Below are 53,581 nucleotides of genomic sequence, written 5' to 3'. Positions count from 1 at the left end.
GAAAGGCTGACGTCAAACACCGCGGGATACTCCAGGAATCTGCACCCAGATGTTCGCTTCTTGGACAGCGTGTCGCAGCGCAATTGCGGCGCGACCATTTGTATTGGCGTCTGGTCGACGTTGAATCGGGTCAAAACCAGCTGTGTGTTCTGACTGGTCTTGCCATCGTCCGTATCGAAGCGAAGCGCTGCGGAGAATTCGTAGATTCCTGGTCCACTCAGCGTTTGTGGCTCAAACTGCTGCTTCTCAGTGCAACTGCCGCAGTATAGATCGGGGGCTACGATCAGCCCGGCCATTGCGTTGCCTTGTATGGCTTCAAACTCGACGCGGACGCGGTGCGTCCATGCGGTACGACTTTGCGGGACAGACACATAGTCATACATCGTCACGTTTGCCACTTCTTCCTCACCCGTTTCCGGGTTGTGTGAGGAGTACGTCGCGACCCGTTTTACGCAGTAGTGCTTTCGCGAGCCAGTGGCTTCTTCCTCATCCTTGTCGGTCGCATCCTTGCACGCCTCCTCGAAGGACATCTCCGGATTCTGCAGGCTGTGCTCGTACTGCCGCAGTTCGTCCAACGTCATGCTGGCGACCATTTCTTCATCGGTGGGGCAGCCTTCTTCATCCTGCGCATAGGCAGGCAATGCGAACAGCGCGACGGCCAAGGCCAACGGGGTGAGCTTCATGTACTGCTCCTGGAAGTTGGATGCGTGGCTGCATCCGGTATCCCGGTGTTACGCCTGCTCAAGGCGCTTCGATGTAGGGAAACTGCACGGCGTGCGCGAAGCGTGACGCTCCGTCGGCGGCGGCTGTGCCGCACTGCACGCTTGGCGACGGGGAAGTGAGTTGGCGGCACGGCTACATAACCATCCGTCACTGTCAGCACGTGTCGCGATCAGCCGCTTCATGCGCGTTCGAATCAGAATCGGCGGTAGGGACGTGCATGCCGAGGCCGTGCTGCCACGTCCTGCGCCGTCGTTGAAACCGGCCGCCATCTATCCGATAGTGTCCCGGCCACGCACCTGCCCCGGCGCGGTGGACATTCTCCAAACGGACGAGGTGGAATGCATGCGGCGGTTGATGATTGTCGGAATTGCAGCCCTGCTGCTGGTCTCACTGGCGTCCCATGCCAAGCCACCGGTGGCGAAACAGGACACGGCCCAACAGGCCCTCACGGCGTGGCTGGCCGCCTTCAACAACGCCGATGGCGATGCCCTGCGCGCGGTGCGCGAGACGTACGGCATGCGCTCCAAAGGCCAGGCCGATCTGGATTTCCGCAAGGACACCGGCGCCCTGCAGATCCTCGAAGCCAGGCCGGGCAAGCCAGGCACGGCGCAGGTACTGGTGCTGCCAACGGTGAATGACCGCGCGATGCACGTCACCGCGACCGTCGACCCAACATCAGGCGCGACCACGCTCCAGTTCGAAGGCGCCGAAACGCCGCCCCGGTTCGCGCCCAAGCGTGTGCCCGAAGCCGCCCTCCTGGCCGAGGCGACGACCCGGCTCGACGCATTGCAGGCGTCGGACGAGGTGGCCGGTGCCTTCCTGGTCGCCAGGAACGGCGAGGTGCGCATGCAGTGGCACGGTGGCCTGGCCGACCGCCAGCGTGCGCTGGCCGTCTCCCCCGACACGCGGTTCCGCCTGGCCTCGTTGAACAAGATGTTCACTGCCGTGGGGATCCTGCAGCTGGAGCAGGCGGGCAAGTTGACCCTCGAGGATTCCTTGGGCAAACACCTGCCCACCTACCCGAACCGTGCGGTGGCCGACGCAGTCACGCTGCGCCAGCTGCTGAACCACACCAGTGGGCTTGGCGACATTTTCGGCGAGAAGGCCAGCAGCAATGCCGCTGCGCTGCGCACCCTGCAGGACTATTGGGCGGTGTTCGCCGACGAGCCGCTGGCCTTCCCGCCGGGCAGCAAGGACCAGTACTCGAACTACGCCTACATTCTGCTGGGCTCGGTGATCGAGGCGGTGTCGGGCCAGTCTTACTACGACTATGTGGATACCCACGTCTACCGGGTTGCGGGCATGACCGCGACCGGATCACTGCCGGAGTCGACCCCGGTCCCGGCAAGGGCGAACGCGTATACCCGGGTGGATGGAAAATGGACGCTGGAAACGGCGTCGCTGCCCTGGCGCGGCACCTCGGCGGGCGGTGGCTACAGCACGGTGGGCGACCTGCTGAAGTTCGGCGAGGCACTGCGCACGGGAAAGCTGCTGGCTCCGCGTGCATTGGCCGCAGCCACCGCGCCGCAGAACACCATGGCGTGGTATGGCTATGGCTTCATGGTGCGTGGCCAGGGCAGGGAGCGTGTGTATGGGCACGAAGGCGGGGCACCCGGCGCAAACGCGGTGTTCTATGTGCTTCCCGAGCAGGGCTATGTACTGGTGGGGTTGAGCAACGTGGATCCGGAGGCGATGGGCAATGTGGTCAACTTCGTGGCCAACCGGCTTCCCTTGTGAGCGTGCTCGCGCGGACACAGGCGGCAGCACGGTGAGCGCGTACCTCGCGGGTCCGTGCCTGGGCAGGCGCCTGGCGCGGTTGTATGTGGGCCTTCTGGCCTGTCTGCCACTGCCGGCGCTGGCGTCGGATTTCACCGGCCTGCTCACTGGCATGACGCTGCTGCTGCTCGCGGCCACCCTGGTGATGCTGCTGCCCTTGCTGCTGGTCCGCCGGCATGCCTGGGTGCGGTGGCTGGGCACGTTCGTGGGCGTGGGCGTATTGCTCATTGGCCTTGGCACCGCGGGCGTGGATACCTGGCGGCTGGTGGCCCGGACCGAGGCCAACGACGTGCTGTCGGTGGGCACCGGCCTGCTGCTCTACCTGCTGCTATGGCTGGCCATTGCCTACACGACGTACCGTCTTCAGCGCAGGCCGCCCGGACCGGGCACACGCGGGCGCTGACGATACCTGCAGCGTATCGCCACGGCACGCAACAGGTATTGGCGGCGCACCCCGTCGCTGCCCGATGCTGTGCGGATGACGACATCGAATCCCGTTTCCTTCGACGGCCAGGTGGGCCTGGTGACCGGCGCGGCCAGCGGGCTGGGTCTGGCCTATAGCCGCCTGCTGGCCCAGCGCGGCGCACAGGTGGTAATGCACGACGTGGGGGCAGGGCTGGATGGCACCGGCCAGGATCCGCAGCGGATTGCCCGCACGGTCGCGCTGCTGCGCGAGGGCGGGCTGGGCGTGCATGCGGCACACGGCAGCATCGACACGCGCGCCCACTGCCAGGCCTTGGTCGCCGCGATCCTGCAGCACCACGGTCGCCTGGATTTCATCATCCACAACGCCGGTTGGGTGGAATACCAGCCGATCGAGGCGCTGGATGACGAGCACTTCGACCGCATGATGACCCTCGCTGCCAAGACGCCGCTGTGGCTGGCGGAGGCCGCGTGGCCGTCGATGCAGGCCAATCGCCATGGTCGCATCGTGCTCACCACGTCCGACCGTGCGTTGTACCCGCAGTATGTGCAGAAGGGGCTGGCGGCCTATGCGGCGGCCAAGCTGGCGGCGGTGGGCATCGTCAACGTGCTGGCCGCCGAGGGCGCAGCGCACGGCATCGTGGTCAACGCGGTGTCGCCGGTGGCCAAGACCCGCATGTGGGGCGTGGAAGGCGAGCCGGACGAGCTGCACCCGGACGCGGTGGCCCCGGGCGTGGCGTTCCTGGTGTCCCGTGCATGCGTGGACGGCGGCTGGATCCTGCGGGCCAGCAACGGCCAGTTCCACGCCACGCGCAGCACCGAGGCCGACGGCGTGGCGTATCCGCGCGATTTGCGTGCGGTGCGTGCCGGCAGCATCGAGGACATTGCCGGGCAGTGGCCGGCGATTGCGCCGACGGTGGCGGAACCGCGCTGACGGCCGCCCGCAGCGGCGCGCAGGCGCCGACATTGCGCGGCGCTCACGTCGCGGTCGTGCCGACGGTCACCGCTGTGCAGGATGCCGGGCGCGCAGACCCTGGGTGAGGCGGAACACATCACTGACGACGTACAGGCCGTCGCGTCGCTGCAGGTGCTGGTTGTCCGGGCCGTCCACCGCGCTGGCGAGCAGCACGAACTGGTGGGCAGGATCGGGCTGGTGGACCAGCCCGAACAGGGCGTGCCGATCCAGATAGCTGCCTTCGTCCGACGCCGGCGTGCCACGCGCACGCAGCGCGCGCAGGGTGTCCATCGTGGGCGGCTGACGGTCCACGTAGTCGTAGAACTCGACGATTGGTGCGCCGTGGGCGACCTGCAGCACGTACATGGCGTGGAAGTGGTCGTCCACCTGCACCGAGGCCACGTCGCCGGCGCGCCACAGCGTGAGCGATTTCTTGTGAGGGGGACGGCGTGCGGGCATCAGCGGTGCGCTTTGCAGCAGCGCGCGGATCTCGCCACTCTTGCGGTAAAAGTGATCGCTCAGGGCCACGGCGTCGTTGAGCGCGGTGATCGCGGTGAGAGCACGGGCGGTCAGCGCAGGTGCGTGAAAGCCCTGCTGGTGCAGCGCGGTGGCCAGTGCCAGTGCGGTCGTGTGGCGGTACAGCGGAGTGGTGATGCTGTCGTCACTGTCCAGGATGCACTGCCAGCGCAGCATCAGGGTGGCAATGACCTCCGCGCCGATCTCGGCCGGATCGCGGGCGGCCTTGTCCGGGGCAAGGCGCGCCCGCAGCGCGCAGCGCTTCACGTCCGATTCGATGGCTTCCACCAGTTCGCCGCCGGCCAAGTGGTTGAGCACGCTGCGGTAGGTGATGGTCATGGTGGCCTTTCGGTGTGCAGGCCGGACAGTTTAACGGGTGCGTTTGACCCACGCGCGCACGGCCAGCGCCACCAGCCCGGCAAAGACCACCCACGACACTACATCGAAGATGCCATCGCCGAGCAGGGCGCTCACCAGCCCGAGCAGGCTGGCCAGGGCGATCCAGGCGGGGGCAACGAACGGGCTGCGCGGGGCGGAGGAGGGCCGGCTCATTCGGCTGCTCCGGTGCGTGCGGCGCGTTCGATCTCACTCACGCGCGCGTCGGTGTTGCCGCGCTTGAACCACAGGTACAGGCCGCTGATGAGTACGCCGATCGTGAGCAGATCCAGCAGCGCCCAAAGGATTTTCAACGGCAGCTTGCCGTAGTCACCGAAGTGCAGCGGCTGGCTGAGCAGCAGCACGCTCATGTAGAGCGGCAGCTGCGGCTGCGCGGTGAGCGCGCCGGTCTGCGCGTCGATCAGCACCGGGCGGTACAGGCGCTCGGTGAGTGCGCTGTTGCCCTGCATGAACACGCCATAGTGGTGGTTGCCGCTGTAGCCGGTGCCGGGGAAGCTGACGAAGGCCGGGCGCATGCCTGGTTCGGCGGCGCGCGCGGTGTCCACCGCGGCCTGCAGCGAGGCCAGCGTGGTGGGGCGTGGCTGACCGGCGTAGCGCGCGGCGAATTCGCCGAGCTGTTCACCTTGCCAAGCTTGTTCGAGCGGCTTGGCGATGGTGTTGATCGCCCCGGTGATGCCCACCACGAGCGCCCAGCCCAGGGTGACGATGCCCAGCACGTTGTGCAGGTCCAGCCAGGCCAAGCGGCGGCTGCGCCCGGTGCGCAGGGTGCCGAACGGCTGCTTGCGCATGAACGGGCCATACAGCACCAGGCCCGAGATGATCGCCACGGCGAACAGCAGGCCCATCGCGCCCATGAACAGCATGCCGGGCAGGCCCAGGAACAGGTCGGTGTGCAGGCGATACAGGAAGTACATCACCCCTTCGTTGAACTGCGCGGCCGGCAGCACCTCGCCGCTGATCGCATGCAGCAGCGCGGTCTGCATCTGCGGCGGCGGGGTGTCGGCGCGGGCACCGGTGTTGACGTACACGGTGGGTGCGTCCGGGTCCCAGCCGACGAACAGCGGCACGTTGCCCGGGTACTGCGCCAACGCGGTGCGCACCTGTGCGTCGAGATCGCGCGGGGCGGCATCGGTGGCCGGTGCGTCCACGTGCGGTTCGGCCAGGTGGGCGATCTCTTCGCCAAACACCAGCGGCAGGCCGGTCAGGCACAACAGCAGCAGGAACACCGTACAGACCAGGCTGGTCCACTTGTGCACGAGGAACCAGGCTTTGAGGGTGGATCGTTGCATTCGGCTGGCGCAGGGCTGGCGGGGATGCGGGCGATGGTACGGGATGCAGCCGGCGCGGTCAGCGCCGCGGGCGCGGCGCAGGCGGCGACGGCGCGGCGTTGAACAGGTGCTCGGCCATGAAGTCGATGAACACCCGCAGGCGCGCGCTGGGCTGCCGCGTGCCCGGCCACAGCAGTGAAAACTGGCCGGGCTGCCGCGGCTGGTCGGGCAGCAGCGCCCGCAGCCGGCCGTCGGCCAGCGCGTCGGCGGCCAGGAAGTCGGGCATCCACGCCACGCCCAGCCCACCCATGGCGGCGGCCAGCAGGGCTTCCATGTTGTTGCAGGTCATCACCGTGGCCAGCGTGGCGCCGGCATCGCCCTCGTGCCCGGGCAGCAACCACGGCTGCAGCTTGCCCGTGGTGGGGTAGCGGAAGCGCACCGCCGGATGCGTTGCCAGCTGCGCCAGCGTGGCCGGTTCCCCGTGCGCATGCAGGTGCGCCGGCGCGGCGCACAGCACGAAGTGGAACGGTCCCAGGCGGCGCGCCATCAGGCTGGAGTCGGCCAGTTCACCGCTGCGGATCACCACGTCCAGCCCTTCGCTGACCACATCGACCAGGCGGTCATTGAAGTCCAGCTCCAGCTGCACGTCCGGATAGCGTTGCCGGAACAGCGGCAACAGCGGCAGCAGGAAACGGTAGCCAATGGTGGGCAGGCCCACCCGCAGCAGGCCGCGGGGCGATTGCTGGCGCTGGGCCAGGTCCGCCTGCACATCGGACAGCTCATCCAACGCGCGTCGGCAGCGCTGCAGCAGCAGCTCGCCTTCTTCGGTGAGGTGCACCCGCCGCGTGGTGCGCTGGAACAGGCGCACGCCCAACTGCTGCTCCAGACGCGCAATGCGCTTGCCGACCGTGGAAGGTGACAGGCCCAGGCTGCGGGCAGCGCCGACGAAGCTGGCGGTTTCGGCGGTGCGGACGAAGGCGAGCAGGGCGGTAAGCGAATCCATGGGGGCGATGATTGCGGAACAAACGTCCGTAATCAAATGCCTTGGCGGGCATTTTTGCCGGATAGACGCCGCTGTATCGTCAATTTCCCCTTGTTGTCTGGAACCACCATGTATTTGTTGTCCCGTGATGACCTGCGCCGCGATCCGCGCTGGGGCGTGCTGGCGGTGTGTCTGGTGGCGCTCGCGCTGCCGTTGTCGTTCTCGGCCGGTGCGGTGGCGGTGCCCGCGCTGGCCGGCCGGTTCCAGGGCGCGCCGAGCACGCTTGCATGGGTCACCAACGCCTTCATGCTCAGCTTCGGCAGCCTGCTGCTGGCCGCCGGGGGGCTGGCGGACCGGTTGGGTCGCCGCCGGCTGTTCCTGTGCGGCAGCGCGGGCTTCGCACTGGCGACGTTGGCGGTGTGCGTGGCCGCGGACCTGCGCGCGCTGGACCTGGCGCGTGGCGTCCAGGGCGTGGCGGCCGCCGCCGCGTTGGCGTCGGGCAGTGCGGCGTTGGCGCAGCGTTTTGAGGGCCATGCGCGTACGCGGGTATTCGCGCTGATGGGCACGATGTTCGGGGTGGGGCTGGCGCTGGGGCCGCTGCTGGCCGGCCTGCTGCTGCAGACGCTGGGCTGGCGCGCGGTGTTTGCCAGTGGTGGGGTGCTGGCGCTGGCCGGCTGGGCGCTGGCCTTGCGCCACCTGGACGAGAGCCGCGGCCCGCCGACGCGCCTGGACGTGGCCGGCATGCTTTGTTTCAGCCTGATGCTGGCCGCGCTGACGGTGATGCTGCTGGTGCTGGCCGAGCACGGGGTGGGGTCGCCACAGGTGATCGGCGCGGCGCTGGCCACGCTGCTGTTGCTGGTGCTGTTCGTGCGGGTGGAAGCACGTGCGCGGCCGCCGCTGCTGGATCTGTCGCTGTTCGCGCAGCGCCGCTTCCTGGGCGTGCAGTTGCTGCCGGTGGCCACCTGCCTGGGCTATGTAGTGTTGTTGGTGGTCCTGCCGTTGCACCTGCTCGGGGTGCAGGGTCAGTCGCCGAGCCGGGTGGGTCTGCAGATGCTGGCGTTGTCGGCGCCGATGCTGGTGCTGCCGATGCTGGCAGCCGGCTGGTCGCGACAGGTGGGCGCGGCGCGGTTGTGCGTGCTGGGGCTGCTGGTGTGTGCGGCGGGGTTGTATGCGCTGTCACGCCAGGTGCTGCACGCACCACCCGCGCAGTGGTGGCCGGCGCTGCTGCTGATCGGCGCGGGCACCGCGCTGCCGTGGGGGCTGATGGATGGTTTGTCGGTGAGCGTGGTACCGGTGCAGCGCGCGGGCATGGCCGCGGGGATCTTCGGGACGGTGCGGGTGGCCGGCGAGGGCATCGCGCTGGCTGCGGTCACTGCGTTGCTGGCGATGCTGGTGGCGCAGCGGTTGGCGGTGGACGGCGGGTTGCCGGCCGCCACGCTGGCGCGGGCCGGCGCCTACCTGGCCACCGGGTCGCTGGCGCAGGCCACCGCACTGCTGCCGGGCCTACCGCCGCAGGCGCTGCAGCAGGCCAGCAGCGAGGCGCTGGTGGCGCTGCTGCGCGGGCTGGCCGTGCTCACCGCCGGCAGCGCGCTGCTGGTGCATGCGCTGCTGGGGCGGTCGCCGGCACCGGCGGCGATCAGAACCGGTAGCTGATCGTGCCGGTGACCGTGCGCGGGTTGCCGGTGAAGCAGTCACCGAAGTTGCGGCACGGCGCGAAGTATTTCTTGTCGGTGAGGTTGGTGATGTTCAGCGCCATGGTCCAGTCGGTGACCTGTGCGAACACGCGCCGACGACGTGACCGGCGCGGCCGTCACATGGCTGTCGTACCGGCCTCACCTGGCCTATGCCGGGGCGCCGGTAACGTGACACGTCCCCGTCCCCCACGGAGAAACGCCATGTGGTTGCTTGACCGACTCTGGCCCGCACGCCCGGCTCCCGACGCCGCTACGCCCCCGCCGTTGCCCGATGCCGCCCAGCGCAGGCTGCTGCTGAAGCGGCCTGCACGCGCGGGCCGCACCCGCATGGCGCCCTGGCAGAAAGTGGGTACCCCGGCGCGGCGACGCAGTCACTGAGCCGGCGGCCGGTCGGCAGGGTGGTTGACCCCGTCGTTCACCGGCACCTCGCCCAGCGCATACGGATTGATCCCGTCCAGGCAGCCCAGGTTGTAGCCGTACTCGTCCGGCGATGAGCGCCGCTGGTGGTGGGTGTAGATGCCGCAGGTGCCGCAGAACCAGTGCTTGGCCACGTGCGTGTTGAACTGGTACAGCCGCAGCGCGTGCTTGCCTTCGATGACCTCCAGGTCGGCCAGCTTCACCGACCCGACGATGGCGCCCTTGCGCCGGCACAGCGAGCAGTCGCACCGCCGCGGCGACAGCACGCCGTCGGGCAGGTGCAGGCGCAGGACCACCGCGCCGCAGTGGCAACGGGCCAGGTGGTGGCGCTGGATCGGCACCCCGCCGATGGAATGAATACCGGGCATCGCAAGCGCCTCCTGTGCGCAATGGGGACGCCGCCAGTATGCCGCCGGCCCAAGCTGAACACGCGGACATGTAACCCACACCGCGGTTGTGGCTAACTAGCGCCCCCGAACCAACGATGGACCGACGCGTGAAGAAGGCAGGACGATGGGGGCTGGCGCTGTTGATGCTGGTCGCAGCGCTGTGGGTGACCGGCCTGTTGGCCTACCAGCTGCCCGGACCGGGCTGGCTGCGCTGGGTGGCCATCGCGGCGTGGGCGGGCTTTGCGCTGACCACGGCGGTGGGCGTGGCGCGTGCGCGGGCAGGGCGCTGGCCGGGTGCGGTGTACGTGGGCGCGCTGGTGCTGTGCGGCGTCTGGTGGCTGCTGCTTACCCCGCGCCAGGACCGGGTGTGGGCCGACGACGTGGCGCAACGGCTGAAGGTGGTCGAATTTGACGGCACCCACGTGGTGCTCGACAACGTACGCGCCTTCACCTGGCGCAGCGAGGACGACCACGACGTGCACTGGGTGCGCCGCAGCTATGACCTGGACCAGCTGCGCTCGGCCGACCTGGTGATGTCGTACTGGATGGGGCCGATGATCGCCCACACGCTGATCTCCTTCGGCTTCGCCGACGGTCGCCAACTGGTGTTCTCGCTGGAGATCCGCAAGGAGCGCGGCGAGTCGTTCTCGGCGCTGGGCGGGTTCTTCCGCAAATTCGAAATGACCCTGGTGGCGGCCGAAGAGACCGACATCATCCGCGTGCGCAGCAACGTGCGGGGCGAAGACGTGTACCTGTACCGCCTGCAGGGCATGACCCGTGAGCAGCTCAAGGGCCTGTTCGTGTCCTACCTGGGCGAGGCGCGCAAGCTGGACGCGGCCCCGGCGTTCTACAACACCCTGACCAGCAACTGCACCACCATCGTCTATGAGCTGGCCAAGCAGATCGCCCCCGGCCTGCCGCTGGACTACCGGCTGCTGGTGTCGGGCTATTTCGCCGAATACGCACGCGACCTGGGCGTGCTCACCCCCGGCGTGGACTTTGCCACGCTGAAGGCGCGGGGCCGCATCACCGACCGCGCCCGCGCCGCCGGCAACGACCCGGCGTTCTCGCAGCTGATCCGCCAGGGCGTGCCGGGCATGCACCAAGGAACCGCACCATGATCTCGCCCCACGCGTTCCCCCGCCGCCTGCTGCCGCTGCTGGCGGTGGTGCTGTCGCTGCTGCTGTCCAGCGGCTGCGCCATGGTCACCATGAAGCAGGTCGCGCCCACCGACTATCTGGCCAACAAGCGCGGCGACGTGCTCACCTCGGGCAAGCTCAGCGCGGCGTCGCAGGAAACCCTGAGCGTGGTCGGGCTGGACGAGGACCTGTGCGCCAAGGACGTGGTCACCTGCCAGAAGACCCTGGTAGACACCGCGGTACTGCCGGAAGAACAGCGTCTGTCGGCGCTGTCGGAGCTGTGGGTGAAAACCGCGCTGGGGCTGAGCCCCAAGCCGAAGGATCGCGACAAGCATCCGATGAGCGATGCGGCGCTGGATGCATGGCTGGAAGCGGCGCGTTACGCCTATGCCTACCTGTTCTTCAGCGGGCGCACGCCGTCGGACCGTGCCTTCGAAGACCGCCAGACCCAGGTGCGCGACTACTACAACTACGCCGCCGAGCAGACTGCGGCGGTGGTGTTCAAACGCGCCCGCGAGAGTGCGCTGGAGGGCGAGGACTACAACGCCCCGGTGGCGGGCGAGCGCTGGACGCTGACGTCGGACTTCGACGAACTGCGCATGCCCAGCATTCCCACCCGCATGGTGTCGGCCTCGTCGGTGAGCTTCGCCGGCCTGCGCAGCACCTACCGGCGCGATGGCTTCGGTGCCGAGCTGGTGGTGGTGATGGACCCGCCCAAGCTGATTGCCGCCGCCGACGGCACCAAGGCGGAGATTCCGCAGTACAGCGAGATGTCGGCGATCAACGCCACCGCGCTGCTGCGCTTCAAGGGCGACAGCCTGCAGCAGGTGCTCGACACCACCCAGGTGCTGTTCGATGTGTATTCGCCCGAGTCCACCGAAAGCGTGGACCTGCACGGCGAGAAGGTGCCGCTGGCCGGCAACTTCACTGCCGCCTACGGCATGTGGCTGGCGCAGTCGGGGTTTGCCACGCAGTCGCTGCGCACGCTGTTCGGGCTGAGCGAGGGCATTGGCGAACCGCACATGTACCTGATGCAGCCGTGGGACCCGAACCGCCGCATCATCTTCATGCTGCACGGCCTGGGCAGCAGCCCGGAGGCGTGGGTGAACGTGGCCAACGAGATCATGGGCGACCCCGAGCTGCGCAAGCACTTCCAGGTGTGGCAGGTGTATTACCCGACCAACGCGCCGATTGCGTTGAACCGGTTCGAGATCGACGCGGCGTTCGACAACACGCTCAAGCACTTCGACCCGACCGGCAGCAGCCCGGCGTCCAAGGACATGGTGTTCATCGGCCACAGCATGGGCGGCGTGCTGGCCCGACTGCTGGTGACGTCCTCCGGTGACGTGCTGTGGAACGACCTGCTGGCCAACTACGACCTCAAGGGCGAGCGCCTGAAGCGGGTGCAGGCCAAGCTGGGACCGCTGCTGCATTTCAACGCCGAGGCGAACGTGGAACGCGCGATCTTCATCGCCGCCCCGCACAAAGGCACCGACATCGCCGGCAACCGCGTGGGACGCCTGATCGGGCGCCTGGTGCGCCTGCCGATCACCATCCTGGGCAAGTTCGATGACGTGTTCCAGGCCCTGCAGCAGTCGGAAAGCCAATCGGCGCAGCCGACCAAGCTGCAGATTCCCAACAGCATCGACAACCTCAAGGCCAGCGACCCGTTCGTGAAGGCGGCCGGCGCGTTGCCGATCATGCCGGGGCTGAAGTACCACTCGATCATCGCCCAGCGCAAACCCGACGTGCCGCTGCAGCAGTCCGACGATGGCCTGGTGCCGTACTGGAGCGCGCACCTGGACGGGGCGGTGTCAGAGAAGGTGATCATCTCCGGGCACAGCGTGCAGGAAACCCCGCAGGCCGTGCTGGAAATCCGCCGCATCCTGCGCGAAGACCTGAAGGAAGTGGGCGACACGCACCCGTGAAGCGGGGACCGGCCGGCTGAAACGCGCGCGGCGGAAAGCGGGCGCGGGCGTGGATGTGCTTCCACCGGTGAACCGGCCTGATCGGCGTAGTGCACCCGCCCGGCGCCATGCACCCGCCCGTAGAGCGGGGCTCTGCCCCGCTGCCCTTCGCGCGGGAAAAGACAGCCGGGTAGAGCGGGGCTCTGCCCCGCTGCCCTTCGCGGTGAAATGCAGCCGGGCAGAGCCCGGCGCTACGATCAGGGAAAAGACAGCCGGGCAGAGCCCGGCTGGACGCGCGTGCGGTGTTCAGATCCGCCGGGCGACGACCACGCTGGCCACGGCCAGCACCAGCATGATGGCGTAGGTGAGCAGGTAGCCCAGCATCACGTTGCCCTGCAGAAACAGCGCGAACAACGAACCGGAGATCGCCAGCGTGGTGGCCACGCCCAGCGCTTCGCTCAGCTGCAGCGCCGAGGTGTTGGCACCCTGCTGCGCGGGCGGCGACAGCGACAGGGTCAGCACCGACAGCGCCGGGTAGATCAGGCCCATGCCAAAGCCGGTGAGGGTCCAGCCGGCCAGCGCGAACCACAACGGCGTGGCCGGTTGGATCGCCAGCGACGTGGCCACGATGCCCACGCACATCAACAGCGCGCCGATGACCAGCAACTGCTGGCGCGTCCAGCCGCGCTGCTGGTGGCCCTGCAGCCACGAGCCGCTGAACCAGCCCAGCGCGCCCAGGCTCAGCGCCACCCCGGCCAGCAGCGGGCTCAGCCCGCGTTCGCGCTGCAGCAGCAGCGGCAGGAAGGCTTCGCAGCCGAAGAAGGCCGACGCAGCGATGCCACGCAGCGCAATCACGCTGGGCAGCCCCCGGCGCAACCGCAGCGTGCCGGTGGGCAGCAGCTTCCAGCTGCACAGCGCCAACAGCGCCAGTGCCGGTGCCAGCATCGCCAACGCGGTCCAGCCCTGTTGCTGGCCGCCGATGTACAGCAGCAAGGCCCCGGCGGCGGCCCCGATCGCCCAGCGGATGACGCGGTCATCGTTGCGTGCCGACGGCGGCGGCGCGCCCACGTCGCGCAGGGCGGGGCGCATCAGCAGGGCGGCCGGCACCGCCAGCAGGGGCACGATCAGGAACACCCAGCGCCAGCCCAGGTGCTGCACGATCAGCCCGCTGATGCCAGGCCCGATCAGCGACGGCACCACCCAGCCGGCCGAGAACGCGGCAAAAACCCGCGGCCGCATCGACTCGGGAAAGGTGCGCCCGACCATCACATACAGCGACACCGAGACCGCACCGGCCCCCAGCCCCTGCAGCAGCCGGCCCAGCACCAGCTGCGGCATGGTGTGGGCGAACCCGGCCAGCAGCAGCCCGGCGATGAAGCAGCCCAGGCCCAGCCACAGCGGCCGCGCCGGCCCCAGCCGATCGCTCCAGCGCCCCGCCAGGGTCATGCCGATCACGCTGGTGGCCAGGGTCCCGCCGAAGGCCAGCGCGTACAGGCGCAGGCCGTCCAGTTCGTGGGCCACCGTGGGCATGGCGGCGGCCACGGCCAGCGCTTCGAAGCCATACAACGAGACCAGCGCGACCATGCCGATGGTGGTGGCGCGGTAGCGGGGCGACAGGATCGACGGCGTTGGCACGTCGGCAGGGGCCGCGGCGGCGGCGGTTACATCGGAAGACATGCGGGATACCAGGCAGCGGACGGGCAGGGTGTGCTTGCAGCGCATCCCCGCGTCACGCAGGATGCCACCTGAACCATGGTTGAGGTCAAGCAGTGATCGCGCAGGAACTGAGTGTGGGTGAAGTGGCCAAACGCAGCGGGGTGGCGGTGTCGGCGCTGCACTTCTATGAACGCAAGGGGCTGATCCGCAGTCTGCGCACCGCCGGCAACCAGCGCCGGTTCGCGCGCGATGTGCTGCGCCGGCTCGCGGTGATCCGCGTGGCCCAGCGCGTGGGCATGCCGCTGGAAGCGGTGGCGACCGCCTTTGCGGCGTTGCCGGAGAACAAGACGCCGACCAAGGCCGAGTGGGCGCGGATGTCGGCGTTGTGGCGCAGCGAGCTGGACCAGCGCATCGAGCAGTTGTTGTTGCTGCGCAACCAGCTGACCGACTGCATCGGCTGCGGCTGCCTGTCGTTGAAGCGCTGCAGGCTGGCCAACCCGGGCGATGCGCTGGGCGACCAGGGCGATGGACCGCAGCGGTGGGGGTGAGGGGGCTTACAGGGCGTGCGGGGTGTCTGGTGGTCGGGTGACGTCACCACGAACCGGTTGGCGTATCTACCGTTGGTCGATACGCCAACCGGCTGGCACCGCGGGGAGCCGGCCAGCGGCCGGCACTACCGTTCTACCGACCAACGGTCGGTAGCTACCGTTTCGTTCGGTCGTTGACGCCGGTAGGTATCGACCGTTGGTCGATACGCTTCATCCGCCCACGGCCACACCTCACCATACGTTGAACACCTGCCCGCTCTGCACGCCTTCCACGCTGCGCTGGTAGGCCAGCGACGCGCGCTGGGCGGTGACCGCTTCAAAGCCGGGGAAGTAGGCGCCGTAGTCGGCCAGGGATTCGACCAGCACGTTCGGGCTGACCACGTTGATGCGCAGCCCGCGCGGCAGCAGTTCGCAGGCGGCGCCACGCGCGAAGCCCTCCAGCGCGGCGTTCACCGCGGTGGCATTGGCACCGTCGCGGATCGGCTGGGTGCTGACGATGCCGCTGGTGAGGGTGATCGAGCCGCCCGCCGTGAGGTGGTGCTGGGCCGCCAGCGCCAGCCGTACCTGGCCCAGCAGCTTGTCCTGCAAACCCACGTTGAACTGCGCCGGCGTCATGGATCCCAGCGGGCCGAAATGCAGCTTGCCGGTGGTGGCCACCACCGCGTCCACCGTGCCGACCTGGGCGAACAGGGCCTGCACGCTGGCATCGTCGGTGAGGTCCACCTGCACGTCACCGCCATGGCGGCCGGCGCGGATCAGCTGGTGATGGGTGCCCAGGGTCGCGGCGACGGCCTGGCCAAGGGTGCCGCTGGCACCGACGAGAAGAATCTTCATGCGGGAGGCTCCAGAAAGGACGTGCAGCCAGTCTGCGCCCGCGGCGGCAGTTCGGTAACCGGCGTATGCTTTGCAGATTGCAAACCAGTGGTTATCAATGGATACCTTGCGCTGCATGCAGGCCTTCGTGGCCGTGGTCGAACACGGCAGCTTCAATGCCGCCGCCGAGCACATGGCGGTGTCGTCGGTGATGGTGGGCAAGTACATCCAGCAGCTGGAAACGCACCTGGGCGTGCGCCTGCTGCAGCGGAACACGCGCCGGCAAAGCCTCACCGATGCCGGGCGCAACTACCTGGCCGGCTGCCGCAGTGTGCTGGAACAGGTGCAGCAGGCAAACGCCAGCGTGGCCGGCCTGCAGGCCCAGCCCCAGGGGTTGCTGCGGATCAGCGCGCCGGTCACCTGGGGCAGCTGCGTGCTGGCCCCGCTGGTGGCGCAGTACCTGGCCGCCTACCCGCAGGTAACGGTGGAGCTGGACCTGAGCAACCGCCGGGTGGACCTGATCGAGGAGCAGTTCGACGCGGTGGTACGGATGGGGCGGATCGGCTCGGCCGAATGGGTGGCGCGGCCGTTGCCGCCGTACGCGATGCAGATCTGCGCCGCGCCGGCCTACCTGCAACGCAAGGGCATTCCGCAGCACCCTGGCGAGCTGCGCGATCACGACTGCCTGACCCACGTGGCCTGGCGCGGGGGGCATGGCTGGCGCCTGCGCGGGCATCCCGAGCAGGACTGGTCGGAGCATTCGCGGCTGCTGTGCAACGACGGTGATGGCCTGCGCCGTGCCGCCTTGGCCGGGGCCGGGCTGATCCTGCAGCCGGCGGTGCTGCTGGCCGACGACATCGCCAGCGGACGGCTGCAGCCGGTGCTGGCCGACTACCTGCCCGAACCGCGTCCGCTGCACCTGGTGTACCTGCCGGATCGCCGCCCGCGGCCGAAGTTGTCCAGCTTCGTGGATTTTCTGCTGGACCGGATGACCCGGTAGAGCCACCCACGGGGTGGCTGTCGAGCTGGACCGGTAGAGCCACCCCATGGGTGGCTGTCGTGCGATCACGGTTTCCGTCAGCCACCCATGGGGTGGCTCTACCTTGCGATCGGGGTTTTCTTCAGCCACCCATGGGGTGGCTCTACCTTGCGATCGGGGTTTCCGTCAGCCACCCGTGGGGTGGCTCTACCTTGCGATCGGGGTTTCCGTCAGCCACCCATGGGGTGGCTCTACCGTCCCGGAGAGGAGGTATCGTGATCAGTCGGCCGTCGGTGTCTCAGTCGTTCGCGGCCGACAGCGCCTGGCCGCGCCGGGTCGCTGCGTCGATCGCGCGCGCGACGATGGCCTCGAAACCGTCGGCCTGGAAGGATTCAATCGCCGCCTGGGTGGTGCCGTTGGGCGAGGTCACCCGGCGGCGCAGTTCGGCCGGGGCGTCGCCGGATTCGTCGAGCATGCGGCTGGCGCCCAGCAGGGTCTGCACCACCAGCGTGCGTGCCGCCTCGGCCGGCAGGCCCTGGGCCACCGCGGCGGCTTCCATCGCTTCGGCCAGCAGGAATACATACGCCGGGCCACTGCCGGACACCGCGGTCACCGCATCCATGCGGGCTTCGTCGTCGATCCACACGGTGCGCCCGGCGCTGGCCAGCACGGTATCGGCCTGGGTCCGCTGGGCATCGCTCACCGTGGCGGTGGCATACAGCCCGGTCACCCCCGCGCCGAGCAGGGCAGGGGTGTTGGGCATCGCCCGCACCACCGCCGCGCTGCCGCCCAGCCAGCGTTCCAGCTGCGCGCTGGTGATGCCGGCGGCGATGGACACCACCAGCGGCTGCCTGGCAGCGGCCAGCGGCACGAGCGACGCGCATACATCGCGCAGCACCTGCGGTTTCACCGCCAGCACCCACACCTCGCCCTGGGCGGCCGCTTCGGTGGCGCTGGCGTAGGTCTTCACGCCGAAGTCGGCGGTCAGCTGTTCGCGCAGCGCGGTGACCGGCTCGGCCACGTGGATATGCGCGGGCGCAACGCCCTGGCGGACCAGCCCGGCGATCAGGCTGCGGGCCATGTTGCCGCCGCCGATGAAGGTAAGTGTGATGGCGCTCATGCAATCTCCGGGTAGTGCGTATGAAAGGGAGTCAGGCCGGGCGCGGGCGCGCGCCGAACAGGGCGGTGCCGATCCGCACCAGGGTGGCGCCCTGGGCGATGGCCTCGGCGTAGTCGCTGCTCATGCCCATCGACAGTGTGTCCACCTGCGGATGCGTCGCGGCCAGTGTGTCCAACAGGGCGCGCATGCGCGCGAACGCCTGCTGGCGGCGCTCGGCCTGGGGCCACGGGGCGGGAATGGCCATCAGCCCGCGCAGCTGCAGGCGTGGCGCGGCCTCGATGGCAGCGGCCAGCGCAGGCACGTCCTCGGGGGCGCAGCCATGCTTGCTGTCCTCGTCGTCGATGTTGACCTGGATGAGCACGTTCAACGGGGCCAGCGCCGCCGGCCGGTGCGCGGCCAACGCCGCCACCAGCTTGGGCCGGTCCACGCTCTGCACCCAGTCGAAGCGCTGTGCGGCCAGCTCGGCCTTGTTGGACTGCAGGTGGCCGATCAGGTGCCATTCCAGTCCCTGCGCCGCCAGTGCGTCGATCTTGGCCACGGCCTCCTGCACGTAGTTTTCGCCGAACGCACGTTGGCCCTGGGCGGCCAGTGCCGCCACCGCCTCGGCCGGCTGGGTCTTGGAGACCGCCAACAGCACCGGGTCTGGCCGCCCGGCGGCGGCAGCCGCGTTGTGCAGGTTCAGCAATATCGTGGACAGGGGCAGCGCGGACACGGGCGTTTTCCGGTAGATCAGGAACGCTATACTGCCGCCCGGGGAAAGAACCTTCCAGTCGCAGCAGTCATGGGGAGTAGCAGCGCATGGATATCGCCGAACTGTTGGCGTTTTCCGTAAAGAACAAAGCGTCGGATCTTCATCTGTCGGCCGGCTTGCCGCCGATGATCCGCGTGGACGGCGATGTCCGTCGCATCAACATTCCGGCCTTGGACCACAAGCAGGTGCATGCGCTTGTGTACGACATCATGTCGGACAAGCAGCGCCGCGATTACGAGGAATTCCTCGAGGTCGACTTCTCGTTCGAGATTCCTTCGCTGGCGCGTTTCCGCGTCAACGCGTTCAACCAGAACCGGGGTGCCGGTGCGGTGTTCCGTACCATTCCCTCGGAAGTGTTGACGCTGGAAGACCTGGCCGTGCCGCCGATCTTCCGCGAACTGATCGACCAGCCGCAGGGCCTGATCCTGGTCACCGGCCCGACCGGTTCGGGCAAGTCGACCACGCTGGCGGCGATGATCGACCACATCAACAAGAACGAATACGGCCACATCCTCACCGTCGAGGACCCGATCGAATTCGTGCACACCTCGCAGAAGTGCCTGATCAACCAGCGCGAAGTGCACCGTGACACGCACGGCTTCAACGAAGCGCTGCGCTCGGCCCTGCGTGAAGACCCGGACATCATCCTGGTCGGCGAATTGCGCGACCTGGAAACCATCCGCCTGGCGCTGACCGCCGCGGAAACCGGCCATCTGGTGTTCGGCACGCTGCATACCAGTTCGGCGGCCAAGACCATCGACCGCATCATCGACGTGTTCCCCGCCGGCGAGAAGCCGATGGTGCGCTCGATGCTGTCCGAGTCGCTGCGTGCGGTGATCTCTCAGGCACTGTTGAAGAAGGTCGGTGGCGGGCGAACCGCTGCATGGGAAATCATGGTGGGCACCCCGGCCATCCGCAACCTGATCCGCGAGGACAAGGTGGCGCAGATGTACTCGGCCATCCAGACCGGCCAGCAGATGGGCATGATGACCCTGGACCAGCACCTGCAGGATCTGGTCAAGCGCAGCCTGATCACCCGCAACCAGGCGCGCGAGTACGCCAAGGACAAGCGGATCTTCGAATGATGGTAGAGCCGGGCGCTGCCCGGCGTCCTGCATCGCCGGCCGCTGGCCGGCTCCCGGCAATCTTCGGAGCACACCGCAATGAACACCACCACCACGACCATCGACTTCACCTCGTTCCTCAAGCTGATGGCGCACCAGAAGGCGTCGGACCTGTTCATCACCGCGGGCATGCCGCCGGCGATCAAGGTCAACGGCAAGATCTCGCCGATCACCCAGACCCCGCTCACGCCACAGCAGAGCCGCGACCTGGTGCTCAACGTGATGACGCCGGCGCAGCGCGAAGAGTTCGAAAAGACCCACGAGTGCAACTTCGCCATCGGCCTGTCCGGCGTGGGCCGGTTCCGCGTGAGCTGCTTCTACCAGCGCAACCAGGTGGGCATGGTGCTGCGTCGCATCGAGACGCGCATTCCCACCGTGGAAGAGCTGAGCCTGCCGCCGATCATCAAGACGCTGGCGATGACCAAGCGCGGCATCATCCTGTTCGTGGGCGCTACCGGTACCGGTAAATCGACCTCGCTGGCGGCGATGATCGGCTACCGCAACCACAACTCGACCGGGCACATCATCACCATCGAAGACCCGATCGAATTCGTGCACAAGCACGAGGGCTGCATCATCACCCAGCGCGAAGTGGGCATCGATACCGACAGCTGGGAAGCGGCGCTGAAGAACACCCTGCGCCAGGCACCGGACGTGATCATGATCGGCGAGGTGCGTACCCGCGAGGGCATGGACCACGCCATCGCCTTCGCCGAAACCGGCCACCTGGTGCTGTGCACGCTGCACGCCAACAACGCCAACCAGGCGATGGACCGCATCATCAACTTCTTCCCCGAAGACCGCCGCAACCAGTTGCTGATGGACCTGTCGCTGAACCTCAAGGGCGTGGTGGCGCAGCAGCTGATTCCCTCGCCGGATGGCAAGTCGCGCAAGGTGGCGATGGAGATCATGCTGGGCACGCCGCTGGTGCAGGACTACATCCGCGATGGCGAGATCCACAAGCTCAAGGAAGTGATGAAGGAGTCGGTGCAGCTGGGCATGCGCACCTTCGACCAGAGCCTGTTCGAGCTGTACCAGGCCGGTGAGATCAGCTACGAAGACGCACTGCGCTACGCCGATTCGCAGAACGAAGTGCGCCTGCGCATCAAGCTGTCGCAGGGCGGCGATGCGCGCACGCTGTCGCAGGGCCTGGACGGGGTGGAGATCTCCGAGGTCCGCTGACCGCACCGGGCGCGCACGACGCGCGCCCTTGCCCCCGCCCGCCCCCGTGCGCCGGGCCGCGGGGGATCTGGAAAAACCCCCGGCGCTCTGCGATAGTCGCGCCGTCCCGGGTTCCCGGGATACAGGGGGCGCCGGCACCTCGCCGGTAGATGCATTGCAGGTGATCCGCATATGGAAGTGGACGATCCTTACCGTGCGCCGGCAACTCTGCCGGTCGCAGCACCACCGTTTTCCCCGGCACCCCGCATCGCCACGCGCGATGTGGTCGCTGCCGTGTATTACTCACCGCCCACGCTGAAACTGGCCTCGCTGTCGCTGGTGACGCTCGGGCTGTACCCGTTGTACTGGTTCTGGCAGAACTGGCGGGCGATCAAGCGCGAGACCGGCGGCACCCAGTGGCCCTGGGCGCGCGCCCTGTTCGCCCCGCTGTGGTCGTTCCTGTGTTTCAGCGACCTGCGTGACATCGCCGTCAGCCGCCGCCGCGAACTGGCCTTCGCGCCGGGACTGCTGGCGGCGGTGTACTTCCTGCTCAACCTGGGCGGACGCCTGCCGGGCGGCATGGGGCTGGTGTCGTTGTTGACCTTCGTGCCCATCCTGCCGATCAACAGCCTGCTGCGGCGCTACCACCGCGAGGAAGGCGTGGACATGCAGCGCATGGACCGTTTCGGGGTGTGGCACATCCTGTTGCTGCTGTTCGGCGCGGGTTTCCTGCTGCTGGTGCTGTTCGGGCTGTCACTGCCGGATACGGAGCGCTGAGGCAGGCACGGGCATAGCGCTGGATTGATGAGCCTGTTTCATTACCACCAGCGATCACGCCGGTTCATTTCCTGCCGTCGGGCGGTTCAAGATGGGCATCCCCCACCGATGCCGTTCCCGACGGCAGGAGCACCACCATGCAGACACGAGAACTGGGCAACAGCGGCCTGCGCGTTTCCGCGCTGGGCCTGGGGTGCATGGGCCTGAGCTTCGGCTACGGCCCGGCCACCGACACCGGTACCGCCACCGCCCTGCTGCACGCGGCCGTGGCACAGGGCGTGACCTTCTTCGATACCGCCGAGGTGTACGGTCCGTTCCGCAACGAGGAACTGCTCGGCCAGGCCTTGGCGCCGTATCGCGACCAGGTGGTGATCGCCACCAAATTCGGGTTCAAGGACGGCCACGCCGATGCCGGGCTGGACAGCCGCCCCGAACGCATCCGTGCGGTGGCCGAGGCCAGCCTGCAGCGGCTGCAGACCGACCGCATCGACCTGTTCTACCAGCACCGGGTGGACCCGAACGTGCCGATCGAAGACGTGGCCGGCACGGTCAAGGACCTGATCGCCGAAGGCAAGGTGAAGCACTTCGGGCTGTCCGAGGCCGGTGCCGATACCATTCGCCGCGCGCACGCGGTGCAGCCGGTGGCCGCCCTGCAGAGCGAGTATTCGCTGTGGTGGCGCGAACCGGAGCAGAGCGTGCTGCCGGTACTGGAGGAGCTGGGCATTGGCTTTGTGCCGTTCAGTCCGCTCGGCAAGGGCTTCCTGACCGGCGCGATCAACGCCGACACCGCGTTCGCCGCCGACGACTTCCGCAACAGCGTGCCGCGCTTCGCCGCCGACGCGCGGCAGGCCAACCAGGTGCTGGTAGATCGGATCCGTGCGATTGCCGCCGCCAAGGGCGCAACGCCTGCACAGGTCGCGCTGGCCTGGCTGCTGGCGCGCAAGCCGTGGATCGTGCCGATTCCGGGCACCACCAAACTGCACCGCCTGCAGGAAAACCTCGGCGCCGTCGCGCTGCAGCTCAGCGCCGACGATCTGCAGCAGATCGGCGTGGCGCTGGACAGCATCGCCATCGTCGGCGACCGCTACAACGCCGCGCGACAGAAGCTGGTCGCGCGCTGATACCTGCAAGGCGCACGCACGACCAACGGTCGTGCGCTACCGGCCCCGTGATCGGCACGCCGATCACCCCGCCATCCCGGGGTCGGTACCCCGATCACCCAACCCTCCGGGTAGGTACCGACCGTTGGTCGGTACCCCAATCATCCAATCACCCCGGTAGGTACCGACCGTTGGTCGGTACGCCCCTCATCCCCGGATAAACGCCAGAAGATCCCGGTTGATCACCTCGGCATGCGTGGTGCACATGCCGTGCGGATACCCCGGGTAGACCTTCAACGTGCCATGCCTGAGCAGTTTGATCGCAAGCTCGGCCGAATCGGCGATCGGCACGATCTGGTCGTCATCGCCATGCATCACCAGCACCGGCACATCGATCTTCTTCAGATCCTCGGTGAAGTCGGTTTCCGAAAACGCCTTGATGCAGTCGTAGTGCGCGTTGATCGCCCCCATCATCCCCTGGCGCCACCAGTTGTCGACCACCCCCTGCTGGACCGGCGCACCGTCGCGGTTGAAACCGTAAAACGGAATGGGCACCTCGCGGTAGAAGTTGGCGCGGCCTGCAGCCAGCTGCTGGCGGAAGCCGTCGAACACCGCTTTCGGCGTTCCGCCCGGGTTGCGCTCGCTCTGCACCATGATCGGCGGCACCGCGCCGATCAACACCGCCTTGGCCACCCGGCCGGGTTTCGCCTGGGCCACGTAGTGCGCCACTTCGCCGCCACCGGTGGAATGACCCACGTGCACCGCATCGCGCAGGTCCAGGTGGTCGGCCAGCGCGTTGACGTCGGCCACGTAGGTGTCCATCTCGTGGCCGCCGCTGGTCTGCGAGGACCGGCCATGGCCGCGGCGGTCGTGCGCGATGACCCGGTAGCCCTGCAGCAGGAAGAACTGCAGCTGGGTGTCCCAGTCATCGGCAGTGAGCGGCCAGCCGTGGTGGAACACGATGGGCTGGCCGTGGCCCCAGTCCCTGTAGAAGATCCGGGTGTTGTCGGCGGTGGTCAGGTAGGGCATGACGCGGACTCCTGCAAAGGACGAGGGGAGGGTGCGGAGGTGCCCTGGCATGCTGCGGCAGCGGGGTGTTCAGCGGGCATGAAAGCCCGTGTCGATTTCGCGCCCCCCGCCACGTCATACACAACGAGCCCCGCCATTCCGGCGGCGCGCCACTCCTGCGAGGCATCCGCCATGAGCGATACCCCCACCCTGAAAGGCCCGGCGTCGTACTTCCCGTCCATCGAAAAGACCTACGGCCAGCCGGTCGGCCACTGGCTGGCGCTGCTGGTTGCGCAGGGCGGGCTCAAGCACATGGAGCTGGTGGCCTTCCTGAAGACCGAACACGGCCTGGGCCATGGCCACGCCAACGCGCTGGTGGCCCATCACCTGGCCGCTGCACGGGTCGGTTGAGCGCAGCGGCCCGCGTGACAGTGGCATGCTGTGCGGCCTTGCCGCCGACAGGAGTCACGCCGCGATGCCCCGCTTCACCGAACTACGCGTGGAATCCAGCCCCGACGTCACCCACGCCGGGCGCGTGCTCGACGGCGTTCCGTTTCGCGCGGACGCCTACCATGTGGCCGCGCTCTTCATGGCGGCGTTGCCGCGCGACTACGTACTCGATGGCGCCAGCCTGCTGACCCTGCAATGCGGTCCGCCCGGCGATGAACCACGCTACCAGCGCTGCCCAGGGGCCAGCGTGGTGTGCGTAGACCCGTTCGATTTCGCTGCCTACGCCGGCAGCGACCCCGCAACCCGCGAGCGCGCGGTACTGGCGTTGATCGAACAGCACGGGCTGGCGCTGATCGACCGCGTGGGGGCCGATCCCGGCCCGTGGCGGGCGGCTGCCGCTGCGGTGCGCGCGCAGGGCTTCCAGCGCGAGGACGAGGTGGCACGGCTGGGGCGGGCGCTGCCCGGCCGGGCCGGTTGGGTCCGGGTCTACCGCGGCCTGGGGGCCGGGTTCGGCGAGCGTTGGCAGGCACGCGTGCTGGACCGTGGCGGGGCGCTCATCGCCTGCCACCCGATGCGCAGCCCGGCCGCGCTGGACCAGCGCGACTGGTTCAAGCGCTCGGCGTGGGAGCAGGGCGTGTTCGTGGTGCGCCAGCGCCTGGGCCAGGCGGTTTTCACCCTGGAGCCGCCGAGCGCCGCAGGCCCGGGCAGCAGCTGGATGGCTCTCTGAATCATTTCACCTGCAACTGTCACGCTGATCGTGTCTAATACCGCTCCCCACGCACAGCCCCCACCCCCATGTCCCTTGATTCCCATGGCCCCGCGCCGTGCGACGACGCTGACGGCCACCTGGTCACCGCTGGCCCGCTGACCCCGCCGCCGGACAGTGCCGGCACTGTCGCCGATGAAAAAGCGCTGCGCCATTCGGTGGCCGAGGACGTGCAGGGCATGATCCTGGCCACGCTGGTGGCCTCGCTGGGCCTGGCCATCTTCGCCAAGGGCGGGCTGATGATCGGCGGCATGGCCGGGCTGGCCTTCCTGGCGCACTACGCCTTCGACTGGAACTTCGGCCTGGTGTTCGTGCTGGTCAACCTGCCGTTCTACTGGGTGGCCGTGCGACGGATGGGCTGGGAGTTCACCCTGAAGACGTTCGCGGCGGTCACCGCGTGCGGCGCGCTCACCGACCTGCTGCCGCGCTGGGCCGATTTCGCCCATATCGCCCCGCTGTATTCGGCCCTGGTGGGCGGCGCGCTGGCTGGCCTCGGTATCCTGTTCTACATCCGCCACCGCGCCAGCCTGGGCGGCATCGGCATCCTGGCGGTGTACCTGCAGCGCACCCGCGGCTGGAGCGCCGGCAAGGTGCAGATGTCCTTCGATACCCTGCTGATGTGCGTGGCGTTCTTCGTGCTGTCCCCGTCGCAGGTGATGTATTCGGCGATCGGTGCGGTGGTGCTCAGCCTGGTGCTGATGTTCAACCACCGTCCGGGTCGTTACATGGGGGTGTAAGCCCCCTGCATCACCCGGTCGGTGCCGACCGTTGGCCGGCACGCAGGCGTTGCAGGCGCGCGTATACCGGGCAGTCCGGGCTGTGCGCACCGGGCAGGTAGCCCAGGCTCATCAGGAACTCGCCGGTGATCTCGCCGCCGGTGAAGCGGAACGTCTTCTTGAACAGCTTCACCCACGCCGCCTTGTCCTGCGGATGGTGTGCGTCCAGCCACGCCGCGAAACTGCCGTGGCTGGCGCGCAGCTGCTGGATCACCTGCGCGTTGTGCACCGCTGCGTGCACCTTGAGCCGGTTGCGGATGATGCCGGCATCGTTGAGCAGGCGCTCGATGTCGCGCTCGCCGTAAGCGGCCACGGTATCCACGTCGAAGCCGGAATAGGCCGCGCGGAAGCTCTCGCGCTTCTTCAGGATGGTTTCCCAGCTCAGGCCGGCCTGGTTGATTTCCAGCAGCAGCCGTTCGAACAGCTCGCGCTCGTCGCGCTGCGGGAAGCCGTATTCGTGGTCGTGGTAATGGCCGTGGACCGGGTGGCCGGGGGCGATGAGGCAGTAGCCGCTCATGGGCGTGATTCCTTGTAGGCGGTTTCGTCGATGGTCTGGGCCGGCCCGCCGTCGATGGACAGGCGGGGCCAGCGCGGTGCCTGCAGGTGCAGCTGGCCGTCGCGCAACGCGGTGTTGCCACGGGCGACGCCGCCGGTGCCGTCGCCCTCCGGGAAGGACACCATGCCGACGTCGTGCCACCGGCCTGCGTCACGGGCATGCACCCGGCAGTAGGGGCGACGATGCGGCGACAGGTTGCACAGCAGCACCTCGTCCACGCCGTCGCTGTCCAGGTCGCGGCGCAGCACCACGCAGTCCTGGCCCACGTCCAGGCAGTCGCTGGGGGCCAGCGTGCGCGCCAGCACGGCCTGCCACCAGTCCGGGTCCGGCGTGGGCAGGCCCTTGGCGAGGGTCAGCTGGCGCTGCAGCGCGGGCAGGTCGGCAATGCCATCGTCGATGTCGCCCAGTTGGTTGTCCCGGCCCCACCGCGTGTCGCGGGCCAGCGCGGAGACGATCACGCCGGCGGCGCGTGCATCCTGGCTGAAACGCGGGTCGCGCTGCAGCGTCTTGAGCGCGTCCACGCCGTGGCGGCCGTAGGCGAAGCGCAGGGTAGTGGCCTGCTCGGCGTCGATCGCCGGTGCACCGGCCTGCACGCGCGCCAGCTGGCTGCCGGCACTGATCCGCAGCGGGTCGAGCAGCGGCGAGTTGGCCAGCACCGCGCTGCCCAGCACCGCCCAGCACATCCAGCGGTTCACCGGTTCAAGCCGCTGCAGCCAGTGCGCGCCCGGGCGCAGCACCGCCAGCGCATAGCCAAGCGCGTAGCCGCACACCAGCACGGCCACCAGCGCGCCCCAGAAGCGTTCCGGGGTCCATCCGTACTGGGCGATGCGCAGCCCCATCGCGTACAGCGCCACGGCCGCGTATACCGGCAGCGCGAGCAGGGCGGCCTCGATCAAGCGGCGCAGCCAGGCCGGGTAGGGGGGCTGCTCGCTGTCGTGCTGGTAGACCGCATTGACGAACACCACCAGCAGCAGCGACAGGGTGATCAGCAGGCTGGCCGCCGAGCGGGTGCGCCACAGCGGCTCGAGCCCGGTGAACGGCAGGCTGAGCACGAACAGCAGCGCAATGAAGGCCAACAGCGGCAACAGCCCACGGCCCACCGCGAACAGCACCGAACGCACCGTCTGGATGGCGCGGTGCTGGGTTCGCCCGATCAGCACGCCAAAGCCGAACAGCGTGCCGGTGGCCAGCGCGATGAAGGCATCGTCGCGGAACAGGGTATGGAAGAAGCCGATATCCACCAGCTGGAACAGCGCCGCCCACAGCCACAGCAGCAGCCAGGTCAGGCCGGTGAAAGCCACCGCCAGTGCCAGCGTCAAGCCGTTCTGCCAGGCGTGTTCGAACAGGGCGGCGTAGGACGCGCGCCAGTGGCCGTGCTGCAGGCGGAACTGCCACCACGGCAGGCTGACAAACACCGCGATGGCCATGCTGACCGAGAACGGCCACAGCACGCCGCTCTGCTCCAGCCCCTTGGCGCCGCCACCGAGCGTCCAGCCGATGCCGCTGGCCAGGGCCAGCACCAGCACCGAGGCCAGCCCAGCATGCAGCCACAGGCGTCGATCACGCAGCTGCACCAGCGTCAGGGCGACGGCGGTGGGCACGCTCAGCACCCAGGCATACCAGCACACGCGGTTGCCGAGGGCGTGGAAGGGCCAGCTGTCGGCGGCTTCCTGTGCGGCGTACAGCATCAGCCCCTGCAGCAACGCGATCAGCACGATGGCGCTGCGCGACGCAGTGGGGAGTGCAGGGCTGGCGGTCATGCGGTGCGATCCTTCCTGGAAGGCCTGCATCCTAGCAGCGCTCACGCCCGTGTCCCGGGCCCAGCGGGTAGAATGGACCCATGTCCGAGCTCTCCACCTCCCTCGCCCATCACCTGCTGGTCGCGCTGCCGTCGCTGACCGATCCCACCTTCGCGCGCAGCGTGGCGCTGATCTGTCAGCACGACGACAACGGTGCCATGGGCGTGCTGGTCAACCAGCCGTCCGAGTACACCCTGGGCGACGTGCTGGCGCAGATGGAAATCACCACCGACAGCCCCGACCTGCGTGGCCAGATCGTGCTCAACGGCGGCCCGGTGCATCCCGAGCGCGGCTTTGTCATCCATGACGATGCGCGCAGCTGGGATTCCAGCCTGGCCGTCGGCGAGGGCGTGTACCTGACCACCTCGCGCGACATCCTCGAGGCGATGGCCCGCGGCGAAGGCCCACGCAACGCGCTGGTCACCCTCGGCTGCGCCGGCTGGAGCGAAGGCCAGCTGGAAAGCGAGCTGGGTGAAAACAGCTGGCTGACCGTGCCGGCCGATACCGAACTGCTGTTCAGCACGCCGTTCGAACAGCGCTGGCAGGGCGCCGCCTCGCGCATTGGCGTCGACCTGTTCCTGCTGACCGATTACAGCGGCCATGTCTGAGCCGACCCCGCCGCCGCCCGCTGCAGCCGCCCCCGGCACCATCCGCCGCGATGGCACCGTGCTGGGCTTCGACGTCGGCTCGCGCCGCATCGGCGTGGCCATCGGCAGTTCGTTCGGCACCCACGCCCGCGCGATCGCGGTGGTGGATGTGCACGGCAACGGCCCGGACTGGGCCGCGGTGGAGCGCCTGATCAAAGAATGGCGGCCTGACGGCCTGGTGGTGGGCGACCCGCTCACCCTGGACGGCCAGGACCAGCCCAACCGCAAGCGTGCGCAGGGCTTTGCCCGCCAGCTGCGGGAGCGTTTCAAGCTGCCGGTGGTGCTGGTCGACGAGCGCTCCAGCTCGGTCGAAGCGGCCCGCCGGTTTGCCGTCGAACGTGCCGAAGGCCGCAAGCGTCGCCGCGATGCCGCCACCCTCGATGCCGTGGCCGCCGCGGTCATTATCGAGCGCTGGTTGTCCTGCCCGGACGATGCCACCCCCGTTTCCTGACTCACAGACTCCCGCCCATGACCGCTTCGCAACTTGATTCCGATGGACGCCTGCGCCACCTGCTGACCCTGGAAGGTCTGCCCCGTCAAACCTTGTTGCAGCTGCTCGACCGTGCCGGCCAGATCCGCGATGCGGCAGTGGGCCGGGTGGGCAACAAGCGCCACGTGCTGGGCGGCGCGGCGGTATGCACGCTGTTCTTCGAACCGTCCACGCGCACGCGCAGCTCGTTCCAGCTGGCCGCGCAGCGGCTGGGCGCGGACGTGCTGAATTTCGACGCGTCCACCTCGTCCACGCGCAAGGGCGAAACCGCCTGCGACACGCTGAAGAACCTGGAAGCGATGGGCGTGCGCGGCTTCGTGGTGCGCCACCCCGACGACGGCGCCGTGGCGGCCCTGGCGGCGGCCGCAGGCGAGGGCACCGCGCTGGTCAATGCCGGTGACGGTCGCAGCTCGCACCCGACCCAGGGCCTGCTGGACATGCTGACCCTGCGCCAGGCCAAGGGCAGCGATTTTTCCAAAATGAAGGTGGTGATCGTCGGCGACGTGAAGCACTCGCGCGTGGCCCGCACCGACCTGCACGCGCTGCGTACGCTGGGCGTGGGCGAAATCCGCGTGTGCGGCCCGCAGTCGCTGCTGCCGGACGATGACACCCTGAAGGGCTGCATGGTTGGCCAGGATTTCGACGCCATGCTGGAAGGCGTGGATGCGCTGATGATGCTGCGCCTGCAGCGCGAGCGCATGGAGGAGGGCCTGGTGCCGTCGATCGAGCAGTACCACACGCAGTACGGCTTGGACGCGAAGCGCCTCAAGCGCGCCGGCACCGATGCCGCCGTGCTGCACCCGGGCCCGATCAACCGCGGCGTGGAAGTCACCGACGAAGTGGCCGATGGCCCGCAGTCGTGGGTACTCCGCCAGGTCGCCAACGGCGTCGCCGTCCGCATGGCGGTGTTGGAGACGTTGCTGGGGTGAGGCGCGGAATGTGCGGCGTGGACCATCTGCATGCGTTCGTGCCGGCCGCCGCCCCTCCAACCTCCCGCACCACGGTAGTGCCGGCCGCTGGCCGGCTCCCCAGCCAACCACCCGCGCAGGGGTAGTGCCGGCCGCTGGCCGGCTCCCCAGCCAACCACCCGCGCAAGGGTAGTGCCGGCCGCTGGCCGGCTCTGCATGAATCCAGCGGTATGAGGAGCCGGCCAGCGGCCGGCACTACCGGTGGGTCCATGCGAAGAGCCGGCCAGCGGCCGGCACTACCGGTGGGTCCATGCGAAGAGCCGGCCAGCGGCCGGCATTGCCGGTGGGTCCATACGAAGAGCCGGCCAGCGGCCGGCATTGCCGGTGGGTCCATGCGAAGAGCCGGCCAGCGGCCGGCACTACCCGGTCCATAGGCTCCAGGCGTACGGGTAGTCCTCGATCTGCTCAGTCAGGCCTGCCCGGACCGGATTGCCCAGGATGTACATGGCATGGCGATGCAGCGAATCGTCCGACCGTACGGCGTGATCGTGATAGCCAGCCTGCCACAGCGCGCCACCGCGACCGAGCGCTCGGTTGATGGCCAGGGCACTCGATGATTTGAAACGGCGCGCGATACCTGCCAGCGGCTGGGTCCCGAGTTCCACCAGCCAATGCACGTGATCGGGCATCACCACCCAGGCCAGTGACCGGGCGTAACTACGTTGGTCGATGTCGCGCAGGTGATGCATGGCGATGGCGGCCATGCCGGGATCATCAAACCAGCGGTGTCGGTTGTGGCACACCATCGTCAGGGTGTACGCCTGCCCGGGAAGCGAACAACGGCCGATGCGCAGTCGGGAAGAGCTCATGGGGCATCGTGATTCATCGCCCAGCGCAAGGGTGTCAGGCAAGCGCGCACGCGCCCGTGGTGCAACACCGCGGCAATGCAGGCCGCCGGCCGCAAAAGGGTAGTGCCGGCCGCTGGCCGGCTCTGCATGAATCCAGCGGTACCGAGGAGCCGGCCAGCGGCCGGCACTACCGGGTTGGATTGTGAGGAGCCGGCCAGCGGCCGGCACTACCCGGTTGGATTGCGAGGAGCCGGCCAGCGGCCGGCACTACCCGGTTGCGGGATCCAGGAACCCGGTATGCGGCGTTACGTTTACCGCTTCTGTGCCCACACCCACGCCCACATCGCGTCATCGGCATACGTGGCATCCCACGCATTGTGGTTGCCATCCGGGTACTCGGTGTAGCGCACGTCCTTGGCCCCGGCCTGCTCGAAGGCCGCCTTCAGCCGGCGGTCGTCTTCCGGCGGCACCACGTCGTCGCGTGCGCCATGGAACATCCAGATCGGGGTGTGTTTCAGGCGCTGGGCGATGGCCGCGTACGGGTCGGCTTCATGCGCCACGTCTTCCACGAACAGGGTCGGGCGCACCGCACGCGGGGCCAGTACCGCGCCGCACACCGGCACGATGGCGGCGAAGCGCTGCGGGCTGTCCAGCGCGATGTTCCAGCTGCCGTAGCCGCCCATCGACATGCCGGTGAGGTACTGGCGCTGCGGGTCGGCGTTGAACTCGGCCACGGTGGCATCCAGCGCGGCCAGCGCGACGCGGTTGTTGTCACCCGACCATTCGCCGTCGTCCGGCGCCTGGGGCAGCACCACCAGCGCGGGGAACGTATCGGCATGGCGGCGCAGGTACGGGCCCAGCCCGGCCTCGGTCTGGGCCTGGTTGTCGTTGCCGCGTTCGCCCGAACCGTGCAGGAACAATACAACCGGCAGGCGATCGGCCTGTGCCCGTGCGCTGCGAGGCACGAAGACCTGGTAATACGCGGTACGTCCGTCAACCTTCACCGCGCGGGCTTCAAACCGGCCCACGTCCTCGCGGGTGGGCGCACACCCGGCCAGCGTCACCATCGCCATTGCCCACAGCAGCCACCCGGCGCGTCGTGCCATTGCCCATCCTCGACTGGAAACGATTTCAGTCTAGGCGCCCTGGCGCGCCGGAGCATCGTGCAGTGCATCAGTCCGGGCGCGGCGCTGCGGCCAGGATCTCCATCTGCTCGATCGCCTCGGGATGCCCGTCGGCGGCGGCCGCCTGCACCTGGGCCAGGGTGGGGTGGACCACCAGCAGGATCGGGTTTTCGCACTGCGGGCAGTCGAACTGCGCTTCGTCTTCGTGCAGTTCCATCGGCATCTGGCGCGCGCTGCCCTGCCATTCGCAGGCGGCGCAGGTATACGTCGCGTCGCGCCAGCCGGGGACGAAGTAGTTGTCGAGGGTCACGGCCATGCGGGGTCCAGGGTCAGTGCAGCAGGATCAGGGTGGCCAGCCCAAGGAAGCTGAAGAAGCCCATCACGTCGGTGACCGCGGTCACCACCACGGTGCCGGCCACGGCCGGATCGACGTTCATGCGCTTGAGCATCAGCGGCAGCAGCACGCCGGCCAGCGCAGCGGCGCAGAAGTTGATGATCAACGCCAGGGTGATGACCAGCGACAGCAGGAAACTGTGGAACCACAGGAAGGCGATGATGCCCACCACCGTGCCGATCAGCGTGCCGTTGATCAGCGCCACGCGCGATTCCTTCCACAGCAGGATGCGTGCATTGCTCGGACCCACCTGGCCCAGCGCGATGCCGCGCACCATCAGGGTCAGCACCTGCACGGCGGCATTGCCGCCGACGCCGGCCACGATCGGCATCAGCACCGCCAGCGCCACCACCTTCTGAAGGGTCAGCTCGAACTGGCCGATCACGCTGGCCGCGAGGAACGCGGTGCACAGGTTGATGCCCAGCCAGACCACGCGGCCGCGCACGGCGCGCTTGATCGGCGAGAACAGGTCTTCCTCTTCGTCCAGACCGGCGGCGCCCAACGCCTGGTGCTCGGCCTGCGAACGGATGATGTCGACCACGTCATCGATGGTGATGCGGCCGAGCAGGATGTTGTTGTCGTCCACCACCGGCGCGGACACCCAGTCATGATCGGAGAACTGCCGGGCCACTTCCTCGGCGCCCTCGCCGACGTCGATGGCCGGCTGCTCGTCGTCGATCAGCCGGTTGATCGGGGTGTTGTCTTCGTGGGTGACCAGCGCGGCCAGCGACAGCCGGCCCAGGTACTGGTGGCGACGGCTGACCACGAACAGGTGATCGGTGTGGTCGGGCAGTTCGCCGCGCAGGCGCAGGTAGCGCAGCACCACGTCCACATTGACGTCGGCGCGCACGGTCACCACGTCCGGGTTCATCAGGCGGCCGGCGCTGTCCTCGGGGTAGGACAGCACCTGCTCGAGCCGCTCGCGGTTCTCGCGGTCCATCGACTTGAGCACTTCGTCGATGACCGTGTCGGGCAGGTCTTCGACCAGGTCGGCCAGGTCATCGATGTCCAGGTCTTCGACCGCGGCGATGATCTCGTCCGGGTCCATGTCGGCCAGCAGGCTTTCGCGCACTTCTTCGCCGACGTGGACCAGCACCTCGCCATCGTCTTCCGGGTCGACCAGGCCCCACACCACTTCGCGCTTGCCCGGCGGCAGCGATTCCAGCAGGTTGCCGATCTCGGCCGGCGCCAACGTGTTGACCAGCCGGCGCACCGGACCCAGTCGCCCGCTGTCCAGTGCATCGGACAACAGCCGCAGCTGGCGTGCCGTCTTGTCGTGGCGTACGGCTTCGGCCATGGGCAGCTCCTGCGGGAAAAGAAAAGGCCGCGATCCGGACAGGATGCGGCATGCGGGGTGGTCAGCGCGTCATTATCGCGTGCTTGTGTGTCAATCGGGTAGGCCGCCGACGGCGATGCGCGTGGGACGCGCGCATTCAACGACGGTAGTGCCGGCCGCTGGCCGGCAACCACGCATGCCGATCCGAAGGTTCATGCGGAGCCGGCCAGCGGCCGGCACTACCGGGCTTTTTCGATCCAGCGTTCAATGCCGCGGCGGTCGCGCGCCTGCATCAGCTTCGGCGCCATCGCCTGCAGCACGGACAGGTCGCTGTCGCGGATCGCGCGGCGCACTTCCAGCAGCGTGCCCGGGTGCAGGCTGAACTCGGTGAGGCCCAGGGCCAGCAGCAGCGGGGTCATGCGCGGGTCGCCGGCGATCTCGCCGCACACCGCCACCGGGATGTCGTAGGCCTGGCCGGTGCGCAGGATATGCGCCAGCAGGCGCACCACCGCCGGATGCAACGGCGAGTACAGCTCGGTCACCGCTTCGTTGTTGCGATCGGCCGCCAGCAGGTACTGCACCAGGTCGTTGGTGCCGATCGACAGGAAGTCGACCAGGTCGATGAAGCTCTCCAGCGCGATCGCCGCGGCGGGCACTTCGATCATCGCGCCGAAGGGAATGTGCTCGGCCACTTCATGGCCTTCGGCGCGCAGCAGCTCGGCCTGCTTGGCCAGGCGCCGGCGCACCGCAAGGATTTCCTCGCGGGTGCTGACCATCGGAATCAGGATGCGCAGCTTGCCGTAGGCCGAGGCACGCAGGATCGCGCGCAACTGGGTGTCGGCCACTTTGGGCCGGGCCAGCGACAGGCGTACGCCACGCAGGCCCAGCGCCGGGTTTTCCTCGTTGCTCAGGGTCAGCCCGGTGCGGTCGGCCTTGTCCGCGCCCAGGTCCAGGGTACGGATGGTTACCGGCCGCCCGCTCATGCCGAGGGCGGCATCGCGGTAGGTTTCAAACTGTTCCTGTTCGTCGGGCAGCTCGTTGCGCTGCAGGAACAGGAATTCGGTGCGGTACAGACCCAGCCCGTGTGCGCCCAGCGCATGGGCCTGGGTGACGTCTTCGCTGGATTCGGCGTTGGCCAGCAGCGCGATGTCGACGTTGTCGCGGGTGCGGGTCGGCTTGGTGCGCAGGCGGCCGAGTTCGCGCTGTTCGCGCGCGTGCTCGCGCAGGCGCACGCGGTAGTCGCGCAGGTCCGGGGCCTGCGGGTTGATGGTGACCGTGCCGTCGCTGCCATCCATGATCAGCACGTCGCCGTCGGCGACCTTCTGCAGCACGTTGGGGACGTTGACGATCAGCGGCAGGTGCAGGCTGCGGGCCAGGATCGCGCTGTGCGACAGCGCACTGCCGCCGGCGGTGACGATGCCGACCACACCGTGCGCCTGCAGCTGGGCCAGCTCGGATGGGGCAATGTTGTCGCAGACCAGTATTTCGCCGGCCATGCCTTTGACGTCCGGCGGGCGCTTCTGCAGGAAGGCATGGATGCGGCCGATCACATGGTCCAGGTCGTCCATGCGGCTCTTCAGGTAGGCATCGTCCATGCCGTCGAAGACCTTGGCCAGGCGGTCGCGCTGCACCCGCAGCGCATACCCGGCGCTGTAGGGGCCGCTGCGGATCAGCTCATCCAGCCCGAACAGCAGCTCCGGGTCGTCCAGCAGCAGTGCGTGCAGGTCGAGGAATTCGCCGACTTCCTTGTTCAGGGCACCCTGCAGGCGCTGGCGCAGGTCGTGCATTTCCGCACGCGCCGCGTCCACGGCCTGGTGCAGGCGCTGCAGTTCGGCCTCCACCTTGGCCGGGGGGATGCGCTGCTCGGCCACTTCCAGCGCGTGCGGCAGCCGCACCCGGGCGCGGCCGAGCGCATTGCCACGCGAGGCACCGTGCCCGGTCAACAGCAGCGCGCCGGACGCCGTCCGGCTGGCGGCGGTCGATCCCGGTCGCGACGGCTGCCCCGGCATGGTCAGTTGTCCTCGTCGAAGCGCCGCTCGAACAGGCCCACCACCGCGTCCATCGCGGCGGCTTCGTCTTCGCCGTCGATGCGCACGGTGACCGGGGTGCCCTGGCCGGCGGCCAGCAGCATGACGCCCATGATGCTCTTGGCGTTGATCTCACGGCCCTTGGCGGCCATGGTCACGTTGCAGCGGAAAGGGGCCAGCTCCTGCACCAGCTTTGCAGTGGCGCGGGCGTGCAGGCCCAGGCGGTTGGATACGGTGAGTTCACGTTCAAGCATCGTCGACAATCGCTCCATTGCGAGTGCCTGCCGCGGCAGTGGCAGGCAGTTGATCCAGTCCCTGTTCCGGATAATTCATCACCCGCAACAACATCGGCAGGCTAAGCGCCGAAACCCGGCGAGCCGGGGTGCCCAGACGAGCCAGTTGCCCGGCCAGATTGCTGGGGCTGGCGCCGTACAGGTCGGTCAGGATCAGCACGCCCTGGCCACTGTCCACCCGGCGCAAGGCGGCCGAGGCGAGTGGGAGCAGGACGTCCAGGTCTGCGTCGAACGGTACTTCGAAAGCTTCGGTCTTCAGCGGCAGGTGCCGCAGCAGCCGGGTCGCCACATCCAACAGGGACGTGCCGACGCCGGGGTGTGTTACGAGGAGAATGCCACAGGTCATCCCCGAACGTTAACAGGTCAACATGAATTGGGGGTAGGGGTAGGCTGCACGCGGCCCATCCCGGGTAGCACCCGACCGTTGGTCGGGTGACATTTCAAAGTGCTCCAGTGGCCGCAAAAAAAGCGCCTCCGCGCGCACAGCACCCAATCCAACGACATTTCTGTGTTCCAAATCGGGTGCCCAGGCACGCCGTCAATCCAGTTCCCGGTGGAAGGTGGCCACTTCCGGCCAGCCCTGCTCACGGGCGTGGCGGGCCATGCGTTCGGCCAGGTACACCGAGCGGTGCTTGCCGCCGGTGCAGCCGAAGGCCACGGTGACATAGCTGCGGGTGTCGTTGCCCAGCCGTGGCAGCCAGGTATCCAGGAAGTCGATCAGCTGGCCGGCATAGCGCTGCACGTCGGGCTGGGCGTCCAGGTACTCGCGCACGGGGCGCTCGCGCCCGGACATCGGGCGCAGTTCGGGGTCCCAATGCGGGTTGGGCAGCACCCGGGCGTCGAACACGAAGTCGGCTTCGGCCGGCACGCCGCGCTTGTAGGCGAACGATTCGAACAGCAGCGACAGCTTGCTGCCATGGTTCAGCGCGAACTCGGTGACCACCTTGCGGCGCAGCTGGTGCACGTTGAGGGTGGTGGTGTCGATCACCGCGTCGGCGGCGCGCCGCAGCGGGGCGGTCAGTTCGCGCTCGCGCGCGATCGCTTCGGGCAGCGACAGGCCCAGCTGGCTGAGCGGGTGGCGGCGACGGGTGTCGGCGTAGCGCTTGAGCAGGGTTTCGTCGGTGGCATCGAAGAACAGCAGCTGCGCGTCCAGGCCGGCCGCCAGCGCATCTTCGCGCCAGTGCGAGAGCTGGCTCAGGTCGCTCTGCCCGCGCACGTCGATGCCCACGGCCAGGCGGCGCGGTGCATCGGCATCATGGCCGGCCAGCAGGCTGCGCACGAAGTCCGGCAGCAGGTTGATCGGCAGGTTGTCCGAGCAGTAGTAATCGAGGTCTTCGAAGGTTTTCAGTGCGACCGTCTTGCCGGAACCAGACAGGCCACTGACGATGATCAGGGTGGCGGCGGTCGGGGCGGAGGCGGGGGTGTTCATGGCGTTCGGCGTTCCAACAGGTTGCTGTGGCGGGCGATGAACATCGCCGCAGGATCGATGCCCTTGGTGCGCAGGATGTGCAGCCGGGTGGCGGCTTCGGTCAGCACCGACAGGTTGCGCCCGGGCATCACCGGCAGGGTGATCAGCGGCACGTCCAGGTCCAGCACGTGGCGGGTGCCGGAATCGCCGGTCAGGCGCTCGTAACCATGCGGGGTGGGCTCGGTCATGGGCTTGGTCAGGTGCACGATCAGCCGAAGGTACTTGTTCTTCTTTACAGCGGTGTCACCGAACATCTCGCGGACGTTGAGCACGCCCAGGCCGCGCACTTCCAGCAGGTCCTGCAGCAGTTCCGGGCAGGTGCCGTCGAGCACGTCCGGGGCGATCTGGGTGAATTCCGGGGCGTCGTCGGCCACCAGCCGGTGCCCGCGGCTGAGCAGCTCCAGGGCCAGTTCGCTCTTGCCCGAGCCGGCTTCGCCGGTGATCAGCACGCCAATGGAGTAGATCTCCATGAACACGCCATGCAGGATCACCCGCGGCGCCAGCGTGCGCGCCAGGTGGTAGGACAGGTGGTTGAGCAGTTCGTGGCCGCGCTTGGGCGAGATCCACAGCGGGGTCTGCGATTCGTCGGCGGCCGCGCGCAGGTCTTCCGGGCAGGCCTGGTTGCGGGTGATCACCAGCGCCAGCGGGTGCGAATGCATGATCCGCTCGATGGTTTCCCAGCGCTGGCGCGAGTCCAGCGAGTCCAGCCAGGACAGCTCCTCGGTGCCCAGGATCTGCACCTTGTTGGGGTAGATCGCGTTGAGGTAGCCGGCCAGCGACGGCCGCCGCGAGACGGTGTTGCCCGCTTCCAGTTCGCGGCGCTCGCCCTGCTGCCCGGCCACCCAGCGCAGGGCCAGGCGGTCGCGCTGCTGTTCGAACAGCTCACGCGCGGTGATGCTGGTATTCATGCGGCACTCGCCGGCGGGGGAAATTCGATGACCTGGCGCAGTGCTTCGCCGTCGCGCGCTTCGCGCAGCGCCTGGCGGATGTCCGGCTCGGAAAACAACTCGGCCAGCTCTGACAGCAGCATCAGGTGTTGATGGGTGTAATGGGCCGGGACGGCAATGGCGAACACCAGGTCCACCGGTTCGTCGCCGCCGAATTCGACCGGGCGTTCCAGTCGCAGCAGGGCGCCGCGCGGGCGCTCCAGCAACGGCGCGCGACCGTGTGGAATGGCAATGCCGTGGCCGATCGCCGTGCTGCCCAGCTGCTCGCGCTGGCACAGGTTCTGGTAGATCAGGTCGGCATTGGCTTCGCGGCAGGCCAGCAGCCGGGCGGCGGCATGCAGGACGCTGTCGCGATCGGCGGCCGGCAACACTTGCGTGCGCACGGCCGCCAGGAGATCAGTCAAGGGCATGTCAGGGGAAGAACGAGGACGTCAGTCGTCATTGTCGCCCACTGGCAGCGGCGCGTGCTGCTGTTTTTTCTCCTTGTGCTTGATCACAAGGCGGTCCAGCTTGTCGGCCAGGATATCGATCGCGGCATACATGGTCTGACCGCCAGCCTCGGCGTGCAGGGTCTGGCCGGGGACGTTGGCACTGGCATCGACGTGGTGTTCGTTCTTGCGCAGCTCCAGGGTGACCCGCACCTCGCAGTGCTGGTCGAAGTGCTTGCCCAGGCGCTGCAGCTTGGTTTCCACGTACTCGTGCAGGGCCGGGGTGACTTCTACGTCTTTGCCAAACGTCTCGATGCGCATCGGGTTTCTCCTTTGTTCGGATGAGCCAATGAACCTTTCCGCCGGGCGCGGTGCGTCAGGCGATTCGTACCCGTTCGTGCGAGGCGGAAATGTTCATGGCCTCACGATACTTCGCCACGGTGCGCCGCGCTACCGGTATTCCCGAGGTCTTGAGCAGGTCAGCCAGCTTGGCGTCAGAAAGCGGCTTGCGCGGGTTCTCGTCGTCGATCAGGCGCCGGATCATGGCCTGGATGGCAGTGCTGGACGCTTCGCCGCCACTGTCGGTGTCGATGCCCGAGGCGAAGAAGCTGCGCAGTGCCAGGGTGCCGCGCGGGGTACGCACGTACTTGCGCGCGATCGCCCGGGAAATGGTCGATTCGTGCAGGCCCAGTTCGGCCGCCACCTCGCGCAGGGTGAGCGGGCGCAGCGCCTGTTCGCCGAACTCCAGGAACGCGGCCTGCTGCTGCAGCAGGCTGCGCATCACCCGCAGCAGGGTTTCCCCGCGTGCCTCCAGGCCCTTGAGCAGCCAGCGCGCTTCCTGCAGGTGCGCCCGCAGGTAGCCGGCGTCGGCCTCGCCGCAGCGGCGGATCATCTGTTCGTAGCCGCGGTGGATGACCACCTTGGGCCCGGCATGACTGGCCAGCGCCGCACGCCAGACGCCGTTCTGGCGCCAGACCACGCAGTCGGGCACCACGTAGCTGTCATGGGCCAGCTCGCCGATCTGGGTGCCCGGGCGCGGGTCCAGCGTGCGCAGCAGCTGCACGGCCACCTCCACCTCGGCCACCGGTTCCCGCAGTTCGTGCGCCAGCCCGGCCACGCCGCTGCGCGGCAGCCGCTCCAGCGGGCCATCGGCGATGCGCCGGGCCAGCGCCAGGCCCGGAGTGTCCGGGCACAGCACGTCCAGCTGCAGCCGCAGGCATTCGCCCAGGGTGCGCGCGCCGACCCCGATCGGGTCGAAGCGCTGGATCTGGTGCAGCACCGTGAGGATCTCGGCGTCATTGGCATGAATGGCCGGCAGCAGGGTCTCTGCGATGGCCGACAGAGGCTCGCGCAGGTAACCGTCGTCCTCGAACGCGTCGATGAGTGCGGCGCCGATGCTGCGATCGCGCGTGGACAGGTGCGACAGGTGCAGCTGCCAGAGCAGGTGGTCGACCAGGCTGTCGGTGTCGGCCACGCGCTCGGCGGCGCTGCCGTTGTCGTCATCGTCGAACGAGCCGCCGCTGTTGCCGCTGCTCCAGTCGCCTTCCCCCGGGGCCCAGTCTTCACTGGCCGAGGCCTGGTGCTCGCCGTCGCTGTGGGTGTCGGTGGGAGTGGGCGGGCGCTCGTCGTCGCTGGGCGCCACTTCCAGGGCGGGCTCGGCGTTCTCGGCCCAGTCCAGCAGGGGGTTGGTTTCCACCGCCTCGGCGATTTCCAGCTCCAGCTCGGCGCTGGACATCTGCAACAGCTTGATCGCCTGACGCAGCTGCGGCGTCATGACCAGTTGTTGTCCCAGCGATGTCTGCAGCCGTGCTTTCATGCCTGTGCCGAACGAAGGGAAGGCGCCGCAGCGGCCGGGCGTCAGAGCTTGAAGGTGTCCCCAAGGTAGACGCGACGGACATCGGCGTTGGCCAGAATCGCCTCTGGTGCCCCCTGCGCCAGTACGCTGCCTTCGTTGAGGATATACGCGCGGTCGCAGATTCCCAAGGTTTCCCGCACATTGTGGTCGGTGATCAGCACCCCGATGCCACGCTGCTTGAGGTGGGTGACGATGCGCTGGATCTCGCCGACCGAGATCGGGTCCACGCCGGCGAAGGGCTCATCGAGCAGGATCAGGCGCGGCCGGGCGGCCAGCGCGCGGGCGATTTCGCAGCGCCGGCGTTCACCGCCGGACAGGCTGGCGCCCAGTTGGTCGGCCACGTGGCCGATCTGCAGCTCGTCCAGCAGCGAATTCAGCTCGGCCTCGCGGCCGGCCTTGTCCAGGTCCTCGCGCAGCTCCAGCACCAGCCGGATGTTGTCGGCCACGGTCAGCTTTCGGAATACGGACGGTTCCTGCGGCAGGTAACCCACGCCCTGCTTGGCCCGGGTGTACATCGGGTCGCCGGTGATGTCCTTGCCGTCCAGCACGATGCTGCCGGCGTCGGTTTCGACCAGGCCGACGATCATGTAGAAGCAGGTGGTCTTGCCGGCACCGTTGGGGCCCAGCAGGCCCACCACTTCACCGGCTTCCAGGGTCAGACCGAAGTCCTTGACCACTTCGCGCTGCTTGTAGCGCTTGCGCAGGCCTTTGGCGACGAGCATTACTTCTTGCTCCCGGCAGTGGGGACGGTGGTCTTGGCGGCCGGCGTGGCCGCAGCGGGCGCCGCAGTCTTGTTCTTGGGCGGAATCACGGTGCGCACGCGGGTGCCGTCGCCGCCGCTGTTCATTTCGCCGGTGCGGGTGTTGTAGGTCATCTTCTGGCCGGCGTTGGTGCCGCGCGCGCTCTTGACGTGGTAGTTGCCGGTCATCACCAGCACCTCGGACTTGATGTCGTAGTCGATGCGGTCGGCGCTGGCGTCCATCCAGCTGCCGTCATCGAGCTGCTGCTTGAGCTTGGCCTGCTTGCCGGTGAACACCGCGCGCACCGCCTCGCCGTCCTTCATGTAGATCTCGGCGTCGGACGAGCGCAGGTCCAGCGTGCCCTGGGTGATCACCACGCCCTGGGACAGGGTGGTCTTGCCATCGCCGACCAGGGTGCCCGACTGGGCGCCGGCGTCGATGGTCATGTCCTGGTTGCGGTCGGTGGACTTCGCGCTGGCGGCGAAGGTGGGGACCAGAAGACTGATCGCGCAGGCGGCTGCAAATAGGATCTTCATGAAGGGAGTCTGTCCTGCCGGAGAAGGGGGCGCAGCCGAAAAGGCCACGGGGTAAGGGGGGCATTGGCCAGGCAGGCGCCTGGCCGGCGGGTGGGGCGGTGCAGCGGCGCCGGTCCAGGGGACGTCGCCTGCGGCTGCACCGGCTCAGCGTTGGGGCGTGTAGCGGCCCTTGGACTGGCTCAGGAAATGGTAAGTCTTGTTCTTGGAATCCAGCTCGAACCCCACGCCGGACTGGGTCATGCCCGGGCGGGTCATGGTCACCAGCGCATCGGTCTTGGCCCGGTTTTCCTTGGGGAACACATCCAGGTGGTCGGTACGGAAGGTGGTGGGCGGCACGTTGGCCACCTTGGGGCTGTCGCCACTGACGTTGCCGGCGAGCTTGAGCTGGTCGCCCTTGGCGCTGACCCAGCCGGTGTCGCTGCGCAGTTCCCAATGGTTGCCGTCCTGGTCGGGCAACAGGAACAGCGGGGTGGTGATGCTCATCGTTTCGTCGTTGCGCGACCGCTCCAGCAACGGCGCACGCAGGGTGGTGGATTCCTTGCCCTGCTCATCCAGCGCGATGATCTGGAAGTCGTGCAGCACGTAATCCTTGCTGCCGTCGTCGGTGGCCTGCGCGGCCGGCTTGTCGCGGTGACGCAGCAGCGACCAGCCGCTGAGCACGGCAGCCACCAGCAGCAGGCCCCCCAGGACGGTGCGCCAGTTCATGCGCCGAACCTCGCCAGTACCGCGTCCACGTGGCCCTGTGCGGCCAGCAGCACGTCGCACAGCTCGCGGGCGGCGCCACGGCCGCCATCGCTGCGGGTCTGCCAGTGCACGCGCTCGGCAATCCAGGGATGGGCATTGGCCGGTGCCACCGCCAAGCCTACCGCGCAGAGCGGGGCGAGGTCGGGCAGGTCGTCGCCCATGAAGGCGACCTGGTCCAGCCCGATGCCGTGGGTGGCGCACAGCGCGCGTACGCTGGCCAGCTTGTCGCCCACCGCGATCTGGGTGTCGATGCCCAGGTCCGCGCCGCGCTTCTGTGCCGACAGGCTGTTGCGCGCGGTGATCAACACCGGGTGGATGCCGTGTTGCTGCAGCAGTTTCAGGCCAAGTCCGTCCTGCACGTAATACGCCTTGCTCTCGTTGCCGTCACGGTCGTAGTAAAGCCGACCATCGGTGAGCGTGCCGTCCACGTCGAAACAGGCCAGCCGGATGCGGCCGGCAACGGCATGCAGGTGGGACGGGAAACCGGGCAACGGGGAATAGGGCATCGGCAGGGGGCAGGTCGTGGCTGAATGGAGGAAGGCAACTGTGGTTTAAACCACCCGCGCCCGCAACAGGTCATGAATGTTGAGCGCGCCGACCAGCTTTCCCTGGCCGTCCACCACCATCAGGCCGGTGATCTTGTGGGTCTCCATGAGCCGGGCGGCCTCGGCGGCCAACTGGTCGGCGCCGATGGTGCGCGGGTTGCGGGTCATCACCTCGGCGATCTTCGCGCTGCGCACGTCCAGCTCGGTGTCCAGCGCACGGCGCAGGTCGCCGTCGGTGAACAGGCCGATCAGGCGCTGGTCGGCGTCCACCACGGCGGTCATGCCCAGCCGCTTGCGGCTCATTTCCAGCAGGGCCTCGCTGAGGCTGGCGTCGGCGTCCACCTGCGGCAGCTCCTCGCCGCTGTGCATCACATCGGTGATGTGCAGCAGCAGGCGGCGGCCGAGGCTGCCGGCCGGGTGCGAGCGGGCGAAGTCGTCGGCGGTGAAGCCGCGTGCGTCCAGCAGGGCCACGGCCAGCGCATCGCCCATGGCCAGCGAGGCGGTGGTGCTGGAGGTGGGGGCCAGCGCCAGCGGGCAGGCCTCGGCGGGCACGCTGACGTCCAGGTGGACGTCGGCGGCCTGCGCCAGGCTGGACTGCGGGCGGCCGGTCATGGCAATCAGCCGGTTGCCCTGGCGCTTGAGCACCGGCAGCAGCATCAGCAGTTCGTCGGACTCGCCCGAGTAGGACAGGGCCAGCACCACGTCGTCTTCGGTGATCATGCCCAGGTCGCCGTGGCCGGCTTCACCGGGATGTACATAGAAGGCCGGGGTGCCGGTGGAGGCCAGGGTGGCGGCGATCTTGCGGGCCACGTGGCCGGACTTGCCCATGCCGGTGGCCACCACCCGGCCCTTGCCGTGCAGGACCAGCTGGCAGGCCTGGCTGAACGCATCGCCAAGCCGGTCGGCCACGGCGGCCAGGGCGTCGGCCTCGATCTGGAACACGCGGCGGCCGCTGGCGACCAGTGCCGCAGGGTCGGCCGGATGGGGGAGCAGGGGCGATACAGCCATGCGGGCGCCACGCGGAAGAGTAGAATGAGCGCTCATTTTATTAGGAAAGCCCGTTGGACGCCGAGACCATCCGCAATCTGATCGAAACCGGCCTGCCCGGCGCCCGCGCGGACGTGCAGGGCGACGATGGCGTTCACTTCGAGGCCACCGTGGTCTGCGACGCCTTTGCCGGCAAGCTGCCGCTGGCGCGCCACCGCATGGTCTATGCCACCCTGGGCGATCTGATGGGCGGGGCGATCCACGCGCTGGCGCTGAAGACGGTGACCCCGGGCGAAGCGGGTTAGTCCGCGGACCGATTAGATCAGCCGACCAACGGTCGGCTCTACCTCATTCAAAGTAGATTCCATGGCCAAGATTGTAGTGACCGGCGGCAAGCCGCTGCACGGTGAAGTGAACATTTCCGGCGCCAAGAACGCCGTCCTCCCCATCCTGTGCGCCACCCTGCTGGCCGACGCGCCGGTGGAAATCACCAACGTGCCGCACCTGCACGACGTGGTCACCACGGTGAAGCTGCTGGGCGAACTGGGGGCCAAGGTCACCATCGACCAGGGCACGCTGTCGCGCGGCAGCGCGATCGTGGTCGACCCGCGCCCGGTGAACCAGCACGTGGCCCCGTACGAGCTGGTGCGCACCATGCGCGCCTCGATCCTGGTGCTGGGCCCGCTGCTGGCCCGCTTCGGCGCGGCCGAAGTGTCGCTGCCCGGCGGCTGCGCCATCGGCTCGCGCCCGGTTGACCAGCACATCAAGGGCCTGCAGGCGCTGGGTGCGGAAATCACCGTCGAGAACGGCTTCATCAAGGCGCATGTCGCCACGCGCCTGAAGGGCGCGCACTTCACCTTCGACATGGTCAGCGTCACCGGCACCGAGAACGTGCTGATGGCCGCCGTGCTTGCCGAAGGCACCACCGTGCTGGACAACGCGGCGATGGAACCGGAAGTGACCGACCTGGCGCACTGCCTGATCGCACTGGGCGCGAAGATCGAAGGCCTGGGCACCGCCCGGCTGGTGATCGAAGGCGTGGAGAAGCTGTCCGGCGGGCGTCATGAAGTGCTGCCCGACCGCATCGAAACCGGCACCTTCCTGGTGGCCGCGGCGATGACCGGCGGCAAGGTCACGGTGAACCGCGCGCGTCCCAACACCATGGACGCGGTGCTGTCCAAGCTGGTGGAAGCCGGTGCGAAGATCGAGACCACCGAAGACAGCATCACCCTGGACATGGAAGGCAAGCGCCCGCGCGCGGTCAACCTGACCACCGCGCCGTACCCGGCGTTCCCGACCGACATGCAGGCGCAGTTCATGGCGCTCAACTGCGTGGCCGACGGCGTGGGCGTGATCAATGAAACGATCTTCGAAAACCGCTTCATGCACGTCAACGAACTGCTGCGCCTGGGCGCGGACATCCAGGTGGAAGGCCATACCGCGATCGTGCGCGGTGCCGAGCACCTGAGCGGTGCGCCGGTGATGGCCACCGACCTGCGCGCGTCGGCGTCGCTGATCCTGGCCGGTCTGATGGCCGACGGTGACACCACCATCGACCGCATCTACCACCTGGACCGTGGCTACGAGAACATCGAAGAGAAGCTGTCTTCGCTGGGCGCGACCATCCGGCGCGTGGCCGCATGATCCTGCGCGGCTCGTTCACCCGCCGCCGCAAGGCGCTGCTGGTGCTGATCCTTGTGGTGCTGGCGTGGCTGGGCTATGCCTGGTACGCCAACATCGCCATCACCCAGGGCATCGAGCAGCAGGACATGGACTGGAACGCCGACGGTACCGTCAGCCGCACCGAAGTGCTGCAGGCGTTCTATGCGGTGGGCGTGACCAACCAGCAGGAAGGCAACCGGCACTGCCGCACCTTCTACTGGCGCAGCAACGGCGAGCAGATCCGCGTGGACTGCAAGACGGTGTTCGGCGACGAGGCCAAGAAGGAATGAAAAAAAGCCCGCGCAAGCGGGCTTTTTTCTCTGTCCGGCGGCATGCTGCAATGGCGAAACGTCGTAATGACAACACGCCGTAATCGGTAGGTACCGACCGTTGGTCGGTACCCATGCAAGCAGCCGACCAACGGTCGGCTCTACCGCGGGAATGGCGGCATAGCGCAATGGCCACACGCTGCAATGGCGACGCGCCGCAATGGTGGCGACATGCCGCAATCGGTTGGTACCGACCGTTGGTCGGTGCGCGTGCAGGCAGCCGACCAACGGTCGGCTCTACCGCGCCCGCGCTTAATTCATGCCTTTGATCGTCAGGTCCAGCGCGTCCTTGCCGCCCTCACGCTGCAGCAGGCGGGCCGGTACCGGGAACTCCTTGACGATCCAGGCGATCAGTTCCTTGTTGCCGTCGGTGCGCGACACCTTGGTGGCGTCATACGACTTGCCGCCCACCGTGATCTTTTCCTGGCCGACCACCTTGTAGCTCATCGGCTTGATGCGGCCTTCGTCCACCATGCGGTAGTTCAGCGGCTTGCCGGCGGCCAGGTCGCGCGCGATCGCCAGGTTGATCAGCAGCGCGTCCATGTCACCGGTCTTCAGCGCCACCGGGCCACGGCGGTCGCCCTTGACGTCACCGGTCCAGGTGGCCTGGTTGCTGGACCAGTTGTAGGTGGCATCCACGTTGCGCTTCTTCACCAGCAGCACCGAACGGTCGTTGCTGCTGAGCGGGCGCAGGCGGCCGTTGGCCTCCTCGAACACGGTGCTCTGGCTGAGATCGGCCAGCTGGTTCTTCACGTTCAGGCTGTAGCGCCACTTGTTGCTGCCCTCGCTGGCCAGCGTCATCGTGCCGTTGGCCTGCATGCCCATGTAGCTGGCCAGGTAGTCAGCCTTGAACGGCTGCAGCGCCATGGCCGGCAGGCTGACCAGGGCCAGGGCACCAGCGGCGAGCCAGCTCAGGGGGCGGTTCATCAGGTTCATTGCTCAGACTCCTTGGTATTCGATCAGGCGAAGATCGATCCGATCTTCCCCATCTTCGCGTTGCAGGATGCGCACCGGCGTGGGAACACCGTTGGCGATCCAGAGGATGGTTTCGTCATTGCCGCCGTTGGTCCGGTGGACCCGCAGCGCGTTGTAGGACAGGTCGCCGACCTGCACGTTCTCGGTGTCGGCCGCCGCCTGGTAGTCGTGCTGGCGCACGCGGCCCACGTCGACATAGCGGTAGTGCATCTGGCTGCCGGGGCGGGCGTCGCGCATGATCGCCAGGTTGATCAGCAGCGCGCTCTGGTCGCCGGGCTGCAGCGGAATCGGCTGGGTGCGTTCCTTCTTCAGGTCGCCCAGCCATTGCGCGGTGCCGGCCTGCCAGTTGTAGGTGCCACTTACCTTCTTGCCCAGGAACAGGCCCTTGCGCACGGTGGCCTGGCTGATCGGTACGTAGACCTCGCCCTGCTTCTCGAACACGGTGCTCTGTTCCAGGTTCAGGCCCAGCACGCTGGCAAAGCCGCGCCGGCCCACGACCTGCATGTCCACCCGCCACTGCGCGCCGCCGGTGTGGGTCACCTTCATGGTGGCGTCGCCCGCATCCTTGCCCTTGTACAGGGCCTGGTAGGTGGCGGTGAACGGCTCCAGCGGCGGCGCTTCCCAGCTGATCGCCGGTACCGGCAACGGCGCGGCTGCCTGTTCCGGCGCGGCCGCAGGCGGTTCCTGTGCCTGTGCGATCGCCACGGTGCACAGCAGGGATGCAATCAGCAGCACTGGCTTGGACAGGGAGGTGTTCATGCGGGCACGGGAGAGGGGGAAGGGGGAGGATGCCAGCGTCCGGATCAGCAGCGCGTGTGCGCGCCGCTCACCTGTTCAGCTTACCGGCGGAATCTAGGCGCAAGGGGCTAAACAGGGGGTGACCGTCGACCACCAGCTGTCCGTGCCGTTCAGCCACGCGGCCGGACACCAGCCACTGCAGGCTGGCAATCAGCAGCGGGTGTTCCACCGCCAGCACCCGCTGGGCCAGTGTTTCGGGGGTGTCGCTGGCCAGTACCGGCACCCGCGCCTGCGCCAGCACGGTGCCGGCATCCAGTTCGGGCACCACGAAGTGCACGCTGGCGCCATGCGCGACGTCACCGGCTTCCAGTGCGCGGGCGTGCGTGTGCAGACCCTTGTACAGCGGCAGCAGCGACGGATGGATGTTGACCAGCCGGCCGTCGAAACGCTCGACGAAGGCCTGGCCCAGGATGCGCATGTAGCCGGCGCAGACCACCCAGTCCGGGGCGAACCCGGCCAGTGCGTCGCCCAGTGCGGTATCGAAGGCGGCGCGGTCGGCGAAGTCCTTCGGCGACCGCGCCCAGCGCTGTTCGGCAGCAACCTGCTGCAGGGCGGGCGCATCGGGTTTGTCCGACAGCACCGCCACGACCTGCGCATCGAGCTGGCCGGCCGCGATGGCTGCGGTGATCGCCTGCAGGTTGCTGCCGCGGCCGGACGCGAGCACCGCCAGGCGTGCCGGTGCGCTCATCGCTGCACGCTCCGCTGCGCCATCGGCCAGACCAGCAGGCTGCCCAGCGTGGCCAGCAGCATGTCGGCGTGCGCGTCCCACATATCGCCCTGCTGGCCGTTGTAGGCCTCGGCCGCTTCGGGCGACAGCAGCAGCGCAATGCCCCATTCCAGCCATTCGTAGGCCAGGCTGGAACACATCACCACCATCACCGCCAGGGTGAAGGCCTGGCCGATGCGCAGCGCCGGCCACGCATGGCGCGCCAGTTGCAGCAGCGCCGGGGTGAAGCAGACGCCGTACAGGAAATGGATGAGCCGGTCGAAGTGGTTGCGCTGCCAGCCGAAGGCGGCGTTCGGCGACCAGTGCAGCGCCGCCTGCAGCCACGCGTCGTAGGGCACGTTGGAATACAGCCAGCGCGCGGCGATGCAGTGGATGGCGATGAAGCCGCAGATCGCGGCGAACGCGCCGCTGCCCAGCCCCCAGCGGCGGTCGACCCGCCACAGCGCCACCAGACCGATCACGGTCAGCGAGCTGTGCAGGGTCTGCTCAAGCGGCCACAGCGGTTGGATCCAGCTGGCCGCGAACACCCCCAACACGGCGGCAAGGGCGAGCTTCTTGGCCATCGAAAACGGACGGGCACTGCGGCCACGGTGGTTCATGCGCGTCAGCCGGCAGGTCAGGGCGTGGAAGGGGGCGGGGTGGCGCCGTGCGCGAAGCGCTCACGCACCGAGGTGCGGGTCAGGGTGACCAGGGTGAACACGCCCAGGATGGTGCCTAGCGGCATGAACATGCAGCACACGCCGGCGGCGACCATGCACAGCGTGTGGCGCTGCTCGCGCGCCAGGCAGCGCCCGGCGTAGCCGACCAGTCCGGCCATGCCGAGCATGCCCACGAAGAACACCGCACCCAGGCCGGTGAACACCCAGCCCATCAGCTGGACCTCGCCCGGCGACGACGCCGTGCTGCTGTCCACCGGCATGGCCCCGCTGAGCACCGCGATGCCCAGCACCAGGTAGATCACCGGGAAAAAGGAAAACAGCGCGGTGAAGCCGGCCATTACGTAGTGCAGCACCGACAACAGGCGCAGCTGCGCCGCGTCATCCTGGCCGCCGCGCGGCGGTGCCATGGGCAACCGGGGCGGCAGCGGCGGTGGAGCGAGGGCATCCATGCGGGGCTCCATGGGCGCGATCAACCGATCTTGACGCGCTCGGCACCGTCGGCGACGGTCACCGTGCCGATGGTCCAGTGGTCCAGGCCCTGTGCGGTCACGGCAGCGGACACGGTCTCCACTTGGTCAGCGGCCACGATCAGCACGAAGCCGATGCCGCAGTTGAAGGTGCGCCACATCTCGCTGTCGGCCACCGCGCCTTCCTTCTGCAGCCACTGGAACACCGGCGGCAGGGTCCACGCGTTGGCCTGGATGTCCAGGCCCAGGCCATCGGGCACCACGCGGATGATGTTCTCGGTGAGGCCGCCACCGGTGATGTGGGCCATGCCGTGGATGGCCGCGCCATGTTCCTTCAGCAGCGCCAGGATCGGCTTGACGTACAGCCGGGTGGGGGCCATCAGCGCGTCGACCAGCTTGACCCCGCCGTCGAGCTCCAGGTCCGCCGGCTGGCCGGCGCGGTCGTAGATGCGGCGCACCAGCGAGTACCCGTTGGAGTGCGGGCCGGAGGAGGCGATGCCGATCAGCACGTCGCCGGCGGCCACGCTGGCGCCGTCCTTCAGTTCGCTCTTCTCGACCCCGGCCACGGTGAAACCGGCCAGGTCGTACTCGCCCGGGGCGTACATGTCGGGCATTTCGGCGGTTTCGCCGCCGATCAGCGCGCAGCCGGCCTCGGTGCAGCCGTTGGCGATGCCGCCCACGACCGCCGCGGCGGTGTCGATGTCCAGCTTGCCGGTGGCGAAGTAGTCCAGGAAGAACAGCGGCTCGGCGCCCTGCACCAGCACGTCGTTCACGCACATGGCCACCAGGTCGATGCCGATGGTGTCATGGCGGCCCAGCTGTTGTGCGAGCTTCAGCTTGGTGCCCACGCCGTCGGTGCCCGACACCAGCACCGGCTCGCGGTACTTGTTGGACAGGTCGAACAGCGCGCCGAAGCCCCCCAGCCCGCCCATCACTTCGGGGCGGAAGCTGCGCTTGACCAGCGGCTTGATGCGCTCGACCAGTGCATTGCCCGCGTCGATGTCGACACCGGCGTCGCGGTAGGTCAGGGGAGAGGGGTTGGACGGGGAGTTGGTCACGGGCGTCGGCGCTGCGCTGGGGTGAATCGGCGATTTTAACAGGCCACGTTGGCGCGCAGGCCCTATTCGGGCAACAATTCCCCCCGGATACGCTCAATGGAAGTCCTGATGCGCCGCAGCCTCTTTTTGATGATGCTCCTCACGCTATGCCTGCCGGTGGCCACGATGGCCCAGAGCGGCCTGCGTACCGAAGGCGACGTGGCCAGCGCCACGGGCGCCTATGAGGCCGAAGTGCCGGTCAACAGCCAGGCCGACGCCGACCGCAATGGCGCGTTGGCGCGCGCGCTGGGCAACGTGCTGGCCAAGCTGTCGGGCGACCGCAGCGTGATGGGCCGCCCGGGCGTGGCCCAGGCCCTGCGCGGGGCCAAGGATTACGTGGCCAGCTATGACTATCGGCAGGACCAGAGCACCTCGGCCAGCGGGGCGCCCAGTTTCCGCACCACCCTGGTGGCCCGTTTCCGCCAGGACGACGTGGATGGGCTGATTTCCGCGCTGGGGCTGCCGCTGTGGCCGCAGCCGCGGCCCAAGCCGGTGGTCTGGCTGGCCATCGACGATGGCAGCGGCCCGCGTCTGGTCAGCGTGCAGCAGGCCAACGCCGCCCGCCCGTTGCTGAACCGCGCCATCGAACGCGGTTACAAGCTGGGCCTGCCCGGTGGCAGCGCCGCCGAGCAGGCGGTGGTGGGCGCCATCTGGCGCCAGGACACCGCCGCGGTGGCCCGCGCCTCCTCGCGCTACGCCCCGCCGATGCAGCTGGTGGGCAAGCTGTACCGCGCCAACGGCGGCTGGGTGGCCGACTGGGTGTTCGTGGACGGTGGCAAGGAACTGAACAAGTGGACCACCAAGGACACCGACGCCCGCCGTGCCATGGCCAGCGGCGCCGACGGCACCGCCGACGCGCTGGTCCGGCGGTACGCCAAGGCCGGGGCCGCCACCGGCGCGGCCGGCAGCTACACCATCGTGGTGAGCGGGCTGGACAGTGCCGAGGACTACCTGCGCCTGGCCGCCGGCCTGCGTGAAAACCCGGTGGTGCGCAACATCACCCCGCTGCGCGCGTCGGGCAACCGCCTGGAGCTGTCGCTGGAGATGACCACCGGCCTGTCCGGCCTGAACCGCATGCTCGGCGACAACGGCGTGATCGTGCCGCTGGCCCCGCTGCCGGTGCCGGTCGACGGCGATGACGCCCCCGGTACCCCGCCGCCCCCGGCCAGCAACGAGTACCGACTGCGATGATCCTCACTCCCGAAGCCGAGATCGCGCAGTTCCTGCGCCGCCTCAAGTACGTTCTGGCGGCGCTGGCAGTGGGCTGGGTGATCTGGCTGCTGGGCCCGATCCTCACTCCGTTCGTGCTGGCCCTGGCGCTGGCCTGGCTGGGCGACCCGCTGGTCGACCGCATCGAGGCCACCGGCCGCTCGCGCAACACCGGCGTGGTGCTGGTGTTCGTGGCGATGATCCTGCTGATCACCGCCGCGCTGCTGATCCTGGTGCCGATGATCGAGCGCCAGATCGCCACGCTGGTGGCGGCCATCCCGCAGGCCCAGCAGTGGCTGATGCAGACCGGCATTCCGTGGTTCGAGCAGAAGACCGGGTTGGAGATCATGCAGTGGATGGACCCGGACCGGCTGATCGAGTGGGTACGCAGCCACTGGCAGCAGGCGGGCGGCTTCGCCAAGACCTTCTTCGGCTACGTGTCGCGCTCGGGCTTCACGATGGTGACCTGGGTGGTCAACATCCTGCTGCTGCCGATCCTGGCGTTCTACTTCCTGCGTGACTGGGACAAGCTGGTGGAGCGGGTGGCGTCGATGATCCCGCGCAACCACATCGGCACCATCACCAAGCTGGCCCGCGAGTCCGACGAGGTGCTGGGCGCGTTCATCCGCGGCCAGTTCCTGGTGATGATCGCGCTGGGCGTGGTGTATGCCGCCGGCCTGTCGCTGGTGGGGTTGAAGCTGGGCCTGTTGATCGGCCTGGTGGCCGGCCTGATCAGTTTCATTCCGTACCTGGGCGCCACCACTGGCATCGTGATGGCCATCGGTGCCGCGCTGGTGCAGGCGCAGGGCTTCGACCTGAAGCTGCTGATCCTGGTCGGCGTGGTGTTCACCGTGGGCCAGCTGCTGGAAAGCTACGTGCTCACCCCGCGCATCGTGGGCGACAAGATCGGCCTGCACCCGGTGGCGGTGATCTTCGCGGTGATGGCCGGTGGCCAGTTGTTCGGCTTCCTGGGCATGCTGCTGGCGCTGCCGGTGGCGGCGGTGAGCAACGTGCTGCTGCGCTATGCACACCAGCGTTACCGCCAGAGCGACCTGTATGCCGGCGAGAAGTCGGCGATCGTGCTGGATTCCTACATCGACACGCCCACCATCATCGTGGATACCTCACCGAAGGCGCCTGACTCGAAGTGAGCGTCGTTCCGCAGTTGCCGCTCGCCCTGCGCTACCCGCAGGACGAGCGACTGGAAACCTTCATCGGTGCACCGGATGGTGCGCTGGCGCAGCTGCGTGCGATCGCGTTGGGGGCCGCGCACGACTGGGTGTACCTGGAAGGCGCGGCCGGCACCGGCAAGACCCACCAGGCGCTGGCGATGTGCTCGCTGGCCGAACAGGCCGGCCGCCAACCCACCTACCTGCCGCTGAAGGCGGTGGTGGGGCGCACCCGCGCCGCGCTGGAATCGCTGGAAGGGCGC

General features: G+C 68.4%; 61 protein-coding genes (2 of these 61 running past the window's edge). 24 read left to right on the top strand and 37 right to left on the bottom strand.

Translation table 11 applies throughout. The features are described 5' to 3' along the window. Positions 1 to 683 carry the 5' portion of a NucA/NucB deoxyribonuclease domain-containing protein gene (locus DX03_RS15075; RefSeq protein WP_038690049.1) on the bottom strand. 391 nt of this gene lie to the left of the window's left edge, so the window shows 683 of its 1,074 coding nt (coding positions 1–683); the start codon lies at positions 681 to 683; its stop codon lies off the left edge, out of view. Between the two features lie 394 nt (positions 684 to 1,077). Between DX03_RS15075 and DX03_RS15070 the strand changes: the two genes are divergently transcribed. The 3 genes from DX03_RS15070 (at position 1,078) to DX03_RS15060 (ending at position 3,856) form a co-directional block, all read left to right on the top strand. Further along, complete coding sequence (locus tag DX03_RS15070; protein WP_244880134.1) at positions 1,078 to 2,460, top strand: serine hydrolase domain-containing protein; 1,383 nt, start codon at positions 1,078 to 1,080, stop codon at positions 2,458 to 2,460. A 31-nt stretch (positions 2,461 to 2,491) separates the two neighbouring features. Next, complete coding sequence (locus DX03_RS15065; protein WP_185753363.1) at positions 2,492 to 2,902, top strand: hypothetical protein; 411 nt, start codon at positions 2,492 to 2,494, stop codon at positions 2,900 to 2,902. Positions 2,903 to 2,977: 75 nt separating this feature from the next. Then, positions 2,978 to 3,856: an SDR family NAD(P)-dependent oxidoreductase gene (locus tag DX03_RS15060; RefSeq protein ID WP_038690043.1), complete on the top strand. Its 879-nt coding sequence runs from the start codon at positions 2,978 to 2,980 to the stop codon at positions 3,854 to 3,856. 66 nt (positions 3,857 to 3,922) lie between these two features. On the opposite strand, the gene DX03_RS15055 is transcribed toward DX03_RS15060, so the two are convergent. From DX03_RS15055 to DX03_RS15040, 4 genes are read right to left on the bottom strand one after another with little or no spacing between them, the layout of a single operon-like run. Then, a complete protein-coding gene (locus tag DX03_RS15055) occupies positions 3,923 to 4,732 on the bottom strand; it encodes a hypothetical protein (RefSeq protein WP_038690041.1) in 810 nt (269 codons plus the stop codon). 30 nt (positions 4,733 to 4,762) lie between these two features. Further along, positions 4,763 to 4,945: a hypothetical protein gene (locus DX03_RS15050; protein WP_038690039.1), complete on the bottom strand. Its 183-nt coding sequence runs from the start codon at positions 4,943 to 4,945 to the stop codon at positions 4,763 to 4,765. Next, positions 4,942 to 6,078, bottom strand: coding sequence for a PepSY-associated TM helix domain-containing protein (locus DX03_RS15045; protein WP_038690036.1), 1,137 nt, complete (start codon positions 6,076 to 6,078; stop codon positions 4,942 to 4,944). The genes DX03_RS15050 and DX03_RS15045 overlap by 4 nt, the downstream gene beginning before the upstream one ends. 58 nt (positions 6,079 to 6,136) lie before the next feature. Next, on the bottom strand, positions 6,137 to 7,060 hold the full coding sequence (locus DX03_RS15040; RefSeq protein WP_038690034.1) for a LysR family transcriptional regulator: 924 nt from the start codon (positions 7,058 to 7,060) through the stop codon (positions 6,137 to 6,139). Positions 7,061 to 7,168: 108 nt separating this feature from the next. On the opposite strand from DX03_RS15040, the gene DX03_RS15035 reads away from it, so the two are divergent. Beyond that, complete coding sequence (locus tag DX03_RS15035) at positions 7,169 to 8,692, top strand: MFS transporter (RefSeq protein ID WP_038690032.1); 1,524 nt, start codon at positions 7,169 to 7,171, stop codon at positions 8,690 to 8,692. Here DX03_RS15035 and DX03_RS21260 read toward each other — a convergent pair. Together DX03_RS21260 and DX03_RS15030 are read right to left on the bottom strand one after the other, a co-directional pair. Then, positions 8,676 to 8,822 carry a TonB-dependent receptor gene (locus DX03_RS21260; RefSeq protein WP_244880133.1) on the bottom strand — a complete coding sequence of 49 codons (147 nt, stop codon included), beginning with the start codon at positions 8,820 to 8,822 and terminating at the stop codon, positions 8,676 to 8,678. The two genes, DX03_RS15035 and DX03_RS21260, sit on opposite strands and share 17 nt — an antisense overlap. A gap of 282 nt (positions 8,823 to 9,104) precedes the next feature. Continuing rightward, a complete protein-coding gene (locus tag DX03_RS15030; protein ID WP_038690030.1) occupies positions 9,105 to 9,518 on the bottom strand; it encodes a GFA family protein in 414 nt (137 codons plus the stop codon). Between the two features lie 164 nt (positions 9,519 to 9,682). On the opposite strand from DX03_RS15030, the gene DX03_RS15025 reads away from it, so the two are divergent. Both DX03_RS15025 and DX03_RS15020 read left to right on the top strand, forming a co-directional pair. Then, positions 9,683 to 10,660, top strand: coding sequence for an Lnb N-terminal periplasmic domain-containing protein (locus DX03_RS15025; RefSeq protein WP_038690028.1), 978 nt, complete (start codon positions 9,683 to 9,685; stop codon positions 10,658 to 10,660). Next, the gene (locus tag DX03_RS15020) at positions 10,657 to 12,606 is read left to right on the top strand and encodes an esterase/lipase family protein (RefSeq protein ID WP_038690026.1); all 1,950 of its coding nucleotides are present in this window, start codon (positions 10,657 to 10,659) and stop codon (positions 12,604 to 12,606) included. Before DX03_RS15025 ends, DX03_RS15020 begins: the two co-directional genes overlap by 4 nt. A gap of 285 nt (positions 12,607 to 12,891) precedes the next feature. On the opposite strand, the gene DX03_RS15015 is transcribed toward DX03_RS15020, so the two are convergent. Further along, the gene (locus tag DX03_RS15015) at positions 12,892 to 14,262 is read right to left on the bottom strand and encodes an MFS transporter (RefSeq protein WP_038692455.1); all 1,371 of its coding nucleotides are present in this window, start codon (positions 14,260 to 14,262) and stop codon (positions 12,892 to 12,894) included. 92 nt (positions 14,263 to 14,354) lie between these two features. Here DX03_RS15015 and soxR point away from each other — a divergent pair, with 92 nt between their 5' ends. Further along, positions 14,355 to 14,789: a redox-sensitive transcriptional activator SoxR gene (gene soxR / locus DX03_RS15010; protein ID WP_181393942.1), complete on the top strand. Its 435-nt coding sequence runs from the start codon at positions 14,355 to 14,357 to the stop codon at positions 14,787 to 14,789. 231 nt (positions 14,790 to 15,020) lie between these two features. On the opposite strand, the gene DX03_RS15005 is transcribed toward soxR, so the two are convergent. Continuing rightward, positions 15,021 to 15,740 carry a short chain dehydrogenase gene (locus DX03_RS15005; RefSeq protein ID WP_185753362.1) on the bottom strand — a complete coding sequence of 240 codons (720 nt, stop codon included), beginning with the start codon at positions 15,738 to 15,740 and terminating at the stop codon, positions 15,021 to 15,023. Here DX03_RS15005 and DX03_RS15000 point away from each other — a divergent pair. Beyond that, positions 15,721 to 16,602, top strand: coding sequence for a LysR family transcriptional regulator (locus DX03_RS15000; protein ID WP_038690022.1), 882 nt, complete (start codon positions 15,721 to 15,723; stop codon positions 16,600 to 16,602). The two genes, DX03_RS15005 and DX03_RS15000, sit on opposite strands and share 20 nt — an antisense overlap. A 277-nt stretch (positions 16,603 to 16,879) precedes the next feature. Here the strand turns inward: DX03_RS15000 and proC are convergent, their stop codons facing one another. Together proC and DX03_RS14990 are read right to left on the bottom strand one after the other, a co-directional pair. Beyond that, positions 16,880 to 17,701, bottom strand: coding sequence for a pyrroline-5-carboxylate reductase (gene proC / locus DX03_RS14995; RefSeq protein WP_038690020.1), 822 nt, complete (start codon positions 17,699 to 17,701; stop codon positions 16,880 to 16,882). 31 nt (positions 17,702 to 17,732) lie between these two features. Next, the gene (locus DX03_RS14990; protein WP_051598880.1) at positions 17,733 to 18,413 is read right to left on the bottom strand and encodes a YggS family pyridoxal phosphate-dependent enzyme; all 681 of its coding nucleotides are present in this window, start codon (positions 18,411 to 18,413) and stop codon (positions 17,733 to 17,735) included. An 86-nt stretch (positions 18,414 to 18,499) separates the two neighbouring features. Between DX03_RS14990 and DX03_RS14985 the strand changes: the two genes are divergently transcribed. From DX03_RS14985 to DX03_RS14970, 4 genes are all read left to right on the top strand, one after another. Continuing rightward, positions 18,500 to 19,537, top strand: coding sequence for a type IV pilus twitching motility protein PilT (locus DX03_RS14985; protein WP_038690018.1), 1,038 nt, complete (start codon positions 18,500 to 18,502; stop codon positions 19,535 to 19,537). Positions 19,538 to 19,615: 78 nt separating this feature from the next. Next, on the top strand, positions 19,616 to 20,758 hold the full coding sequence (locus DX03_RS14980) for a PilT/PilU family type 4a pilus ATPase (protein ID WP_038690016.1): 1,143 nt from the start codon (positions 19,616 to 19,618) through the stop codon (positions 20,756 to 20,758). Between the two features lie 177 nt (positions 20,759 to 20,935). Next, a complete protein-coding gene (locus DX03_RS14975) occupies positions 20,936 to 21,514 on the top strand; it encodes a DUF4234 domain-containing protein (protein WP_185753361.1) in 579 nt (192 codons plus the stop codon). 137 nt (positions 21,515 to 21,651) lie between these two features. Further along, a complete protein-coding gene (locus tag DX03_RS14970; RefSeq protein ID WP_038690013.1) occupies positions 21,652 to 22,635 on the top strand; it encodes an aldo/keto reductase in 984 nt (327 codons plus the stop codon). Between the two features lie 186 nt (positions 22,636 to 22,821). On the opposite strand, the gene DX03_RS14965 is transcribed toward DX03_RS14970, so the two are convergent. After that, entirely contained in the window at positions 22,822 to 23,643 is an 822-nt protein-coding gene (locus DX03_RS14965) for an alpha/beta fold hydrolase (RefSeq protein WP_038690011.1), read from the bottom strand. Between the two features lie 171 nt (positions 23,644 to 23,814). On the opposite strand from DX03_RS14965, the gene DX03_RS14960 reads away from it, so the two are divergent. The 3 genes from DX03_RS14960 (at position 23,815) to DX03_RS14950 (ending at position 25,575) form a co-directional block, all read left to right on the top strand. Continuing rightward, complete coding sequence (locus DX03_RS14960; RefSeq protein WP_038690009.1) at positions 23,815 to 24,033, top strand: DUF4287 domain-containing protein; 219 nt, start codon at positions 23,815 to 23,817, stop codon at positions 24,031 to 24,033. 64 nt (positions 24,034 to 24,097) lie between these two features. Beyond that, positions 24,098 to 24,799: a hypothetical protein gene (locus tag DX03_RS14955; RefSeq protein ID WP_038690007.1), complete on the top strand. Its 702-nt coding sequence runs from the start codon at positions 24,098 to 24,100 to the stop codon at positions 24,797 to 24,799. Between the two features lie 68 nt (positions 24,800 to 24,867). Then, positions 24,868 to 25,575 carry a YitT family protein gene (locus DX03_RS14950; protein ID WP_038690005.1) on the top strand — a complete coding sequence of 236 codons (708 nt, stop codon included), beginning with the start codon at positions 24,868 to 24,870 and terminating at the stop codon, positions 25,573 to 25,575. Between the two features lie 10 nt (positions 25,576 to 25,585). Here DX03_RS14950 and DX03_RS14945 read toward each other — a convergent pair whose 3' ends face one another. Continuing rightward, a complete protein-coding gene (locus DX03_RS14945; protein ID WP_038690003.1) occupies positions 25,586 to 26,131 on the bottom strand; it encodes a DNA-3-methyladenine glycosylase I in 546 nt (181 codons plus the stop codon). Then, the gene (locus DX03_RS14940; RefSeq protein WP_038690001.1) at positions 26,128 to 27,930 is read right to left on the bottom strand and encodes a DUF4153 domain-containing protein; all 1,803 of its coding nucleotides are present in this window, start codon (positions 27,928 to 27,930) and stop codon (positions 26,128 to 26,130) included. Before DX03_RS14940 ends, DX03_RS14945 begins: the two co-directional genes overlap by 4 nt. A gap of 80 nt (positions 27,931 to 28,010) precedes the next feature. Here DX03_RS14940 and DX03_RS14935 point away from each other — a divergent pair, with 80 nt between their 5' ends. Genes DX03_RS14935 through DX03_RS14925 form a run of 3 tightly spaced genes read left to right on the top strand, consistent with a single transcriptional unit; the run spans position 28,011 to position 30,035 of the window. Then, positions 28,011 to 28,577 (top strand): YqgE/AlgH family protein, encoded by a 567-nt coding sequence (locus tag DX03_RS14935; protein WP_038689999.1) that lies wholly within the window; start codon positions 28,011 to 28,013, stop codon positions 28,575 to 28,577. Continuing rightward, positions 28,570 to 29,067, top strand: coding sequence for a Holliday junction resolvase RuvX (gene ruvX, locus DX03_RS14930; protein ID WP_051598879.1), 498 nt, complete (start codon positions 28,570 to 28,572; stop codon positions 29,065 to 29,067). The genes DX03_RS14935 and ruvX overlap by 8 nt, the downstream gene beginning before the upstream one ends. A gap of 17 nt (positions 29,068 to 29,084) precedes the next feature. Next, complete coding sequence (locus tag DX03_RS14925) at positions 29,085 to 30,035, top strand: aspartate carbamoyltransferase catalytic subunit (protein WP_038689996.1); 951 nt, start codon at positions 29,085 to 29,087, stop codon at positions 30,033 to 30,035. A 398-nt stretch (positions 30,036 to 30,433) separates the two neighbouring features. Here the strand turns inward: DX03_RS14925 and DX03_RS14920 are convergent, their stop codons facing one another. The 17 genes from DX03_RS14920 to DX03_RS14840 all read right to left on the bottom strand — a co-directional run bounded on the left by DX03_RS14920 (position 30,434) and on the right by DX03_RS14840 (position 44,247). Next, a complete protein-coding gene (locus DX03_RS14920; protein WP_038689994.1) occupies positions 30,434 to 30,883 on the bottom strand; it encodes an REP-associated tyrosine transposase in 450 nt (149 codons plus the stop codon). A gap of 290 nt (positions 30,884 to 31,173) precedes the next feature. After that, a complete protein-coding gene (locus DX03_RS14915; protein ID WP_425598315.1) occupies positions 31,174 to 31,935 on the bottom strand; it encodes a carboxylesterase family protein in 762 nt (253 codons plus the stop codon). A 100-nt stretch (positions 31,936 to 32,035) separates the two neighbouring features. Beyond that, positions 32,036 to 32,302 (bottom strand): hypothetical protein, encoded by a 267-nt coding sequence (locus tag DX03_RS14910; RefSeq protein WP_038689991.1) that lies wholly within the window; start codon positions 32,300 to 32,302, stop codon positions 32,036 to 32,038. Between the two features lie 13 nt (positions 32,303 to 32,315). After that, a complete protein-coding gene (gene mgtE / locus DX03_RS14905) occupies positions 32,316 to 33,677 on the bottom strand; it encodes a magnesium transporter (RefSeq protein WP_038689989.1) in 1,362 nt (453 codons plus the stop codon). Positions 33,678 to 33,895: 218 nt separating this feature from the next. After that, positions 33,896 to 35,665 (bottom strand): phosphoenolpyruvate--protein phosphotransferase, encoded by a 1,770-nt coding sequence (gene ptsP / locus DX03_RS14900; RefSeq protein ID WP_244880132.1) that lies wholly within the window; start codon positions 35,663 to 35,665, stop codon positions 33,896 to 33,898. Positions 35,666 to 35,667: 2 nt separating this feature from the next. Then, on the bottom strand, positions 35,668 to 35,937 hold the full coding sequence (locus DX03_RS14895) for an HPr family phosphocarrier protein (protein WP_038689987.1): 270 nt from the start codon (positions 35,935 to 35,937) through the stop codon (positions 35,668 to 35,670). After that, a complete protein-coding gene (locus tag DX03_RS14890; RefSeq protein ID WP_038689985.1) occupies positions 35,930 to 36,322 on the bottom strand; it encodes a PTS sugar transporter subunit IIA in 393 nt (130 codons plus the stop codon). The genes DX03_RS14895 and DX03_RS14890 overlap by 8 nt, the downstream gene beginning before the upstream one ends. A 192-nt stretch (positions 36,323 to 36,514) precedes the next feature. Continuing rightward, a complete protein-coding gene (rapZ, locus tag DX03_RS14885; RefSeq protein WP_038689983.1) occupies positions 36,515 to 37,405 on the bottom strand; it encodes an RNase adapter RapZ in 891 nt (296 codons plus the stop codon). Then, positions 37,402 to 38,352 (bottom strand): HPr(Ser) kinase/phosphatase, encoded by a 951-nt coding sequence (gene hprK, locus DX03_RS14880; protein ID WP_038689981.1) that lies wholly within the window; start codon positions 38,350 to 38,352, stop codon positions 37,402 to 37,404. The genes rapZ and hprK overlap by 4 nt, the downstream gene beginning before the upstream one ends. Further along, positions 38,349 to 38,801, bottom strand: coding sequence for a PTS sugar transporter subunit IIA (locus DX03_RS14875; RefSeq protein ID WP_038689979.1), 453 nt, complete (start codon positions 38,799 to 38,801; stop codon positions 38,349 to 38,351). The genes hprK and DX03_RS14875 overlap by 4 nt, the downstream gene beginning before the upstream one ends. Positions 38,802 to 38,822: 21 nt before the next feature. Beyond that, a complete protein-coding gene (hpf, locus tag DX03_RS14870; RefSeq protein WP_038689977.1) occupies positions 38,823 to 39,140 on the bottom strand; it encodes a ribosome hibernation-promoting factor, HPF/YfiA family in 318 nt (105 codons plus the stop codon). Between the two features lie 55 nt (positions 39,141 to 39,195). Continuing rightward, positions 39,196 to 40,593 (bottom strand): RNA polymerase factor sigma-54, encoded by a 1,398-nt coding sequence (locus DX03_RS14865; RefSeq protein WP_414715970.1) that lies wholly within the window; start codon positions 40,591 to 40,593, stop codon positions 39,196 to 39,198. 83 nt (positions 40,594 to 40,676) lie between these two features. Then, on the bottom strand, positions 40,677 to 41,396 hold the full coding sequence (lptB, locus tag DX03_RS14860) for an LPS export ABC transporter ATP-binding protein (RefSeq protein WP_038689973.1): 720 nt from the start codon (positions 41,394 to 41,396) through the stop codon (positions 40,677 to 40,679). Beyond that, positions 41,396 to 41,950: a lipopolysaccharide transport periplasmic protein LptA gene (gene lptA, locus DX03_RS14855; protein WP_038689971.1), complete on the bottom strand. Its 555-nt coding sequence runs from the start codon at positions 41,948 to 41,950 to the stop codon at positions 41,396 to 41,398. The genes lptB and lptA overlap by 1 nt, the downstream gene beginning before the upstream one ends. Before the next feature lie 144 nt (positions 41,951 to 42,094). Beyond that, entirely contained in the window at positions 42,095 to 42,655 is a 561-nt protein-coding gene (gene lptC / locus DX03_RS14850) for an LPS export ABC transporter periplasmic protein LptC (RefSeq protein ID WP_038689969.1), read from the bottom strand. Further along, on the bottom strand, positions 42,652 to 43,200 hold the full coding sequence (locus DX03_RS14845) for a KdsC family phosphatase (RefSeq protein ID WP_038689968.1): 549 nt from the start codon (positions 43,198 to 43,200) through the stop codon (positions 42,652 to 42,654). The genes lptC and DX03_RS14845 overlap by 4 nt, the downstream gene beginning before the upstream one ends. Positions 43,201 to 43,245: 45 nt before the next feature. Continuing rightward, positions 43,246 to 44,247, bottom strand: coding sequence for a KpsF/GutQ family sugar-phosphate isomerase (locus DX03_RS14840; RefSeq protein ID WP_038689966.1), 1,002 nt, complete (start codon positions 44,245 to 44,247; stop codon positions 43,246 to 43,248). A gap of 53 nt (positions 44,248 to 44,300) precedes the next feature. On the opposite strand from DX03_RS14840, the gene DX03_RS14835 reads away from it, so the two are divergent. The 3 genes from DX03_RS14835 (at position 44,301) to DX03_RS14825 (ending at position 46,178) form a co-directional block, all read left to right on the top strand. After that, positions 44,301 to 44,531 (top strand): BolA family protein, encoded by a 231-nt coding sequence (locus DX03_RS14835; RefSeq protein ID WP_038689964.1) that lies wholly within the window; start codon positions 44,301 to 44,303, stop codon positions 44,529 to 44,531. A 61-nt stretch (positions 44,532 to 44,592) separates the two neighbouring features. After that, complete coding sequence (gene murA / locus DX03_RS14830) at positions 44,593 to 45,870, top strand: UDP-N-acetylglucosamine 1-carboxyvinyltransferase (protein WP_038689962.1); 1,278 nt, start codon at positions 44,593 to 44,595, stop codon at positions 45,868 to 45,870. Continuing rightward, a complete protein-coding gene (locus DX03_RS14825; RefSeq protein WP_038689960.1) occupies positions 45,867 to 46,178 on the top strand; it encodes a hypothetical protein in 312 nt (103 codons plus the stop codon). The genes murA and DX03_RS14825 overlap by 4 nt, the downstream gene beginning before the upstream one ends. Before the next feature lie 291 nt (positions 46,179 to 46,469). Here DX03_RS14825 and DX03_RS14820 read toward each other — a convergent pair whose 3' ends face one another. The 6 genes from DX03_RS14820 to purM all read right to left on the bottom strand — a co-directional run bounded on the left by DX03_RS14820 (position 46,470) and on the right by purM (position 50,901). After that, entirely contained in the window at positions 46,470 to 47,153 is a 684-nt protein-coding gene (locus tag DX03_RS14820) for a DUF3108 domain-containing protein (protein WP_038689958.1), read from the bottom strand. A gap of 3 nt (positions 47,154 to 47,156) precedes the next feature. Continuing rightward, a complete protein-coding gene (locus DX03_RS14815; protein WP_038689956.1) occupies positions 47,157 to 47,951 on the bottom strand; it encodes a DUF3108 domain-containing protein in 795 nt (264 codons plus the stop codon). Between the two features lie 67 nt (positions 47,952 to 48,018). Further along, positions 48,019 to 48,678 carry a phosphoribosylglycinamide formyltransferase gene (gene purN / locus DX03_RS14810; protein WP_038689954.1) on the bottom strand — a complete coding sequence of 220 codons (660 nt, stop codon included), beginning with the start codon at positions 48,676 to 48,678 and terminating at the stop codon, positions 48,019 to 48,021. Next, on the bottom strand, positions 48,675 to 49,316 hold the full coding sequence (locus tag DX03_RS14805; RefSeq protein WP_038689952.1) for a DUF2238 domain-containing protein: 642 nt from the start codon (positions 49,314 to 49,316) through the stop codon (positions 48,675 to 48,677). Before DX03_RS14805 ends, purN begins: the two co-directional genes overlap by 4 nt. Before the next feature lie 17 nt (positions 49,317 to 49,333). Continuing rightward, positions 49,334 to 49,825, bottom strand: coding sequence for a hypothetical protein (locus tag DX03_RS14800; RefSeq protein WP_038689950.1), 492 nt, complete (start codon positions 49,823 to 49,825; stop codon positions 49,334 to 49,336). 20 nt (positions 49,826 to 49,845) lie between these two features. Next, the gene (gene purM / locus DX03_RS14795) at positions 49,846 to 50,901 is read right to left on the bottom strand and encodes a phosphoribosylformylglycinamidine cyclo-ligase (protein ID WP_038689948.1); all 1,056 of its coding nucleotides are present in this window, start codon (positions 50,899 to 50,901) and stop codon (positions 49,846 to 49,848) included. A 108-nt stretch (positions 50,902 to 51,009) separates the two neighbouring features. On the opposite strand from purM, the gene DX03_RS14790 reads away from it, so the two are divergent. The 3 genes in view from DX03_RS14790 to hda are tightly spaced (each overlapping or abutting the next) and all read left to right on the top strand, a layout consistent with a single transcriptional unit that may run on beyond the window. Continuing rightward, positions 51,010 to 52,131: a DUF2066 domain-containing protein gene (locus DX03_RS14790; RefSeq protein ID WP_181406134.1), complete on the top strand. Its 1,122-nt coding sequence runs from the start codon at positions 51,010 to 51,012 to the stop codon at positions 52,129 to 52,131. After that, complete coding sequence (locus DX03_RS14785) at positions 52,128 to 53,300, top strand: AI-2E family transporter (RefSeq protein WP_038689945.1); 1,173 nt, start codon at positions 52,128 to 52,130, stop codon at positions 53,298 to 53,300. The genes DX03_RS14790 and DX03_RS14785 overlap by 4 nt, the downstream gene beginning before the upstream one ends. Then, positions 53,297 to 53,581 carry the 5' portion of a DnaA regulatory inactivator Hda gene (gene hda, locus DX03_RS14780; RefSeq protein WP_038689943.1) on the top strand. Its footprint extends 426 nt past the window's final position, so only the first 285 of its 711 coding nucleotides appear in the window; it begins with the start codon at positions 53,297 to 53,299; its stop codon lies off the right edge, out of view. The genes DX03_RS14785 and hda overlap by 4 nt, the downstream gene beginning before the upstream one ends.

This window comes from Stenotrophomonas rhizophila (assembly GCF_000661955.1).
GTDB classification, from domain to species: Bacteria; Pseudomonadota; Gammaproteobacteria; order Xanthomonadales; family Xanthomonadaceae; genus Stenotrophomonas; species Stenotrophomonas rhizophila.
Note: the sequence above shows the minus strand (reverse complement) of the source record. Positions and strands in the feature narration are given on the sequence as shown.

Bases quoted from the DNA above. Each gene is read 5' to 3' on its own strand.
- DX03_RS15070 (WP_244880134.1), top strand. From the start codon at position 1,078: ATGATTGTCGGAATTGCAGCCCTGCTGCTGGTCTCACTGGCGTCCCAT.
- DX03_RS15060 (WP_038690043.1), top strand. From the start codon at position 2,978: ATGACGACATCGAATCCCGTTTCCTTCGACGGCCAGGTGGGCCTGGTG.
- DX03_RS15055 (WP_038690041.1), bottom strand. From the start codon at position 4,732: ATGACCATCACCTACCGCAGCGTGCTCAACCACTTGGCCGGCGGCGAA.
- DX03_RS15050 (WP_038690039.1), bottom strand. From the start codon at position 4,945: ATGAGCCGGCCCTCCTCCGCCCCGCGCAGCCCGTTCGTTGCCCCCGCC.
- DX03_RS15045 (WP_038690036.1), bottom strand. From the start codon at position 6,078: ATGCAACGATCCACCCTCAAAGCCTGGTTCCTCGTGCACAAGTGGACC.
- DX03_RS15040 (WP_038690034.1), bottom strand. From the start codon at position 7,060: ATGGATTCGCTTACCGCCCTGCTCGCCTTCGTCCGCACCGCCGAAACC.
- DX03_RS15035 (WP_038690032.1), top strand. From the start codon at position 7,169: ATGTATTTGTTGTCCCGTGATGACCTGCGCCGCGATCCGCGCTGGGGC.
- DX03_RS15030 (WP_038690030.1), bottom strand. From the start codon at position 9,518: ATGCCCGGTATTCATTCCATCGGCGGGGTGCCGATCCAGCGCCACCAC.
- DX03_RS15025 (WP_038690028.1), top strand. From the start codon at position 9,683: ATGCTGGTCGCAGCGCTGTGGGTGACCGGCCTGTTGGCCTACCAGCTG.
- DX03_RS15020 (WP_038690026.1), top strand. From the start codon at position 10,657: ATGATCTCGCCCCACGCGTTCCCCCGCCGCCTGCTGCCGCTGCTGGCG.
- DX03_RS15015 (WP_038692455.1), bottom strand. From the start codon at position 14,262: ATGTCTTCCGATGTAACCGCCGCCGCCGCGGCCCCTGCCGACGTGCCA.
- DX03_RS15000 (WP_038690022.1), top strand. From the start codon at position 15,721: ATGGATACCTTGCGCTGCATGCAGGCCTTCGTGGCCGTGGTCGAACAC.
- DX03_RS15005 (WP_185753362.1), bottom strand. From the start codon at position 15,740: ATGCAGCGCAAGGTATCCATTGATAACCACTGGTTTGCAATCTGCAAA.
- proC (WP_038690020.1), bottom strand. From the start codon at position 17,701: ATGAGCGCCATCACACTTACCTTCATCGGCGGCGGCAACATGGCCCGC.
- DX03_RS14985 (WP_038690018.1), top strand. From the start codon at position 18,500: ATGGATATCGCCGAACTGTTGGCGTTTTCCGTAAAGAACAAAGCGTCG.
- DX03_RS14980 (WP_038690016.1), top strand. From the start codon at position 19,616: ATGAACACCACCACCACGACCATCGACTTCACCTCGTTCCTCAAGCTG.
- DX03_RS14970 (WP_038690013.1), top strand. From the start codon at position 21,652: ATGCAGACACGAGAACTGGGCAACAGCGGCCTGCGCGTTTCCGCGCTG.
- DX03_RS14965 (WP_038690011.1), bottom strand. From the start codon at position 23,643: ATGCCCTACCTGACCACCGCCGACAACACCCGGATCTTCTACAGGGAC.
- DX03_RS14960 (WP_038690009.1), top strand. From the start codon at position 23,815: ATGAGCGATACCCCCACCCTGAAAGGCCCGGCGTCGTACTTCCCGTCC.
- DX03_RS14955 (WP_038690007.1), top strand. From the start codon at position 24,098: ATGCCCCGCTTCACCGAACTACGCGTGGAATCCAGCCCCGACGTCACC.
- DX03_RS14950 (WP_038690005.1), top strand. From the start codon at position 24,868: ATGTCCCTTGATTCCCATGGCCCCGCGCCGTGCGACGACGCTGACGGC.
- DX03_RS14945 (WP_038690003.1), bottom strand. From the start codon at position 26,131: ATGAGCGGCTACTGCCTCATCGCCCCCGGCCACCCGGTCCACGGCCAT.
- DX03_RS14940 (WP_038690001.1), bottom strand. From the start codon at position 27,930: ATGACCGCCAGCCCTGCACTCCCCACTGCGTCGCGCAGCGCCATCGTG.
- DX03_RS14935 (WP_038689999.1), top strand. From the start codon at position 28,011: ATGTCCGAGCTCTCCACCTCCCTCGCCCATCACCTGCTGGTCGCGCTG.
- ruvX (WP_051598879.1), top strand. From the start codon at position 28,570: ATGTCTGAGCCGACCCCGCCGCCGCCCGCTGCAGCCGCCCCCGGCACC.
- DX03_RS14925 (WP_038689996.1), top strand. From the start codon at position 29,085: ATGACCGCTTCGCAACTTGATTCCGATGGACGCCTGCGCCACCTGCTG.
- DX03_RS14920 (WP_038689994.1), bottom strand. From the start codon at position 30,883: ATGAGCTCTTCCCGACTGCGCATCGGCCGTTGTTCGCTTCCCGGGCAG.
- DX03_RS14915 (WP_425598315.1), bottom strand. From the start codon at position 31,935: ATGGCGATGGTGACGCTGGCCGGGTGTGCGCCCACCCGCGAGGACGTG.
- DX03_RS14910 (WP_038689991.1), bottom strand. From the start codon at position 32,302: ATGGCCGTGACCCTCGACAACTACTTCGTCCCCGGCTGGCGCGACGCG.
- mgtE (WP_038689989.1), bottom strand. From the start codon at position 33,677: ATGGCCGAAGCCGTACGCCACGACAAGACGGCACGCCAGCTGCGGCTG.
- ptsP (WP_244880132.1), bottom strand. From the start codon at position 35,665: ATGCCGGGGCAGCCGTCGCGACCGGGATCGACCGCCGCCAGCCGGACG.
- DX03_RS14895 (WP_038689987.1), bottom strand. From the start codon at position 35,937: ATGCTTGAACGTGAACTCACCGTATCCAACCGCCTGGGCCTGCACGCC.
- DX03_RS14890 (WP_038689985.1), bottom strand. From the start codon at position 36,322: ATGACCTGTGGCATTCTCCTCGTAACACACCCCGGCGTCGGCACGTCC.
- rapZ (WP_038689983.1), bottom strand. From the start codon at position 37,405: ATGAACACCCCCGCCTCCGCCCCGACCGCCGCCACCCTGATCATCGTC.
- hprK (WP_038689981.1), bottom strand. From the start codon at position 38,352: ATGAATACCAGCATCACCGCGCGTGAGCTGTTCGAACAGCAGCGCGAC.
- DX03_RS14875 (WP_038689979.1), bottom strand. From the start codon at position 38,801: ATGCCCTTGACTGATCTCCTGGCGGCCGTGCGCACGCAAGTGTTGCCG.
- hpf (WP_038689977.1), bottom strand. From the start codon at position 39,140: ATGCGCATCGAGACGTTTGGCAAAGACGTAGAAGTCACCCCGGCCCTG.
- DX03_RS14865 (WP_414715970.1), bottom strand. From the start codon at position 40,593: ATGACGCCGCAGCTGCGTCAGGCGATCAAGCTGTTGCAGATGTCCAGC.
- lptB (WP_038689973.1), bottom strand. From the start codon at position 41,396: ATGCTCGTCGCCAAAGGCCTGCGCAAGCGCTACAAGCAGCGCGAAGTG.
- lptA (WP_038689971.1), bottom strand. From the start codon at position 41,950: ATGAAGATCCTATTTGCAGCCGCCTGCGCGATCAGTCTTCTGGTCCCC.
- lptC (WP_038689969.1), bottom strand. From the start codon at position 42,655: ATGAACTGGCGCACCGTCCTGGGGGGCCTGCTGCTGGTGGCTGCCGTG.
- DX03_RS14845 (WP_038689968.1), bottom strand. From the start codon at position 43,200: ATGCCCTATTCCCCGTTGCCCGGTTTCCCGTCCCACCTGCATGCCGTT.
- DX03_RS14840 (WP_038689966.1), bottom strand. From the start codon at position 44,247: ATGGCTGTATCGCCCCTGCTCCCCCATCCGGCCGACCCTGCGGCACTG.
- murA (WP_038689962.1), top strand. From the start codon at position 44,593: ATGGCCAAGATTGTAGTGACCGGCGGCAAGCCGCTGCACGGTGAAGTG.
- DX03_RS14825 (WP_038689960.1), top strand. From the start codon at position 45,867: ATGATCCTGCGCGGCTCGTTCACCCGCCGCCGCAAGGCGCTGCTGGTG.
- DX03_RS14820 (WP_038689958.1), bottom strand. From the start codon at position 47,153: ATGAACCTGATGAACCGCCCCCTGAGCTGGCTCGCCGCTGGTGCCCTG.
- DX03_RS14815 (WP_038689956.1), bottom strand. From the start codon at position 47,951: ATGAACACCTCCCTGTCCAAGCCAGTGCTGCTGATTGCATCCCTGCTG.
- purN (WP_038689954.1), bottom strand. From the start codon at position 48,678: ATGAGCGCACCGGCACGCCTGGCGGTGCTCGCGTCCGGCCGCGGCAGC.
- DX03_RS14805 (WP_038689952.1), bottom strand. From the start codon at position 49,316: ATGAACCACCGTGGCCGCAGTGCCCGTCCGTTTTCGATGGCCAAGAAG.
- DX03_RS14800 (WP_038689950.1), bottom strand. From the start codon at position 49,825: ATGGATGCCCTCGCTCCACCGCCGCTGCCGCCCCGGTTGCCCATGGCA.
- DX03_RS14790 (WP_181406134.1), top strand. From the start codon at position 51,010: ATGCGCCGCAGCCTCTTTTTGATGATGCTCCTCACGCTATGCCTGCCG.
- DX03_RS14785 (WP_038689945.1), top strand. From the start codon at position 52,128: ATGATCCTCACTCCCGAAGCCGAGATCGCGCAGTTCCTGCGCCGCCTC.